This is a genomic window from Parasedimentitalea nitratireducens (genome assembly GCF_057444295.1).
In genome coordinates, this window is the sequence record NZ_JBYAXC010000005.1 from 1 (window position 1) to 57671 (window position 57671).

The window sequence follows — 57671 nt, forward strand, 5'->3', positions numbered from 1 at the left end:
CTGCCGCCAGATCCGGAACCCTTGGTGCCGCCTGAGCCGGACCCTTTGGTGCCGCCAGACCCGGAGCCTTTGGTGCCACCCGAGCCAGAGCCCTTGGTTCCACCCGAGCCGGAGCCCTTGCTGCCCCCCGATCCGGAACCCTTGGTGCCGCCTGAGCCGGAACCTTTGGTGCCGCCAGACCCGGAGCCTTTGGTGCCGCCTGAGCCAGATCCCTTGGTGCCACCTGAGCCGGAGCCCTTGCTGCCGCCAGATCCGGAGCCTTTGGTGCCACCCGAGCCGGAGCCCTTGCTGCCGCCTGAACCGGATCCCTTGGTTCCGCCCGAGCCGGAGCCCTTGGTGCCGCCCGAGCCAGAACCCTTGGTTCCACCCGAGCCGGAACCCTTGGTGCCACCTGAACCTGATCCTTTGGTGCCCCCGGATCCCGTGCCCTTGGGATCATCAGATCCATCGTCGCAATAGTGGTCGGACAGGGTTTTGTCGTACCAATCGTCCAACCCGTCACCTTCGACGCCGCCGTTGTGATAGCTGTCACCGGTGCTGGCTGCTGCGCCTGCTGGGACGCCGCCTTCCAGAACCTGAGAGTTGGGCCCGTCGCTGTCAATCACCATAGCCATGCTGCTCAGGTCGATATCATCCAGCGTCAGCCCGGTATCAGACCACAGGGTAAAGTTGACAGTGGTCACGTCCCCTTCGGTTGAATTTGGCAGCTGACCAAACTGCACCACGCCGTCATACATGCCCGGCACGGTAAAGCCATTGTCGAGACTGTTCACCGCGTTGGCATTGGCCTCGTGTCCGGTGACGGGCAGGGTGTTTTCATCCGGGAAGAAATGCAGCCCATTTAGGCTGCTGTCATCGCTCATGTTAAAGAACAGCCCGTCAATGTCTGCCAGGTCGCCGTCAAACGATGTGGGCGTCAGGTTGAAGAAGAGCTGCCCCTCGGGCGTTTGGGAAACCGAGACATCTACCTGCGGATCAGTGCCCATGGTAAAGGTAACCGAGGTCTTGCCGCCGCCGTCACCCCCGCCGTTGTCGCCGCCGCCACCGTTGCCACAGTCTCCGCCGCCAGTTCCGCCCGAACCGGATCCTTTGGTGCCACCCGAGCCGGAGCCCTTGGTTCCACCAGAACCGGAGCCTTTGGTTCCACCAGAACCGGATCCTTTGGTGCCACCCGAGCCGGAGCCCTTGGTTCCACCAGAACCGGAGCCTTTGGTTCCACCAGAACCGGAGTCTTTGGTGCCGCCAGAGCCGGACCCTTTGGTGCCGCCAGAGCCAGACCCTTTGGTTCCGCCCGAGCCGGAGCCCTTGGTTCCGCCAGAGCCGGAGCCCTTAGTTCCGCCTGAGCCAGAGCCCTTGGTGCCGCCCGATCCAAATCCTTTGGTTCCGCCTGAACCGGAGCCCTTAGTGCCGCCCGAGCCGGAGCCCTTGGTTCCGCCTGAACCGGAACCCTTGGTGCCGCCTGAACCGGATCCTTTGGTGCCACCTGAGCCAGATCCCTTGGTTCCACTTGAGCCAGAGCCCTTGGAGCCACCCGAACCGGAGCCTTTGGTTCCGCCTGAACCGGAGCCCTTGGTTCCGCCTGAACCGGACCCTTTGGTGCCACCTGAACCTGATCCATGGGGCTCATCATCATATTGATCTGCTAGGTTTGCGTCATACCAGGTGCTAAAACTGCCGCCTTCGACTCCGCCGTTGTGATAGGATTTTGCCCCACTGGCCTTGGCACCGCTTCCGGCGTGGTCACCCTGCTCGGCCATTTTTTCCGAGCGAAACCCATCTGATCCCCAACGTCCCCAAGCCATACTGACACTCTCCTAATTCTACCAAACAGATCAAACCAGCAGCGGCACAGAGGTCTGGCAGAACACTCGTGCGGCAGCTTGCGATATATGCAATCGAGAAGGAGGCTAGGGGTTGAGTTGGGCTTTTGACAAATTTTAGCCTTGATTTTATCTCAATTTGGGTCGAGCGGCGCAGGTTTTGGAAACAATGCCGTTCGGGTGCTGGGATTGATGCGTTTTTCTGAGGATTTCACCACTATTGGGCGCTGTCCTACTGCGAATCGATCTGGGACGTTAAAGCGGTTTTTGCAACCCCGGCCTGAAAATTGCCGGATTTGCCAGTTAGAGCTAAGATCAGACGTCAAAGTTCAACTGATTTGATCTGGCCTGTAGTCGAGGATAAGGGGTATTTCCGTGGCGAAAGACAGCAACCAAAGCCGTATAAACCGCATTGTGGAAACGGCCGAAGAGCATTTTGGCCAAAGCGTTGAACGGGTCACGGCACCTGGCGGTGAAGGGCGGTCTTCGTTTCGCCTGCATTTTGACGACCGCGATGTGATTGCTACTCTGCGCCCCAACTTCCGCCGCACCCATCTTGAGGCCTATGTGCTGGACAGTTTGGCCCCACATACCACTAATATTCCCAAGGTGCTTGGGGTGGTCGATGAGGTGATGTTTCAATCAGATGTTGGCCGTCGTCGGCTAAACCAGGAAATCGCCCGTCACAACAAGTCCAAGCAGCTGGATCTGGCTGCCGAAGCGGTCGAAGGTATCTTTCGCATTCACGCCGCAGCCCGCAAAACGGATCTGGATCAGTCCTTACCCCACTTGGGGGCCAACGAGGACTGGATCGTCAATATTGTGGATGCCGTAGATGCGTTGCAGCCCTATTCGCGCGGTATTTCCAGCAAATACGACCGCGCCGCAGTGGCCGAGGCCGTGTCCTATCCAGGGCGTCAGTTTGTGAAGTGGGACTGTCGGTCTGGCAACGCCGCCCTTGGTGCGGATGAGCGGATGAACTGGTTTGATTTTGAGTACTGTGGCCTGCGTCATGGGGCCGAGGATTTTGCCTGGCTGATCGGGGATGAGGCCTGGCCAATTGCGCCAGATGCCATGGTTGATGTGATGATCGATGCCTATGATCCGTCCTGCGGTCACGATATCGCTGATTACTTGGAATACATGTCGGTTTATCTGACCCAGCACTGTGTGCAGCGGTTTAAACTGATCATCAAAGAAGCCAAGAAACGCGGCTGGCTGTCGAAAGAGAAAGTACGTAAATATGATGATGCAGGTGTGCATCCTGAATTCGCAGTCCAGATCTGCAAAGTAGGGCAGTACTTTTCGGCTCAATCCCAATTGACAGCCCCACTTTCTATCAATTTCGAAGGGGCCTCGCGCGCCTTTGGTCAGATCCTGCGTGACGGGACTTCGCTCAAACGAGCTTAAGAAACAGTTGAGATTTAGTAACAGGCTGCTGTGCCCAATAGGGCGCAGCAGCTTTCGACGTTTCTGGCAGAGCTTCCAGAAAACTCTGCTGTTCGAAGTGGGTGAACCCGCAAAACGCCCAAGATTTAGTCAAAGGTGCATATTGGATGCCTTATTGTGCGCGTTGTGACCCTGTTTTGATTTGAAATGCAAAAAGGTGCTGCCGAAACGGAAAACAGATCTAGTTAAAGACACAGCCGCCACGAGAACAAAGTTAGTAAACGGCGCCGGAAATTTCCCGGCCAATCGTGCGCGGATCAGTTCTCCACTGCGAAGGCGTAGAAAGTGGGAGCTTGGAATGTGGGCTAATTGGATGACAAGCAGTTGTGAGAAAGGAGTTGGCGAAGATGGCTGGGACTACTCAAAAGCACACTGCAGTCTTTGCCAAGATGTTAGCACGCAAACTTCTGGACCGGGGACTTGACGAGGACACGATTTTCCGCGGAACTGGGTTTGATATGTCTCTGCTCGAGCAAGAAACGCCGGTCGCCGAGGCCGCTGACAGCTTTGAGTTTTTCGAGCAAGCCGCAATTCTGACGAACGATGATCTCTTTGGGTTTCAGCTTGGTAAGGGGCAAGACATCCGTCGTATCGGTCTGGTCTGCTATGTCGGGCTGGCGGCGCCCAATGTGTTGGAGTTCTTAGTCAACTACGCACGATATGCCTTGGTGATCAGTGAGGTTCTGGAATTTGATATGTCCAACCTGCAGCACCGTGGTGAGATGAGATGGTGGTACGCAGCATCGCCACATCTGAATCGGCGCCAATATGTTGAATACTCGGCCACCGTGTTTTTAAACACACTGCGCCACAATTCGGCCTCTTATATCATCCCCAAGCGGATTTGTTTTGAGCACCTCCGGCGCGACAATGCCGATGAATTAGAAGATTTTTACGGCTGTGAAGTCACCTTTGGAGCAGCCCACAATTGCTTTGAATTTTGCAAAAGTGATCTGGAGTTACCGCTGATATCTGCCGACAAACAGCTTCTGAAAGTTTTGCAGGATTATGGCGATCAGGTGCTGTCAGAAAAGAAACAAAGCCTGCCGGGGCTGGTGTTCGAAGTGGAGCGGGTGATTGCCGACCTGCTGGCGCATGGGACTGCCAATTTAGAAAATGTTGCCGCCGAATTAGGGATGAGCCCGCGTACTTTGTCTCGCAAACTGGCTGCAGAGGGGACCAGCTTTTTCCGAGTTCTTGAAGATTTACGTAAATCTCTTTCTAAAAGTTATTTACGAGACAGTGATTTGGTGTTGGCCGAGATCGCCTTTTTATTGGGGTATTCAGGGCTCAGCAGTTTTAACGATGCCTTTAAACGCTGGACAGGTCACAGCCCCGGCCAGTTCCGATCACATTAAAATTGCAAGCTATCACAGTCCTTTACAATATCTTAAGGCGGGCTCGAAAACCATTGCCTCGACACCGGTTTGATTGTCGCGGGGCAGGTCGGGCCGTCGACTGAATCCGTTTTAAGGAAAAACGTTTCAGAGCTGTTTTTTCATAAGGAACTGTGTGGAAAAGATGCGCCTCAACTACAGCAAAATGAGCCTCTTGTATTATCGATGCCAAACAGTACATGAGGGCGAGTTGACAGTAGAAAACCATCAGCTGGTGATAGTAAGGAGATCTTGGAAAGATGGCGGGATCAGCCAAAACGCACTCGGCAATTTTTTCCAAGATGTTGGCCACGCATTTGCTTGAATGTGGCTATGAAGCTGACGCCATTTTTGCAGGCACTGGCTTTGATGATCAGCTGTTACAAGACGACGCTCCAACAGCCCGCTTGATCGACAGTATAAAGTTTTTCGAACGATCTGCGGTGTTAACGGAGAATGACAACCTAGGCTTTGAGTTCGGTAAAGAGCACGATATCCGGCGTGCTGGACTTATTTGCTATGTCGGACTTGCAGCTCCTACGGTTGGTGTTTTTTTGGCAAATTTCACCCGCTATTCACGGGTCGTCAGCGAAGCACTTGAAATCGATAGCTCTCGGCTCACCTCTGACGGAATAGTGGATTGGGACTACGCGATCTCCCCCGGGATTGCTCGGCGTCAGTACGTCGAGTGCTCGGCAGTGTGTTTGCTAAACACTGTGCGCCGGGTCTCGGTTGGCAACGTTGTTCCACGGTCAGTCAAATTCCAGCACAATCGGCGCAAGCAGTTTGAAGACATCGAGGCCTATTTTGGCTGCAAGGTGGAATTCGGGGCCGAGCGCAACGGATTTGAATTTGATCTAGAGGATCTGGAGACGCCTCTCACCTCAGCGGACGCGCAGCTGCTTACTGTTTTAAAGAGCTATGGTGATCAGGTTCTGCAAGATCTTGTTCAGCTAACGCCGGGCCTGGTTGTCGAAGTGGAGCGGGCCATTACCAAGCAGTTGGCGCTGGGATCAGCAACACTGGAAAATGTTGCGGCCGGGATGGGAATGAGCCCGCGAACTTTGTCACGTCGGCTTGCGGCCGAAGGCACCAGTTTTTTCCGTTTGCTTGAAAGTCTGCGTGAAACTCTGTCCAAAAGCTATTTGCAAGACAGCAATCTGGTACTGGCAGAAATCGCGTTTTTGTTGGGCTATTCTGGATTGAGCAGTTTTAACGAAGCGTTCAAGCGTTGGACCGGTTGCAGCCCTGGTCAATTCCGCACCGCCTAAGGAAACCTGCATTCCATTCCAAGACCTGAGCTTGGTAGTGATCTCGCGACGATAAATGCGATACCGGCGCTTCTTTGCCACCCAAGTTGCAATGCTGTGGTTGAGGTTTCATAAATTGAGTTGCAAGCTGTCTAGTAAGATCCTGAGATCGCAACCCAAGAGGAGTCGCTCTGTCAGATGGATGAAACCGCCGAATATCATTTTGCAGCTTTTCCCAAAACATTGGCACATAGGCTGGTTGAACGTGGTTATCAGCCTGAACAGATTTTTAAGGGCACGGCATTTGATGAAAGTCTATTGCACAAGGATCCGCCAAGATGCCCCATAACGGACAGCATCAAATTCTTTGAACATGCGGCAGTGCTGACGGACAATGTTAATCTAGGCTTCCAGGTGAGCACAACGGAAGATATTCGGGGCATTGGCCTGTTGTGCTATGTCGGACTGGCAGCACCAACGATTGGTGGGTTTCTAGAGAACTTTGATCGCTATTCCCATATGCTGACCAAGGCAGTTGCGCCCGATTCCTCAAGGCTTCGCAGTGAAGGTGCGATGGATTGGGAGTTCATTGTCTCGCCCAGTTTGCAAAAACGCCAATATGGAGAGTACTCTCTAACCTGTATGGTGAATACCATTCGCCGGTATTGCACCGAAAAATTTAACCTGAAACAGGTTCGGTTTCAACATAATCGACGTGAAAACATTGAAGAGATCGAAGCCTATTTTGGGTGCAAGGTCGTATTTGGTGCGAAACGCTACGGTTATGATTTTGAGTTAAAGGACTTGGATCTTCCGTTGAAATCTGCGGATCCCAAACTGCTGTTGATGTTGCAGAGCTGCAGCGAAAAGGCTTTACAAGAAGTGAGTGAGCATACACCGGATCTGCTTGTCGAGGTCGAGCGTGCAATTGCGACGCAGTTGCCCACACGGTTGATTACCATGGAAGCGGTTGCCGCTGCGATGGGGATACAACCGACAAATCTTTCCGGCAAACTGACGGAACAAAGCACCAGCTTGAAGCTGCTGACCGAGGATCTTAGAAAGTCACTGGCCAAAAGCTATTTGCGAGACAGTGACTTGATGCCAACTGAAATAGCGTTTCTGCTGGGGTACACCAAATTCAGCCAGTTCAATGACGATTTCAAGCGCTGGACCGGGTTTAGCCCTGGCAGCTTCTCAAGACGCGACGCGGACAGGTTGCTTCCCCTCGGTTAAGCGAGCGGGCCATCCCTGACGATCGGTTTTCCTGCAATCAGTTGATGTGGTTGGGCGGTATGCGTGCGCTCTGATTTTTTGTTGATTCCGTGTCGGTTTTGATCGCGTCAGGGGACAATCCCTCTGGGCGACGATCATTGTTTCCATCCCGAACGGTCGGTTGCCCTAAATTAGGTCAAATTTGCGGCAAAACACACTGTTTCCTCAGAAACAGTAAAATTTGTCTTAACGCATGTTATCTTCAATCAAGGCATTTTCTGGGCTCGATTTGGGCCTGATTTAGCCTGTGGTTCGTCGTGGTGCATGGGGGTGCGACTCGATCTAGCCAATATGGATGACTTTGATCCCGGCAGCTGCCGCTCCGGGGCCTGCACACAATTGGAAATGGACCGTCGCTGGGCGGTGCTTTGCAAGCCGCTCGGCTGCAGATGGGAACTGAAATGGAAGAATATGCGCATAAGAATGAGGTTTCCTCTTCAATGTCTTCGAGCCCAGCAACAGGTGCGATTGCACGAGCCGTGCTTCCGACAACTGTTCAACGTGTCGTAACGTCCTTCGCGATCCCCGCAGCGAAAATTAATGCTTCGCTATCTGGCGCCACCGCTCCCTTGCCAATTGGCACCGTGTCCAACGCCGCTTATGTCCGGGGCGGCAAGCGGATGCTGGATATTGCATTGGTTTTGCTGACACTTCCCCTAACTTTGCCGCTGATCTTGGTCTGTGCATTTGCCCTGTGGATCGAAGGAGGGCTGCCGTTCTATCGGCAGGATCGCCTAGGCCAGCACGGCAGCCGGTTTTCCATCCTGAAATTGCGCACCATGGTGCGGGAAGCAGACGCCAAGCTGGCCGACTGTTTGGCTGCATGCCCAAAGATGCGTCGCGAATGGGATGAAACCCAAAAACTGAAGCAGGATCCTCGGATCACCCGAGTGGGCAAACTTCTGCGGTCTACCTCGCTGGATGAACTGCCGCAGTTGTGGAACGTGCTCAAGGGCGAGATGAGCCTAGTTGGTCCACGGCCAATGATGCCAGATCAGCTGCCGCTGTACGGTGATGCACAGGCCTATTTTGCACTGAAGCCCGGAATTACCGGCGTCTGGCAAGTGTCGGCGCGCAACGAAAGCCAATTTTCCTATCGCGCACAGGTGGATGCTGCCTATGGTCAGGACCTGTCTTTGATGTCTGATCTGAGCGTAATGTTTCGCACTGTTGGGGTAGTGGTGCGAGGCACGGGATATTGATCTCGTTGCGTGAATGGATCGGTCTGGGGTATTCAAACGCTCTGTATGCGGTGGATGCCTTACGTGGTAGCTTTGGAACGGAGCGCTGGGCATGAAAGACTTTATAACCGCCGAGCTGGACGGTGCGGATATGGCACCACAGACGCTATGGGAAGATGAGCCTGCGATGACCCAACAGGGGTTTAAGAAATTCCGCCGCCGTCGCGGCAACCGGCAGGACCCGGTGATCGAGGAAGCGCCTGAGCTGCTCGATTTTCAAGAGCCGACTCCAGAACCGTCCCAAGAGCCATCTCAGGAAACACCTCAGGTGGCACCTCAGGCACAGGTCCCTGCGCATCTTCCCGAGCCATGGGAGCTGCTGCGCCGCGTGCCGATTGGTGTGCACGAACATCAGATCGCCCGCTCGCCGCTGGTAAACTTTTTCCGTGATGACCCGGCCTCTAAAGCTTTTGACCTGCTGCGGACACGGTTGTTGCATACGCTCAAGGCACATGGCTGGAAACGGGTGGCGATTGCCTCGCCCCGGGCCGGGGCTGGCACTACGTTCACAGCCGTCAACCTGGCGCTAAGCTTGGCCCGTGTGCCGCACAGTCGCACCATTCTGATGGATCTGAACCAGCGTTTTCCGGGCGTTGCCACGGCTTTGAAAATGGACCAACCCGGCGATATGCCTGGTTTCCTGACGGGTGAGATCGCGCTTGAGGATCACCTGATCCGTCCGGCAGAAACACTGGCCTTGGGATTGAACGACGCCCCAGATCGTAATGCGGCCGAAATCCTGCATGACAGCTATTGTGGGATTGCGCTGGACGATATGGTTGAACGCACAGCTGCGGATGTGGTGATTTATGATCTGCCGCCTGTGTTGGAATACGATGACCTTGCAGCCTTCTTGCCAAATGTAGATGGGGTTTTGCTGGTGTCAGATGGCACCCAGACCACAGCCGATGACTTGGCGGCGTGCGAAAAAATGCTGGCGGGGCACACTGAACTTTTGGGCGTTATTCTGAACCGAGCCCGGAAGGACTAACGGCAGATCCATTTCGCAGATTGCTTTGGTTTGTCATAGTTTTGCCCGCTTACTATGGTGAACCGGGCATACCCACCGTTTTGGTGGGGCCTGGATAACAGCATTGAGACATTAAATGGGCCCGATCTACTCTTTTGCAGACTTTGTCGACATGGTGCGCCGCCGTGCTGGCCTGATGGTCAAGATGGTCTTTGTGGGGGCATTGGTGTCGCTGTGGTATGCCGCGCAGCAGGCGCATGTGTATCAGTCAGCCGAGGTCATCCAGATCGTTCAGCCCAAGATCGCCGATGATCTGGCCAGCTCAACAGTCGAAGGTTCGTCTGCGCGCCGATTGCAGTTGATCCAACAGCGGTTGATGGCACGTGGCACGGTGCTGGAGATCATTGAAAAATATGGTCTGTATTCCGACAGGCCACAGCTTAAGCCATCAGAACTGGTGGCGTTGATGCGCGAGTCCATCAGCATCCAAGGGGTCGCAGCGGCCCGCGAAGGCTTTGCCGATGATGGAACCATTTCGGTGCTGACCATTGTTGCCAAGATGCCAACCCCCGAGCAGGCACAGCAGGTCGCGCATGAATTTGCCCGCCGCACTATTGAGCTAAGCGTGAACTCCCGTATCGAACTGGCCCGTGAAACGCTGACCTTTTTTGCCGAGCAAGAGGCCGCTCTGGCGACAGATCTGAGCGCGCTGGAAGATGAGATTACCCAGTTCCGCAGTGACAACAATCTGATCACCCCCGGCGATGCCGAGTTTCGCCGCACAGAGCTGATCAGCATCAATGGGGGCTTGCTGGATATCGCCCGCGATCAAATTGAAATTCGCCGTGCAGCCGATCACGCCACTGCAAACGAACGCCCTGCAACCGCACAGCGGATGATGGCCGAATTTCAGGAGCAACTGGCGACTTTGGATGCGCAACGAGACCTATTGATGGCGCGCAAATTGGAACTGGAAGCCTCGCTGGACACGTCGCCTTCTGTTGAGCGTCAGTTGGATGTCTTAGCCCGCAAACAGCAACAGCTTCAGACCTCGCTGGACACCATCACCGCGCGCCGGACCGAGGCCGAAGTGGGGTTTCGCTTGGAAGCCTCGCACCAGTCAGAACGGTTGACCGTGATCGAACCAGCGCCGCTGCCGGATTACCCAATCACAGGCGGGCGCAAGAAGCTGGCGATTATGGGAACCTTGGCCAGCGTGTTGGTGGCCTTGGGTATTGCCTTTGTTCTAGAGCTGCGCCATCCGGTGTTGCGCAGTGCCGCCCAGATGCAGCGCGAAACCGGGCTGTCCCCAGTGGTGTCGATCCCGGTGCTGGACACCCGCCCAAAACGGCGGTTTAGCGATCTGTGGCGGCGTTGGATGAAACCCAAGGCAGGGGCCTAACGGATTAGCCTAAGGCGGTAATCATCGCACCGATTGCATCGGAGTGGTACCACAAAGCACCTGCGCCGATGACGGCGGTTGCCGCTCCAAAGCCCAGATCATGCGTGCCGTCCCAGACCTGATACTTTCGTGCTAGCGAAATCAGAACAGGATAAGCCGCCAGCATGGATGCCCCCAGCGCAATAATGCCTCCGGGCAGACCATACAGCGCCACACCCCCCAGAAACATCCCCGTCTGCAGAACTGCGCGGGTGGCGGTAAAGGCAAAGAAGCCCCGGCTGTTGCCAGCGGCAAGGGCGGCCTGGTCATAGGTCATGCCAATCACCGCCGGGGCCAGCGCCAGTGAAATCAGCACTACCATGGGCCCCGCCAGCGCATAGCGATCATCGTACAGGAATGTGACCAGGGCAGGCCCGATCCATGCCATCAGCCAGAGCAACATCAGGATGCCGGTGGTGAGCCCCGCGCGCAGGATACGTTGTTTGCGGCGGTTCTCGGGCGCAGCCGAGACTGGCTTGTCGCGATACACGGGGATCATCAGCCGTTGGTTCACCGCATGGCCCAACAGCATCGGGAAACTGGCCAGGAAATAGCCGATGTTATAAATGCCCAGCGTTTCCAGCGGCACAAATTTCCCCAAGATAGCGCGGTCGCCCTGCGAGGTGGCAAACCAGAAGGCGGTAGAGAGAAAAATCCATTTGCCAAAGTGGATCAGCTCCTTTGCAGCGGCTTTTTCCCAGCGGAACTGATTGCGCAACCCGGGCAGGCCAAAGTGGGTGAGCGCCAGCTTGGCCAGCGCCTGCACCACACCGCCCAGCACCAGCGCCAGCACCGATTGGGTGAGCCAGGCCATCACGATCATAAAGCTGATGCCGATCACCTGACTGGCCAGGTCCAGCGCAGTCAGCCGCCCGACCAGAAGATGGCGATTGGCGGTCTCAATGCGGGTGGGGTTGAAGCCTGCAATCATCAGGCCGACACCCGCAATGGGCAGATAGGTCAGAAGCTCGGGCGCGCCGTAGAATTGCGCCATGGGCCAGGCCAGCAGGCCGGTCAGACCCCACAGCAGTAACCCGCGGGTGACCTGGATGCTCCAGGCGGTGTTGAGAAAATCCGGGTCGTCGCCACGTTTGCTTTGGGCAATAGACGGGCCAATACCGACGTCGGAAAACAGCGATAGGCCCACCGTGACGACTGAAACCAAGGCCATCAGGCCAAAGGCTTCGGGGAACAGTAAGCGGGTGAGAACCAGATTGGCCGCCAGTCGCAGCGCCTGACTGCCGCCATAGCCGATCACCAGCCAAGAGGCCGAGCGCAGCACGCGGGCCATCAGGCCCTGTCCTTGAAAAAGCGGAGCACGCAGCGCCATGGGATCTCCTGTGCAATGTTTCGCGCAAGCTATGGCCGCAGGGGAATCGCGTCAATCTCAGTTAGGGGATGTTCGAACATGAGGCGGGTTTTAGGGGCTGAACGGGCAACAATCTTTGCCGTGAGCCGCGATTGGCGGCCTAGGCAAAACCACAAGGGCATTAGCTTTGCAAGCGGGGCATCCACCGTTAGTCTGCGGCGGAAATGCTTTTGGGATCGGATCCACGCCTTGAAAATCGCCTATATTCTCAACACCTACCCGCAGCCGTCGCACAGCTTTATCCGGCGCGAGATCCAGGCGCTTGAGCGTCAGGGGATCGAGGTGACACGATTGGCGATGCGGCCCTCAGATGCGGTGCTGGTGGATCCGGGTGATCAACAAGAGGCAGACCGCACGGAGTACGTTCTGAAAGCGGGAGCGGCGCGGCTATTGTTGGGGCTTGTGGCCGAGGCTGCGCGCGCGCCGCGCGGGTTGTGGCGGGCTTTCCGGCTGGCGTTGAAATTGGCGCGGGCCTCGGACTGGGGTGTGCTGCGGCATCTGATTTATCTGGGCGAGGCGGTCTATGTGAAGCACCGCTGTGCCGAGACTGGCGTGCAACACATGCATGCGCATTTTGGCACCAATTCCACTACAGTCGCGATGCTGGCCCAGGCGCTGGGCGGGGTGAGCTATAGTTTCACTACCCATGGTCCCGAGGAGTTTGATGCGCCGCATGCGCTGTCGCTGGGCTTGAAGGTGAACCGGTCGGCCTTTGCCGTGGCGATCAGCAGCTTTGGCCGCAGCCAGCTGAGCCGTTGGGCGGAGTTTGGCAGTTGGGACAAGATCAAGGTGGTACATTGCGGCATTGAAACGGGCAAGTTTGTGGATCCTGCGCCATTGCCAGAGGGCCCGTTGCGGCTAGTCTCGATCGGGCGGTTTGTCGAGCAGAAGGGCCAGATGGTGCTGGTGCAGGCCATGGCGGAACTGGTGAAACATCTGCCGGATGTGCATCTGTCGCTGGTGGGCGATGGTGAGATGCGCGGCGATCTTGAGGTGGCAGTTGCGTCGAACGGTTTGCAAAATCATGTCACGCTGACGGGCTGGCTGTCAGAGGCTCAGGTGCGGGATGAATTGGCAAAGGCCCATGCGCTGGTGTTGCCGTCATTCGCCGAAGGTCTGCCGATGGTGGTGATGGAGGCCATGGCGGCGGCGCGGGGGGTGATTACCACCTATGTGGCGGGCTCGCCCGAGCTGGTGCAAGAGGGCAAAACCGGCTGGTTGGTGCCAGCGGGTGATGTTGGGGCCTTGGTTGAGGCCGTGCGCGAGATGGCAGCCTTGCCGCATGAGAGATTGGCGCAGATGGGGCAGGCGGGGCGCGAGCGGGTTTTGCAGCGACATGACAGTGAGAAAGAGGCTGAGAAATTGGCCGGGTATTTTAAGCAGGCGATTGAATAGGGCGAGTAATTGACTGTGTTCTAGCGACCGCGGGCCCAGCGGGATGAACTGGCAAAAAAACGAGTTTTGACCAGCTGGCTGACCATGGCATAGACAGTAAAACCCAGTGGGTCACGCAGAGCCAAACGCAATATGCCCCTCAGGCCGAGGCTGGTTTTTTCGTCGTTTTCTAGAAGATCGGGGAACTGGGTTTGGATTTCGTCCACGCCAATGTTCTGCCGGCGCCGCACCCGGACCAGATTGGCGAGGCCTTCGATCATCGGCCATTGATATCCCGCCTGAGCCAAGATCCGCTCGGCAGGAATGAAATTGAGCCGGGCAAAGGTGTCATCTGAGATGATATCGGGCCATTGGTCCCAGCGCTGCCGCCCAGTGCGGGTCATGGCAAAGAGGCCAAAGCCGGGAACGCCCTGCGCGACAAAGGGGAGTTTCTGCCAGAACCGGCTATAATGACGTGTGACCCAGCTGGTGGCCGGGGCGACAACTGGGCGACCGCTGGCATAAAGCGGGGCGTCATCGGACAGCGCCTCAGCAATCTGGCCAAGTAACTCCGGCTCGACCAGAACGTCGGCATCCAAGTAGATCAACACATCGCCCTTGGCGGCTGCATCGCCGGTGTTCAGAGCGTGCAGTTTTCCGCCCTTGGGCAGGTCCACGACCTTCAGATCCCAGCCCTGAGGTGCGGTTTTCCTGCGTGCAATATCGGCGGTGTCATCGCTGCAGCCATTGGCCAGCACCAGCACCTCGACCGTGCTACCAGTGGGCAGGTTTTGCGAGGCAAACAGAGCATTGAGGCAGGCATTGATATAGCCCGCCTCGTTATGGGCGGGGATCAGCACCGAAATCAGTTGGTTCATTTCACTGCCACCAAAGCATCCCAGCGGGGATTGCTATCGGTGAGGGTGCGTAAGGCCCCCCAGCTTCCCCATTTTGCCGGGGTGTAGACATCGACATAGGCGGTGAACATCTGCCCGCCCAGAGCCTGCCACCCTGCAAGCAGTTCGGTGTAGAGGGCGCCCATTTCAGGAGTGTAGTTGAAATGGGTGAAAAACCCGGTGAGCGATTTATCGTCCACCATGGAGCCAACGCCAACTACATGGCTGCCGCCTTCGTACATGATCAGATCTAAACCGTGCTGCGCCGCGATATCGGCGTGATAGGGGAGCACCCGCCCGAGCAGGTCGGTCAGGGTATCAACGGGATCGCCAGAAATCAGCCCATCGCGCAGTTCAAGCCCAGCCTGAGCACTGGCGATATCATATTTGTGGGTGTCGATGAATTCCCGGCGGGCAATCCCGGTAAGCTTTTGCGACTTGGCGGCCTGTTCCGCATGGTCTTGGCTGTCAGCGATCCAGGCACGCACAACGCCGGCGCGGTCCTTGAGCCCCAGGATGCCACCAAAGTAGCCGGTGACCGCATAGGCGTCGAAGTAGCTGGCTGGGGCTTTGCGGCCTGATTGTTCGGCCACCCAAAGTGGAGCCTTGAGAATTTGCTGCTCTAAACCGAGCCAACCGGTTTGGGTTGACAAGACTCGCACCAGCTGATCCGGGGCGCGATCGCCAAAGCTGGTTTCCCAGATCTGGGCCATTTCGGCGGCGCGACCACCGTAATACTGCATCCAAAGATCTCTGTCCCCCCAACGGGCGCGGGCTTGGGCATCGGCCCATTTGGCCTGCGGGAACTGCCAGTTCCAGACCTCGTTCGAGTATTCCACATAGGCCTTTTGTCCCTCCGCCAAGTCAGCAGCGACGAGATCGGCGAATTGGCGGAAATAGCTGTCGTCCGCGGCGTGCGGCATTGTAAACCACGGCGTGGATTCCAACTGTTTTGCCAAGTGCAGCATGACCTCGGCGGGGACACCTTTGCGACCCCATGTGTAGTCTGCAACTTGTGGGCGGTCTTCCCATCCGATCTGGGTTGAGCCGTTGGTTGCCATCCAGTCCATAAATCGCAGGGCTGCAAACCCTTGCAATCGTTCCAACCACAGTGGGTTAAACAGGTCTCCGGACTCAAAGGCTTCGAGATGCTCTTGTTTGACTACGGATAAATTGCGGACATAGTCGTTTGCCTGCGCACGGTCAGTGCGCTGGATGCGGATTTCAACCGGGCCTGGGCCGGGGACGAAATCAAACCAGATCTGGTTTTTGCCATAGCGCACGTTCTGGGCGCGGCCTGAGACCTCAACAATGCCGTCGCCCTCGAACCGCAACAGGTAGCGACCAGCTAGGGACGTTGCTGTGTCTGGCAGGTCGGTCAACAGGACCGTACCAATCGACCCGAGTTCCGGTGGGATTGCTGTGGGCCAACCATCGGGATCAAGGTAGCCAGCTGTTGCCAGATCTTCGTGTGAGACACCGCCCCATTGGCCAGCGATATGCCCGACCCAGGGCCGTGCCGATTTGAAGTGGTTCAGGAACGGGGCCTGAGGGCTCCAGTCGGCAATGGGGGCAAGATTGATGGCAACGGGTTGACGGTTTGTGGATGGCTTCGCCGCTGTTGCTTGGCTGGTTGGCCCGTTGAGGCGGGTTATCTGGGGTTCGCCGGGCAGCGGGGCTGGGTCCGGCGGAAGGGCGGTTCGAGCCTGGCTTCCCTTGGCGGCTTTCCAGGCGATTTGTTGCAATCGTTTGGCCAGATCCGGAGAGGGGGCCTGGTAATTGACGCCCCAACGATTGGTCAGCTGATGCGGCAACCCGATTGGGGAGCTGTTAGTCAGCACGGCGTATTGCAGCAGGGCCAAATAATAAAAACCGATGTCATTGGGGTGGATATCGTCTGCAAAGAGATCTTTGATGCTTTTCAATCCGGGCACAGTGCCGGCCTGAATGGCATCGTCCAGACGGGCCATGGCCTGACCGGCGGGTAAGAGTTTGATGTCTCCACCGGAATTGGCGTTGACGCGGTCTACCACGCCTTGCCAGCGCGGCAGGTCTTGCTCTAGCCGTTTGCGCCAGGGGATGGCCATGCCATCGTCAAACTCGATAACCTCGCCGCTGCCACTGCGCAGGCTATGCCAGGTCTCTTGCAAGAAAATCTGGGCATCTGGATTGGCGGCCCGTGTTAGGTAGTAAAACCGAGTGACCGCGTTAGGCGTGTTGCTCCACTTTAGGTGATTGGCCAGCGGAATAGCTTCGGTTAAAATCAACGCATCTACGGGCTCGCGTAGTCGCTTGCGGGCGTTGATGCCCTCGGCGCTGTCGGCGCTGTCGGCGTGGTCCCAATTGTATTGCAAGGGCGCGCCATTGATGATCTGCGCCTCAACCGAGATTTTTGACGTTGTGTGGGTGTTCAGCAGCTGCTGCAGCATATGCGGATTGTCGGGACCAAACAGGCTGTGACCAACCATAACAACCGAACCGGGCAGGGCGTTCTGATCGATCGGAGTCGTTAGGCCTTCGCCTGCTTGGGGGGATGGTGTCGATGCCTCGTGACTGATCGGTATCCCGGTTGGAGCCGTCACCGGAACAGACACATTTGCGTATTGGGCATTGGCAAGGGCAGTGCCAGGGGCCAAGACCACATGCCCGGCGACGAACAATGAGCCCAGAAAACACTTCCAGCTCATGATGTTACTCCGGTTCTGGGAAGAGAGGTGACAACCTGCCAGACAATTTTTTGCACTTGCTGTGCGCCTAAGGGGGAAAACGCATCCGCCGGGCTCCCATCAGCCCGGTTGAGCTGATGCGGCAGGCCAACAGGAGAACGGTGATAAAGTACCGCATAATGGGTCAATGCCACGACATAAGCCCCTAAATCACTGAAATGGATGTTGTCTTGTTTACCTGATGGTTCCAGCGCAAACAGCTGCTCGCGTTTGGTCAGGCCGTCAACCTGTCCGGCCGCAGTGGCCAGTGCAACCGCAGCCATGACCTGCCCTCCGGGGATCAGATAGGCGGGGCGTTTGGGATTGCGCCGGGTGTCTGACCCTGCCAGTTTGCCTAGCCACAACGTATTAAGATCTTTGTCGATCCGGGCCGCCCAGCCATCGGGGTCATCCAGATAGTGCCAGGTTTCATACAAATAAACGCGTGTCTCGGGCGAGGAGCCGCGCGCAAGATTGGCCCAACGGCGCAGATATTTAGCCGAGCCATGATAGCGGATCGCATCGCGCAACTCGACCATCTCAGTTAGGACAACGGCGTCATACTCCCCTGATCCCAATGCCTTATGCGCATCGCGATGGATGGGCGAGTGATTAACCCTGTCGAAGTCCAGGATCATTTCATCAGGTTCCCAATGCTGTTTCAGGCTGGTGCCTGATCCTAACTGACTGTTCCAGCGGTGGCCTTGGCCTGCCAGTTGCGCCAACATATGGGGCATGTCTTTGCCCACCAGCGAATGCCCCAAGTGATAAACACTCAACGGGAAACCCGGAGGCGGCAAACTGGGAATTGGAACCGACTGCGATGCAGCACCAAAGGCTGGTAGCAGTGCCAGCAGTGCAAGAAATCCCCGTCGCCTCATTCAGGTGCTCCTTAGCTACGTAATTCAGCCGTGGTCACAATCACCCCAGCCCCAATGGCAAAACGCCCGTAGATCAGATCACAGCTGCCAAAGGGCGGCTGATCGGCGGTAAAGCGGGCCGTAAATTGCCCCTTCTTCAAATCTAGTTCCAATTCCATGCCGTCAAATCCGAAAAACCGTTGGCTCACTGTGTACTGACACTTATAGGCGGCTTCTTTGGCTGAGAAAATAACCTTGGCCAATTGGCCCGGATTGGCTTGAGTTTTCAGCCAGCTTTGCTCTCTCTCGGAACAAATTGCGGGCAAAAGATTATCGTCGAGCGGGGTGTCTTCTTCGACGTCGATACCAAGAGCTTGAACATCGGTAGACCGGCCAGCAACAGCCATGGCACAGCTAAGGGTATGGGTAATAGAGCCGGTCAGCCCATCAGGCCAAACCGGCGCGCGTTTTTGACCTACCAGAATGGGCTCGGGTTGCCAGCCGAGATCCACCATCGCGGCATGGGCGGCGGCACGTCCGGCAGCAAACTCTCGGCGGCGTTTGTCGACTGCGTTGGGCGACAGACAGGCCAGTTCCTCGGCAAAGGGGACGGGCAGATCACCCAGCGGATCAGTCACCGCCAGCACCACATCAGATGCAAGCAACGGCCGGACAAGGTCCAGCCGCTGTTGGGTTTTTGACGTCAGGCCTGTGGTCATCCGGTCCTTGCTTTGCGGTTTGCCCGCATCGCGCGGCGTTTTGACATGGTGTCTGATTTGGCGGCCTCGGCTACTGCAACAGCCTTGGCGTCTGGTTGGTCTTCCATCATTGCACCAGCACCGGTCAAGCCCTCAAGATGGGCAGCTAGCCCCGACAGGGTGGGGAAGCGGAAGATATCGGTGATCGACAGCTTGTCTGCCCCGATTTCCGCCCGGATGTCACGATGGGCCTGCACCGCCAGAAGCGAATGGCCGCCAAGGGCAAAGAAGTTATCCTGTGCCCCGATATTGGCCACGCCCAGAATACGCCCCCAGATCGCAGCAATCTGAGCCTGTACACCAGCTGTGGGCGGTGTTGTCTCAACCGTAACCTCGGCGCGGGACGGCGTGGGATCAGGCAGCGCCTTGCGGTCGATTTTCTTGTTTGGTGTCAGTGGGAAGGCGTCTAACATGACGATGTGTGATGGCACCATGACCTCAGCCAAACGCAGGGCAAGACTGCCACGCAGGTCCATTTCGTCAACCGGGGCGCTAGTGGTGATATAGCCAACCAATTGTTCGTTGCCGCCCAATTCTCGTGCCACAACCACTGCGCCTGTGACCCCATCGAAATCAGCCATGGCGGCTTCGATCTCACCCAGCTCGATCCGTTGGCCGCGGATTTTCACTTGATTGTCGCTGCGACCCAAGAATCCAAGCGTGCCATCACTGCGCCAGCGGACCAGATCGCCGGTGCGATACATCCGTGCGCCATCCCCGGCAAAGGGATCAGGCACAAATTGGCTGTTGGTCAAGTCAGGACGTTGCCAATAGCCTGCGGCAACACCATCGCCACCAATGTACAACTCACCCGCAGCACCTGTGGGAACCGGCTGCAAGTTAGCGCCCAGCACATAGGTGTTGGTATTGGCGATCGGTGTCCCCACCGGCGCGATGCCTGTTGGTGTATCAGACAGGGTCTGGACGGTAGACCAGATGGTGGTTTCGGTTGGGCCGTACATGTTGTGAATTTGCGCCTGGGTGGAGCGGCGCAGGTTGCCAACCAGATCGCCTGGCAGGGCCTCACCTCCCAGCAAAAGGTGCTGCAGCTGCCCCAGCGCCATGCTGGCCTCGTCGTTCATCGAAATCATCCGCGCCATTGACGGGGTGCATTGCATATGGCTGACGTCATGGCGTATGATCTGCGCAGCCAGCGAGAAGTCATCGGCGGCCAGTTCAGTGGGCGCATTGGACAGGCGCAGAGTTTCGGCCAGCGGTTTCAAGCCTTCCATCACCACATCAGGCGCAATGCCATAGTCGATCAGGCAGGCAATCTCATCCACACCGATGCGTTTGAGCTGTTCCACCCGCGCAATCGCATCCGACACGGTGCCAAACAGGCCGGAGTCTTCGAAATACCGTTCAAAGGCAAAGTCGAGGATAGCCTCCAATTCTTCAGTACTCAGCCCATCCAGTTGCATGTCGAACGCGTTGGTCACCCCTTTGGGCCGTTTGAAGGCCGGGAAAGCCCATGCATATTGCTTGATCAAGCCAGCAGCGGAGCGCAGGTAATCCTTCATCGGTTCGCGGGCAATTTCACGCGCCTGTTCACGGGTCTGGTCCAGATAGGTGTGCAGCATCAGGGTGACGGTAAAGTCATCCGGGTTGTGACCGGCCTTGCGCAGGGCATCGTGGTAGATGCGGATCTTGCCACCGACCTCGTCGATACTCTGGCCCAGCAGGTGGGTCAGCACATTGGCGCCAATCTCACCGGCTTCGCGCCAGGTGTCGGGGTTGCCGGCGGTTGTGACCCAGATCGGCAGTTCCTTGGACACAGGGCGCGGCTGTGTCACCACCGCGTGAGTGCTGCCGTCCTTGCGGGGGAATTCAACCTCTTCGCCGCGCCATAATTTTCTGACGGATTCAATAGCTTCATACATTGCCGGTTTGTTGGCAGGTGGGGTGTTTTCGGGGCGCAGGATAAAATCATCCGGCTGCCAGCCCGAGGCAAAACCAATCCCGGCGCGGCCATTGGTCAGGTTGTCGATCACCGACCACTCCTCGGCCACGCGGGCGGGGTGGTGCAGGGGCGCGACACAGGACCCGGCCCGCACGCTGATGTTTTGGGTCACAGCCGCCACCGCAGCGCCGGTGACCGATGGGTTGGGGTAGGGGCCACCAAAGGCGTGGAAGTGACGCTCGGGGGTCCACACCGCGTTGAACCCATGGGCATCGGCAAAGCGCGCGCCATCCAACAGCAGCTGGTATTTGCGCGGGCCAGGACCGTCGTCGTTGCCCCAATAGAACAGGTTAAAGTCCATCTTGCGGTTGGACATGGAAATTGGCCCGTTGGACAGGTTCAACCGGCTCTCATCACTGGACAGCACCAGTTTGAAACCGCGCGACAGGGTCCAGAACAGCTCCAGCACCGAGATGTCAAAGGACAGGCTGGTGAGCGCCAGCCAGGTGTCACCCGCCTTGTGCGGGATGCGGTCATCCATCCCGGCAAAGAAGTTGGCCACATTTGCGTGGCGCAGCATCACGCCCTTGGGTGTGCCGGTCGAACCCGAGGTGTAGATCAGATAGGCCAGATCCGGTGCGGTGGCACCGCCGTCCACATCGGGTTGATTGACATCCGCCGGAGTGGTGCCGTCGATTTCCAGCACCTGCGCGGCTGAGGCGGGCAGGCTGTCGCGCAGACTGGCCTGGGTGATGATCACCTGCGCCTGACTGTCGTGCACATAATGGGCGATGCGGTCGGCCGGGTAGGCCGGATCCAGCGGCACATAGGCGCTGCCTGCCTTCATCACCGCCAGTGCGGCAATCACCAGATCAGGGGAACGCCCGACATAAAGCCCCACGTGGCTGCCCGGTTTTACGCCAAGGGATTGCAGTTGCGTTGCCACGGCATTGGCACGGGCGTTCAGCGCGGCATAGCTCAGGCTTTGGTCTTCGAACACCAACGCCGTGGCTTCGGGCGTTTGTTTGACCTGTGCTTCAAACGCGGCGTGGATGGTGACACTGGCGTCATAGTCACGCTGGGTATCGTTCCATTCGGTCAGGATTGTGTGACGTTCCTGGTCGGGGAGGATCGACAGGGCCGACAGAGGCTGGTTACCAAGTTCATTGATACCGTTCAGGGCCTCACTCAGCCGCGCGGCCAACAGGTCAGCGTGGGCGGAGGTGAGGCGGGACTTGTCGGTGTGCAGGGTGGCGCAGCCATTTGCCAGGGCCACCGTTGCAGCGCAGCCTGGAACCGATGCGTTAACGTCCAGCATCAGGCCAATACCAGGCATATCAGTCGCTTTTAGGCCAGGATCGCGGGCGATTAGATCGGCGGCGAAACTGCCGTGTTTTGTGACCTTGGCCAGGTCACGTTCCAACCGTGTGAACAGGTCGGTCAATGGCTCGTCGCGGCGGGCTTGCAGCGGCACCCAGTTGGCAATCATTCCCGGTATCGCCTTCGCTGTCACAGCACTGCTGGACAGCGCGATATCTGCGGTGTCTCCATCTGAGCCTAGCAAGGCCCAGGCCAAAATCGCCGCCTGAACCTGACCTGTGTTCAACCCGTCCGGCAGGTCAATCTGTCGTGTTTCATAACCAGTTTCATTCAGCGTTTCAGCCAAGGGGACTCGGACGGGCTGCATGGCCTTCAGCGCGCGCCGCCAGTGGCTTTCACCGCGTTGTGTGGCGGCTATAGACTGGGTCAGGGCTTGTGCTTGTTCGACCGACAGGCTGTTCAGCACATCGCCGGGCTGGCAGAGGTCGATGGGTTTGAGGGCTGTACCGTTTGGTAGGGTCAGCTTGCCGAGCGTGATCGCGCCGTCGCTGGTCGCCACGGTCAGGGTGCTGACGTCGACATCCAGCACCGTGCCAGCAGGGGCGTTGCCCTCGGCTGGTGTGGCTGTTCCAACCAGTACGATCTGTCCATTCAGATCCACCTTGGCCGCACAAAGCGGGTTCCAATAGTCGCCAAAATCAAGGCCCCGAACCAATCGGTACACCTTATCCGTGAGTGGGTTGAAATCCAATCTCCCTCCGACTGCGGGTCGGTCAGCGCGGGCGAAATAACTGCGCTGGCTCAGGTCTTGCGGCTGACGCTTGGGGTTGCCGGTTTCGACCTCGGCAATCACCTCGCCAAAACTGTCCATCGCGGCGGCGTAACATTTGGAGTTGAGGCTGAACGCGGTTTCATCCTCGGCAATATCAAACAGGCGCTGGGCAATAATGTCGCCCTCGTCAATGCCACCTTCGATCATGTGCCAGGTGATACCGTGAGAGGCCTCGCCGTTGATCAGCGCCCAGTTGGGGGTGTTCAGGCCGGCATAGCGCGGGAGCGGACCGTCGTGGAAGTTCACCGCACCCTTGGCTGCGCGCGACAGAATGCTGTCGGGGATCAGGGTGAGGTTGGCGATGGAGAACAGCCAGTCGAATTCCTCGGTCAGTTCACCCGCCTTGTCATAGGCAGGTAGCCCCTTGTCAGCGGCCCAGCTGCGGATGGCGGGCTCGGTGGAGACCACGGCGCGAATGTCATGACCGCGCTGCAACAAAGCGTCTGCGCATCCGATCAGCAGCGATTCATTGCCGATGACAACACAAGAAAAATGGCTCATTTCAAGTCCTCCGGGTGGCGCAGGGCCAGTTTCGGCTCAACAACAACGCGTTTCCCAGTTTTTGGTATGGAGCGGAGTGCATGCGTGATCAGGTCACGTAGAAAATGTGGCGGGTCGCGGCGGGGCTTGTTGCCCAGCATGACGCGCAGACGCCACAGGAAGGCCCCGGCGATCAGCGCCAGGGTGGCTGCAACCGCATAGAGCCCACCATGGTTTTTGCTGAAGTAGTGCAGGCGCGAGTCAAACCAGTAGGAAGGGGTGCGCTCCCATCCCCTCATCCCGGTTGAGGCGGAACCAACGTGGGCGATTTTACTGCTGGGCAGGTAGTGGGTGGACCATCCTGCCTGGGCGGCGCGGCGGCAGAGGTCGGTTTCCTCGTAGTAGAGGAAGAAAGTCTCATCAAAGCCGCCAATCTGTTCGATCACCTGGCGGCGGATCATCAGGCTGGCGCCGGCGGTCCAGTCGACCTGTGTTTCTTGTTCGGGGATTGGCAGGGGTACAATAGCGTTTTTCAGCAGGCGAGAGATGATGCCGGTGCGAACGGCGCCTTCGAACTCACCTGCGATGGATGGAAAACGGAAGGCGGTTGCGTGGGGCGTGCCATCCACCCCGCGCACATAAGAGCCAACCATGCCAACGCTAGGTGTTGCGACCAGGAAATCCCGCAGGTTACGGATCGCCGCTGGTTCGGCAAAGGCATCGGAATTCAACAGATAGTAGAAGTCAGGGTGACTTCCATCGGATAGCCCCGCCGCCATACCGTAGTTCATGCCTGCCCCAAAACCGCCATTGCGCGGCGAGAGCTGTAGTCGCAACCGCCCGCCGTCGGTCCAGCCACGTTTTTGAACCTCGTCCAGCAGGATCTCATATGATCCATCGTCCGATCCGTTGTCGATGATCAGAACCTCACCCGCCAAGCCTTCCATTTCACGCAGGGCAGCCTCGGCCGAGCGCAGGGTCATTTCCGGCGTTCGGTAGTTCAGGATGATAGTCAGGATCGTCGGGTTGGTCATGTGAGCTTTCAAACTATTCAGCGGCGGTGGCCGCAGCATCCCAGTTGGCATTGGTTTCGGGTGCGGTTTTGGTCTGTTGTTCAGCCTGGGTAATGCCGTTTTGCACGTGTTCCGCCAGGACCGAGACATTGGGCACCAGCACCATGCTGTCGTGGTCGCCCGGCACCTCGACCACGCGGGTTTGTGGCGCCCATCTGGTCCAGTCGTTGTCGTCAAAAACATATTCGCGTTCCGAGCTGACCCATTGGCCATCGGATACTTTCCAGTGGCGATCCAGTGGTGGGCGATACAGGGTTATTGGGCCTGACCAGGGTTTCAGGTCATAAGTTTCCAGCGCCTCGCGGAAGGCGGCTTCGATCTTGTGGTTGTTGAAATCCACGCTTGTGTTGTCGTCGACCGGTTTGGGGCGGCGTTTTTCGATCTCCCAACTGATCCTTGCCTTGGCCCATTCCGCCAAGTAGCCAATGCCCTTTTCACGCAGCAGATGGCCCTTGATCAGGGCCTTGTCGCGTTTGGTCAGCTCGGGGCGCATCGGCAGCGGGGTGTCGAGCATGACTAGCTGAGCGACGTCTTCTCCCTGATCCTGTAGCTGCTGCGCCATCTCATAGGCGGTGATGCCGCCGCCGGAATAGCCCCCCAGCAGATAGGGGCCTTGGGGTTGGATCTGGCGGACCTCGGCCAGGTAGTCCTGTGCGGCCTCAACCATTTGGGTGTGAGGTGCCTCGTCTCCGATCAGGCCACGGGCCTGCAGTCCGTAGACGGGGCGATCACGACCAACCATTTGCGCCAGATGGCGCAGGTTCAGCACGTTGCCAAACATGCCCGCCACAAGGAAGAACGGCCTGCGTCCGGTGCCGTCGCCAGAGTGCAGGGTGACAAGATGTTTAAACTGCAGGGCGGCTTCAGCTTCGGTCGCAGGCTCGTCCGACGTGATGCCGCCACCGGTGCGCTGGATAATCAGTTCACCCAGTTTGGCCACACTTGGGGCCTCGAACAGAACCGAGATTGGAAATTCCACGTCAAATTCACGTTTGACCTGCGCAAACAGGCGGACTGCGATCAGGGAGTGCCCGCCAAGATCAAAGAAGCTGTCTTCAATCCCGACCTGTGACACGCCAAGGAGGGTGGCAAAGCAACGTTCCAGCTTTTCCTCAACCGGGTTGCGCGGGGCGACATAGTCGGTGTCCAGTTCCGGGCGTTCAAAGCTTTGTGTCTCACCCTTGGCCGTTGCAGCGGATTGCGCGGCCTGGGTGATCAGCGCAGGCAGATCGAGCGAGGAAACCACGACTTGGGGGAGCCCGGTGGCCAGCGCTCGCGACAGGGCCTCACCGCCGTCGGCGGCAGTGATGCCGTTGGCGATGTTGATCTGCAGGCGCTGTTCTTCGGGTGACAGGGGCTGAGCGTTGCTGGTTTCGGCAAGGCCCAGTTTGGCGGCACTGGTGTCGGCCTCTTCAGCGCCAGAGAAATCGAGCGCGCCGTCCAGACGTTTCATCTGGAAGCCTTGGATGTCGACCAGAACCGTGCCCTTGGCATCGGTCAGGGTGATGTCGAAGGTGGCGAAACCGTCGGAGGAACTGTCGGCAAGTCGCATGTGACTGCGGATGTCTTGGGGCAAGGGTGCAAACACCCGGATCGCGCGGTAGGATACAGGAACCCACAGGGTTTTGCCACCATAGCTGGGCACCAAATCAATGGCCCAGCCTGTGGCGAGGTCCAGTAGACCGGGGTGCAGCAGGGTGCCGTCGTTTTGCGCGATGTCGGGCAGGTGCAGATGCGCCAGTCCTTCGTCATCGCCCAAGGCCGTTTGCTGTAGCACGTGCCAGCGGGGGCCGAATTTCAGATGCTGTTCCTGAGGGGAACGCAGACGGTCACCGTTTGGTGTTGTGACACGCGGGCAGCGCGAGGCGATGGAATTCAGGCTCAGCGGTTCTGGCTGCGGTGTATCTAGCGTCAGCACCAAAGAGGCCTGTGCATTCAGGGCATAGCCCTGCTGTGCTTCGGCATGAACGGCAAAGCCATATCCCTCTTCATTGGCTTCCAGCCGCACCAGAACCTCACGCGGGGAGTCATCCTGTATCCGCAGCGGACACAGAAAGTAGAGGTCGCGGATCTCATACGGGCCATCGACGCCCTGCGCTGCCAGCGCTTCGGCTGCGAGTTCGATATAGCCGGTGCCGGGGACCAGAGCGGTGCCATCGGAGGTGCGGTGGTCATTCAGCAGCCAGTCGCCTCTCCCAGTAAAGGTTGAGGCAAAGATGCGGTTGCCAAAGGCGTCAAAGCCTTGGCTTTGCAGCAGGGCCTGATCACAGGTGCTGCGTTCGGAAGGGCCATCGGTGCCAGTACGGCTGGCCATTGCCTCGGCTGCCATGCCGGTATCAGCCCAGACGCCCCAGTCGACTGCCACAACGCGTGTTTGGCCGCCCTGGCGGTGTTTGGCCCAGGCGTTGAGGTACTCGTTGGCGGCGACATAGTCGATCTGCCCGGCCGGGCGGGTGACGGTGGACGAGGATGAGAACAGAATAATCAGGTCCAGTGTGCCATCAGGGAACAGGGTGTCCAGCACCCGCAAACCACTGACCTTGGGGGCAAAAACCTCGGCAATCTGGGTTTCCGTTTTGGCCAGGATTGGCCCGTCGTTGATCTTGCCCGCGCCGTGAATGACACCAGTGAGCTTACCAAGGGCCTCTTCGGCCTGAGTGACGGCGGCTCGCATTTGGTCGCTGTTACAGACATCGGCGGCCAGCGGCAGAACTTGTCCACTGGGGATCTCTTCTAGTGCCAAAACGGCGCGGATGCGCTGGGCGGTTCGGTTGGCGGGGCTGTGGCTGGACAGGTAACGGTCCCATTGGTCGCGCGGCGGCAGCCCGTCGCGCGAGATGAGCGAGACCTTGGCGCCATGGTTGCGCATCAGATCGGCGGCCACGGTTAAGCCGATGCCGCCATAGCCGCCGGTGATCAGATAGTGACCGCCGGTCTTGAAAGCTGGGGTATCCGCCTTGGGCAACGGGGCCGGGCGCCAGGTCTGTTCGTACCGTTTGTCGCCACGCCACAGGGCAGTGAGGTTAGTGGGTTCAGCCATCAATTCTTCGAGAATGCGAGGGGTGATGTCTGTATCTTCATCGGCCTTGAAAGGGCTGCGCCAGCCGCTGCTGTCTTCAGGCAGTTCGATATTCACGGTGGCACAGGTCAGACCCGGAAGCTCGCGCGGGATGACACCGGCGGGGCCAGCGATCATCGCCTTTTCGGGGTAGGGCAGAGGCTCGTCGCGGTGTTGTGCAGCGCCGGTGGTGAAGATGTTCAGATGCACCGGGGTGGGCAGGTCGATATTGCCCAGTTCCTGCGCCAGCGCGGTCAGCGAGTAGAAGCCAGCCTCGAGGTTGTGGTCAAAGAAAGAGGAGCCGGGGCGGAAGTTCTCATCCTTGCTGACCAGCCAGAAGTGACCAATGCGAGAGGGCAAAAGGTCAGCCTCACCCAGATCTGCCAGCAGGGCCTGATAGCCATGCCGCCCCTGTTCCGGAGGGAGCACGTAAGAGGTGTCAGACAGCTTGGAGTAACTGTCGCCGGGGCGCACCTGCACAATCTTGTGGCCAGCCGCGAGCAGGGGCTCGGCGGCTGAAGTCGCAACACCTGTTTCATCTGCAAAGAACAGCCAGGTTTGCGGGCCGCTAGCCAGTTCTTTTTCAACATCCAGCACGCAATCGGCCAGACGGGGCCGCCAGGCGGGGCGGTATCCCCAGTCAGCGATATCAACGTGACGGGCGGGCAGCGGTGTGTCTTCGGTTGCGGCCTGTTTGCCCGGCTCTATGAAATAGCGGCTGCGTTGATAGGCATAGGTGGGCAGGGGCAGGCGATTGCGGCGGGCCTCTCCCCAGATCTGATCCCAGTCGGCATTGACGCCACAGGCCCACAGACGGCCGATCACGCCAAAGAAATAGCTGTCATCCGCCACGTCCTGTTCGGGGTGGCGTAGGCTGCTGAGAACTTGGTTCGGGGCCACGTCGGGGGCCATCTGGGCCAGTGAGCTGAGCGCCTTGCCCGGTCCGACCTCAAGGAACACTCGGTTTGGCACCTTGGCCAATGTGTTGATGCAATCGGCAAAATGCACGGTGTTGCGCAGCTGACCTGCCCAGTATTCTGGGTCGGTGGCCTGTCCATCGGTCAGTGCCGTGCCGGTGCGGTTAGACATCACCGGGATCTGCGGCGGGTTCAGCGTTAGCTTGCCCAAGAAGGCGCGGTAGTCGTTCAGGATGCCATCCAGCATCCGGCTGTGGGCGGCGATGTCGATCTGGATGCGCTGGTGGTCGATGTCTTGCTCGCCGAGCTTGGCCGACAAGGTGTCCAGCGAGGCCTGTGGGCCGGATACGGCTGTTAGATTCGGCGCGTTGACGCTGGCAATATCGAGGTCATTGCTGATCAACGCCTGCACCTGATCAAGTGGCAGCGAGATCGACAGCATGCCGCCAGCAGGCACCGTGTCAAACAGGCGACCGCGCAGCAGGACCAGATCAATGCAGTCTTCGAACGACATCACGCCAGCCAGGCAGGCGGCGGTGTTTTCGCCCATGGAATGGCCAACCAAGGCGGCGGGTTTGACGCCCCAGCTGATCCAGAGTTTGGCCAGCGCATATTCAATGATCATGATCAGCGGCAGCTGGGCCGAGGGCTGTTGCAGGCGGGCGTTGGCGGCCTTTTCCTGGCCATCCTCGGGCAACCACAGGGCGCGGATGTCATAGTCGAGCTGCTGTTGCAGGTGGTCCAACCCGCGATCCATCCAGTCGGCAAATTCTGGCTCGGTCTCGTACAGATCGCGTGCCATGCCTGCGTATTGCGCGCCACCGCCGGGGAACATGAAGACGGTTTCTGGGGCATCGCCAAGATGATCGTGATTGAAGACTTGCCGTGGGTTGTTTGCCTCCAGCATCTCAGCCGCTTCAGCAACGGTTTCTGCAACCAACACACGGCGTTTAGAGAAGCCACGGCGGCCCTGCTTAAGGGTCCAGGCGACATCCGCCAGGTCCAGATCTGGATTGGCGCGCAGATGTGCGGCGAGTGCTTTGGCGTTGCCTTCCAATGCGCCTTTAGACTGGGCTGAAAGGCACAGGATATGAAACGGGAAGTCACTTTCTTCCGACGCGACACGTTTTGGGGCTTCTTCCAGCACCATATGAGCGTTGGTGCCGCCCACACCCAGCGCATTGACGCCAGCGCGGCGCGGGCCCTTGTGCGAGGTCCAATCACGCAGGGTGTCGTTCACCCGGAACGGCGAGGTTTCAAAGTCGATTGCCGGATTTGGGGCCTCGTATCCCAAGCTGGGTGGGATCTGCTGGTGATGCAGCGCCATGGAGGTTTTCACCAACCCAGCCACGCCAGCGGCGGTGTCCAGATGGCCGATGTTGGTTTTGACCGAACCGATGCGGCAATAGCCGGTGTCATCGGTGCTGTCGCGGTAAGCTTCAGTCAGGGCTGAAACCTCGATCGGGTCGCCCAGATAGGTGCCGGTGCCGTGGCATTCGACATAGTCCACCGTATCCGCTGACACATTTGCGGACTTTAGCGCCATGCGCACAGCCGCAGACTGACCGTCGACTGAGGGTGCCAGATAGCCCGCCTTGGCGGCGCCATCGTTATTGACGGCGGATCCTTTGATCACCGCCCAGATGTGGTCGCCATCGGCTATGGCATCTTCGAGACGTCGTAGCGCAACCGCGCCCGCGCCAGATCCAAACACCGTGCCCTGGGCTCGGTGGTCAAAGGCGTGGCAATGGCCATCCGGCGACAGGATCTCGTTTTCCTTGAACAGATAGCCGCGGCCCTGTGGCAGTTCGATGGTCACGCCACCCGCCAGCGCCATGTCACATTCGCCCTCGCGCAGGGCCTTGCAGGCGTAATGCACCGCCACCAACGAGGTGGAGCAGGCGGTTTGCATGTTGATGGATGGACCGTGCAGGTCGAACACATGGCTGACGCGGGTCGACAGGAAATCCTTGTCGTTGCCGGTATGGCGCAGCAGGAACATGCCCACATCGTCAACCAGATTGGGGTTCGAACAGATATTGAAATAGAAATAACTGCCCATGCCACAGCCCGCATAAACACCGATTGGCCCGTTGATGCTTTCTGGTGGATGCCCGGCATCTTCCATTGCCGACCAGGCAACTTCAAGAAATTTGCGATGCTGCGGGTCCAAAATGGCCGCCTCTTTGGGGCTGAATCCAAAGAAATCAGCGTCGAATTGATCGAACCCCTGCAACAGGGCAGCCGAAGGAACATAGTTGGGGTGGGCCAGGTTTTGTGGGCCCTCACCAGCGTCAAGCAGGGCTGCCTCATCCAGCACAGTGATCGATTCAATGCCGTTTTTCAAATTACTCCAGAACTCGGCGGCAGAGTCGGCTCCGGGCACACAGACGGATTGCCCGACAATGGCGATATCTCCGGTTGCCGGGGCCCCAGAGCGAGATGTGCTGTTCTGTGTCGTCATCGTCTGACCAAGTAACCCTATGCCAAGGTACCCGCGCGTCCGCCACGTACATAGTGTCCACCAGTGTCGTGACCAACCCAAAGGGTGTAAATTTTATCCAACCAGAGAGTTTCTCCGGGTCGAGCGTCTACCAATGCTGACTGGAATGGAAATGCAGGCCGCAATTCCCCCACCGGCAGCCCCGCAAGTTTCGTCAACCTATGCGGCCCGGTTATGAACAGAATGTGTTCAATTGGGCCGCAAAAGCGGAAACAATGCGGCATTACATGATTGAGCGCGGTCCTGTTGCGGTATCACCGGCCAGGGCCTGTTTGCCACCGAACAGAGGGCGTCGGGCAGTGTCAAAATCAGGAAAGCGTAGCCGTTCGGCGTAGCCCAAAACAGCCCCGGCGCAGAGCCAGGTAAAAGGGATCAGCGTTGCGTTCAGCAGCATGTCCATCATAGTTGCCGCCAGCATCAGAGCGATGGGGGCGACATAGACAGAAATGTTCTGATCGCTCTTGCGGCGGACCTCGACGGCCAACAGGACCAAAGGGGCAGCCAGAAGCCCCATTTCTGCAATGTAGCCGATCCAGCCAAAGGCTCCAAAAGTGATGATCCAGCGGCCATCGGGGATTGATAGGATCTCGCCAGTCTCAAAGTGGCGGATCAGGTTGCGGCCCCAGCCGCCCCAGCCAAACCAGGGCTTTTCAGCGGCGCGTTCCAGCAGAATACGCTCGTTATCAAAGCGATATTCCAGCGACTGGGCGCGTTCGGCGCTGATCGCCTCGGCCTGGGCTAGGATCGCCTCGGTGGGGATCAGGCCCAGATTGCGTAGCATTGGATAGATTACCGCGATCAACGCCAGAACTAACGCCAGACGGACCTGCCAGCGCAGTGGTGCCAGCGCGATCACCGGGGTAAAGGCCAGCCCATAGGCCAGCGAGGCCATGCTTTTGCACAGCACCAGAACCCAGAACAGATAGACCGTGGCCATGACAAAGCGCGTGCGGTCTTTGCCGGCGGCAGAGCGCGCCAGCGCGGCGGCAGCCAGCACCGAGGACATGATGAAGAAGGCCAGCCACAGCCCATGGGGCAGGAACACGATGGGCCGGAAGCCGCCCTGGCGCATCATTTGCTCAAAGCTGTGCTGGAAAAAGCCATAGATCCAGACATTCATCTGCGGGCTGAGCCGGATTTCGATCAGCGAGGGGATCGTATAGACGAGCCCGGCCAGCATCAGCGCCAGTAGCAGTTCGCGCATGCCGGAGTGGGTCGACAGGTATTTGCGTGCCATGAAAAACGGCAACAGAACAATGGCCTGGTTGATCATAACAGACCCCAAATCGCGCCAGCGCAGGCCCGGCAGGGAATCTGTGATAAAGACAATGGGTTCCGAGTTTTGGATAACGCGGAACAGAATCGGATCGCCATTGGTGAAGACTGTTGGAATGACACTGAGCATGAAGCCTGCGACGAGGATGCGCACGATCAGATGCCGGGGCCAGAGCGGCACCGGCTTTTTCACAATCAGAACGCAAACCAGAAAGGCGGCAACCGAGGGAATGGTGAATTTATCCATGTCGGGCACCAGCGGCAGATCAAATTCAGCCAAAGGCGGGAGCAACAAGTAGCCAGCCAGAATGCTCCACAGAATAGCCCGCTCGACAGATAGGCGACGAAACAGCCAGACCGTGACCAGTGGCCAGGCCATCAGCATTATGTAAGCCAGAGCGTTGGGCATCAGAGAGGAAGGCCTGCTGGGTTGCGGTATGCGGCGCAGTCTAGCGGTTGATTACGGCCAAGTCATGGCGTGCAAACAACGTTTTGTATTGGTTGCAACTGATGGCTAGCGCTGTGGGCGCGGGCAGCGTATGCCATGAGTGGATTTTTACGGAGAGGCCCACGTGCAGTTTGAATTTCACGGCAAAGCCATAGCGATCAGTATGCCCACACGTGCGGCGTTGAAGGTTGAGGTTCAGCAACGGTTTGAACAGAAGCAGGGCTTTGCGCTGGCCACCGTCAATCTGGATCATCTGGTCAAGATGGGGGACTCGCAGGCTTTCCTCGAGGCCTATGCACAGCAGGATCTGGTGGTGGCGGATGGGCGCCCCATTGTCTGGCTCTCCAAACTGGCGGGGCACCAGGTAGAGCTGATGCCGGGATCGGACATGATCGAGCCACTGTGCCAATGGGCGGCCAAGGCAGGTGTTCCGATGGCGCTGGTGGGCAGTACGGAGGTTGCGCTAGCGGATGCGTCGCGGGCTTTGCAAGACAAGGTTGCGGGGCTGGATATAGCCTTGTGCCATGCGCCGTCAGGCGTGTTCGACCCGGCAGGGGACGAGGCGGCGGAGATTTTGAAGCTGTTGCAAGACAGAGGTATTGGTCTGTGTTTCCTGGCACTTGGTGCTCCGAAGCAAGAGCTGCTGGCAGCGCGGGGGCGCGCTCTAGCACCGGGTGTTGGCTTTGCCTCAATCGGGGCAGGGTTGGACTTCTTGGGCGGGCATCAGCACCGCGCACCCCTGTGGATGCGCAAGCTGGCGCTGGAATGGCTGTGGCGTGCGCTGAGCAGCCCGGCGCGTATGGTACCACGCTATGCGCGCTGCATAGCGATTTTGCCGCGTCAGGTGGTTTTGGCTTGGCGGGCGCGTAAGGGAAATCTCTAAGAGGCCTGTGGAAAGCCATATTAGCGCTCTTCACGTCCAGAGGTGTTTATCGGCAAAGATGGCAGACACCACGGCCAAAGCCCGTTTTTGCTTGGCTCCATAGTAGTCTGTCCCAAGCCCCATATGCTCGGTTTCAATCTGGACCAGATACCGGACGACTTCAGTTTCAGGTTTACCAGCTCGAAGTTGGCTCGCTGCATTCAGCAGGTAGCTGTCATATTCATTGGCAAAAGGTTGGATGTTTGGTGTGTCCCAGGTTTCACCAGCTGGCAGCAGGCCGATAGGGTCCCAGAGCGACCAGCCAATGTCCCGCAATCTAGAGAGCTTGATCTTTGGTCTTGGGCTTTGTGAAGACACTCTACATCCCTTGATTTCTGTGTGTGGCGCAGTGTCGAGAGGCTACTTATATTCAATAAGCCCGTGCTTTTTGCCAGTGAAACGATGCCAGTGATATTCCAGCGCGCCCAAGGATTCGGGAAATTTGCCCAGCACCGTGAAGAGTCCGCCTCCCCAGCCCATGCGCCGCGACAGGCGGAGAACTTGAAGTGGGTAGACTAACAGAGCCAACAGCATCCAGTTGGCGAGCAGGCTGGACAATGCAATCGCTAACGGAAGACCGAAACCCCAGAGCAAAGCCCTGCGGGTTTCCGCCACCCAGTGCCGTTCCGGTGGCGCGCCGTGGAGTGTTGCGCCCTCGGCAAAAGCGTATCCGGCGCGCCGGGTGCGGGTCCACCATTGGGCAAAACGGTGCATTTGTGCATCGTGCAAGGTCATCTCTGCATCCAACCGCCAGATACGCCATCCTGCAGCGCGTAGGCGCACACAGAGTTCAGGCTCTTCGCCGGCAATCAGGTCTTCGTGGTAGCCACCGGCCTCGTTCAAGGGAGCGATGCGCATCAGGGCGTCACCGCCACAGGCTTTGGCTTCTCCCACCGGGGTGTTCCATTCGTCGTCGCATAGGCGGTTGTAGATTGAGGCTTCGGGGAAGCGTTCGCGGCGGCGGCCACAGACAACAGCGACGTCAGGGTGTCCGGCGAGAAAAGTGCTGGCTGTTTCGACCCAAGTGGGATCAACGATGCAATCGCCGTCAACAAATTGGACCAGAGTGCAATCCTGGCTCAGTGCCGCCAGCCCAGCATTGCGGGCGCGGGCGGCGGTAAAGGGCTGGGACAGGTCGAGATCAATGACATGTGCGCCAAGATCACGGGCGGCGGTGGCGGAACCGTCGGTGGAGCCGCTATCGACATAGACAAGCTGTTGCACGTGGTCCTGTAGTGAGGTTAGGCAGTCGATGAGACGTTGGCCTTCATTCCGGCCAATCACAACGGCGCCGATCATTGTTTTTCCCCTGCAATATGGGCGTTGTAGCTGTCAGATCCCATCAGGAAACCTTGGGACTGGAGCGAGGTGACACCGGGATAATCCTGCGCTGTTTCGGACCAGAGCGACAGGTCGGGAACCTTTTCCATGCGCTGGGCGCGCAGCTTGTCCTCGCCATGCTGGATGCTGGCACTTGCCAGGCTAGCGCGGTCGCGGGCGGCGCTGTCATTGGCGAATTTGTAGTGTTTGATGACGGCGGATACATCGGCGACAGTTACATTTGCGGAACAGTGCGGGTGCACGCCGGGTTGGACTTGATCGCCGACAAACACCAAGGGGTGCTTGCTGAGACAGCAGTTTTCGTCAAAAAACGTGCCGCGCACCCCGCCGAACAGGATCTGTGTTTCGGGAACGCTGAGCGTGTTTTGGCGAAGGAAATAGGAAATTCCGGTCTTTGGATTGGTATAGTCAAGGCGGTGCACATCCGTGACGTCGCAATAATGAAACTGCTCGAGTACCTGATTGTAGGGGAGTTTTGCCACTGAGTTCAGCGCCGCCTTGGGAAACATTTCAAGCATCTGTGCCATCATGGCAGTATAGCCCTGCTGCTCAAGATATTTGATCAGGCCCGCCAGGCCGATCTGGTCGCGGCCCTGGAAATCAAAGATCTCGTCCATGTCCACATAGAGACACCAGCGATCGCGGCAATAGCGTTCGGCGGCGGCGCGGCGAAAGTCGTTTTCAAACGCCCCCCACGGCAGGTCGGATTGCAGGATCACTGTACCGGGTTGGGCGCGAATCAGATCCAGGGTGTCATCGGTTGAGCCATTGTCGATAAAGACAAAATAGCGGATGCCAAGGCTGCGATAATGGTCAAAGAAGGCTGGTAAGTAATAGGCCCCATCGCGAACCAGTGTAACAACGGTGACCTCGTCTGCGGCGGCAGTGGGGGTTGAGGGCCCGTGGATTTGGCGCAGTGAGGCGCGCAGCCGGGCCTGGTGGCGCATGCGCGCCAGTTTGCCACCGATCCGTTGCCACAGAGAATTTATGGTGTTTTCCATTGTTGCAAGTGCCCATCGCTGACTACTGGCGCCAAATTAGGCAAATGCGCTGTGTCTGCAAGCATTTGTGCCCGGATCAATTGCATTTGAGGGAGAGATGCAGCACCATTTGTTTTTGAGAATTTGCAACAAGGGTGCAACTGGATGGATTTGGATGTCACGGTACTGGTTGGTGATGTTGGAGGCAGCAACACGCGATTGGCATTGGCGGGGCCTGAGATTGGGGTCACTGCGCTGAAGAGTTTTGACAACGACAGCTATACCAGCCTTGAAGATGTGCTGACGGCTTATCGCGCACAGCCGGATCTCCCTGACATTCAAGGTGCCTGTATCGCGGTCGCTGGCCCTGTCTATGGCGACGAATACAGGTTGACCAATCGCGATTGGCACGGGGATGCCGGTGGTTTGGCCGCCCGATTGGAATTGCCGTCGGGTGCGCGGATGGATCTGATCAATGACCTAGCGGCTTTGGGGTATTCCTTGCCGGTGCTGAGCCCAGGACAACTGTCGTCATTGCGGGCCGGCGCGCAACAGGGACATCAGTCATTGGTGGTCGGCATTGGCACAGGGTTCAATGTGTCACTGGTAGTGGGGAATCAAACCGCAGGAGCGGAGCTGGGCCATGCCAGTCTGCCAGCCTCGGTTTTTACCAGGCTGGAAACTTCATTGGGCCATTGTCCTGATGAGTTTCCAAGTGTCGAAAGCCTGTTCTCGGGGCATGGGCTGGTGCGCTTTCATCAAGCGATGAGCGGCCGGGCGATTGCAGGTGGCGCGCAGTTGATGGAGGAGTATTTGGCGGATCAAAACAGTGCTGCGGCCAGAACCGTTGTGACTTGGGCTGAACTGTTAGGGCTGTTTGCTGCCAATCTGATCCCGACTTATATGCCGGGGCAGGGGCTGTTCTTTGCGGGCAGTGTAGCGCGTGGGGTGTTGGGATCACCTGCACAGGCCCATTTTCTAGAGGGGTTCTCGCAGGCGGGTGGATTGCTTCAGACGCAAAGTGAGCAGACGCCGCTGTGGTTGATCACCGACGATGCGGCTGGTGTAAGCGGGTCAGCGCGGGTGGCGCTAGAAGCTGTGCAAAGGACCCAGCCAACAATTTGATTTATGCCCTGTGTTTATGAATAGGGGTGCGCCCGAGCCTGGGTGGGTGCGAATGCGCCCTCCCAGGGGGAGGGGCGGGCGCGGCCCGGCCTTACGGCCAGGCGGCAGGGCGTTGTAATCAAACAGCGTAGAGAGGCTGAATTTTCGTTTGAAAGTCTAATAGTCTTTCTTGAAAAACAGCCCCAAGCCGGTGTCGCCATCACTTTCAACAGTACCGGTGACGGTCACATTGCTGGTCACATCCAGATTGATGTTCAGCTCGCTCTCGCCTTTGGTGTTGACGTTGAAGTCCGTGTAGATGTTATCGGCGACATAGCCGCCCAATCCCAAGCCATCAAAGCTGAGTTCGGCTTCATCCGCACCCGTTTCATCGCGCAGCGCGCCTTCGGTTTTGCCGCCACGGCCGCTGAGTTCACGCATGGACGCCGCCATACGGGCCAGAGCCAGCGGTGAAAGATCCTCGATATTGTCGCCAAACAGCAGCAGGGCCAGTGCCTCTTCGCTGGGGCGGGCAGGATCTGAATAGACCTTGATCACCGGCGCGTCGATCAGGCCTGAAATTTCCATGGTGGCCGAGCCTTCGGAGGTGCTGGCGGTGGATTTGAAGTCTAGATAGGGCACCAGATTGCCTTGCAGCGTAACCTTGCCCTCGTCCAGTTCCAACCGGCGCCCCAGCAAGTTGAAGTTGCCTCGGATCAGGCCGATTTGGCCGGATGGCGCCAGATTTGTGGTGCTGCCACGCACATGAATTTGGCCACCCAACTCGGCTTGCAACCCACGCCCACGGGCAAAGATACGGCCCGGTGCGTTGATCATGATATCCAGACCAATATCCGGTCCGCTGCCCGGTTGGGCCTGATCAATCAAACCGGCGTGAACGCGGGTGCGACGCGAGGCGCTGGGCTCGTTGATGTGACGAATAGGCGGAATGGGGGCTGAGGTGACGGACCCTCCAGCCGCAGCCAGATTAATATTGGTTTCGCCAACGTTGATATGACCGCGCAACTGCCCATTGCCCGCGAGGGGACCGGTATAGCCAAGTGCGCCATTCAGGACAGTTTCATACATCAAATTATCGGTCAGGATCACGCTATCAAGTGCGACCTGAACATTGCCGTCGAAAGGGGCGGTCAGCGAGACTGGCCCTGTAATGCGAACACCTCCACCGGCGCGGGGCTGGGCCGAGACCTGAATATTGGCCCGCGACTGCGCAATGGAAATGGTGGCGGCAATGGCTTCGATTTGCTGCTTGGCGGAAGGGATCGCCAGCGTGGTGCCCGACGTTGTGAGGGTGCCGCTGAGGTTTTCCAGCGCAGGTGCGCCGCGTAAGGCCATGTCGAATTCGCCCAATCCGCGCACCGAATTGGGTTTGATAAACAGGTTGGCCGCATCCAGGCGCAGCTTGCCCTTGGCATGCATGTCGGCGCTGGCTGTGGCCTCGTTCCAGCTGCCTGCAACTGTTGCGTCAATACCGGCCGGGCCGACAACACCGCTGTCGACCTGCCAGATCCCCGAGCGGCGGCTGGCGGTGCCCTTGGCGGTCAGCGTGCCGCCAAGTTCGGGTAGGAAGCGTTGCAGCTCTTCCAGTGCGGCGTCAAAAGTCAGGTCGGCATTGCCGTTGCGGTCAACAGAGCCGTCAAGTGTGGCAACCGAGGCATTGGGGCCTTTGAGCTGGAGCTTACCCGCGAGCGTTGTGCCATCTCGAGTGATATCGGCATCTAATGACAGGGGCCCCGAAGTTTGCGGAATCAACGAGGCAAGTTCGTTCAGGCGGGCGTTGAGTGTCAGCGTACCGGTTGTGCTGCTGAGTTGGCCATTGGCGCGGGCTGACAGGGCGGGGTTGGTGATGTCGAAGTGATCCACCCGCAGCCCCATGGTGTCGCGGGCGGCTTGCAGGTTCAGCGTGCTAACCCCGGCAATCAGCGGGTCAATCTGGGCGATTCCGCTGCTGAGATCCTTGGTGCGTAGGGCCAGATCAATGTTGAATGTTCCTGACAGCGGCGCGGCGTGGCCTTTGATGTTGGCGGTTACCGCACCGCCGATAGATTGCCCGGCCAGTCCGGAAAACCGTGCCATATCCGCCGCGCCTGCTTGTAGATCCGTGGTGATCTTCAGCCCGGTTTCCATTCCTTCGATCTGCACGTCTCCGCTGGCCTGATAGTCGCTGCCGCGCAGGGCCATATCGGTGATCTGCAGGGCGCCATCACCCTGAGCCGAGAGAGTTCCGTCAAAGGTGACGTTGCTGCCCAGAGCCTGTGCCAAGGCCGGATCGACAGGTTTCACACCCGATAGCGCGGCCTGAATGTCGCCGGTGATGGCCAACCCATCTGCTTGGTCCAGCGTGCCAGTGGCGTTGAACTGCGCCTCAGTCAGGGAGAGGGCCGGGTGGCTGAGCCGGTCCAGCAGGGCATTGACACGCCAGTCGGAACTGGCGGTTTTGTGGGCGGTCAGCTCAACCCCGGCTACTGTGGTTGTACCACCCGCCAGTGGGAGCAAAACAGCGGCTTGGCCCGCCGGCGGGGTGATAGCGGCCTTGATGTTGGCGGTATCGAGCACGCCACCCGGTGCCAGGGCCAGTGCTCCGGTCAGTTGCAGCGCCTGCGTGCGCAGCACTAAATTGTCCAGCGTGATGCGACCGTCCGGGTCGGTGTCGCCTTTTAGGTTGGCGCGAATGCCTTCGCCAAAGAAGGGCCGGTAGTCTGGAGGCAGAAGGGGATCGATATTGCCGCCCAGATCTGCCAAGAAGGCGATGCCTTTCGGGGTTTTGGAGTCGCCTGTGTCCAGTGCAGAAAGAACCACTTGCCCGCCCAAGCGGCGGGCTCCATTGGTGTCGAGCTCGATATTGGCATTGAAGTTGTCAACTGGGCCGGTGCCCTGGGCCGACAGGCGCACGGTTGGGCGGCCGGGCAGGTTCAGCGCGGCTGAAACCAAACCATTGGTGGCTTCCTCTAGTGTCAGGTCCAGACTGATCACGCGGGTTTCATTGACATAAGCCGCATCCAGCCTCAGCACGTCACCGGGTTTGTCGAGCCGTGCCACCAGAAGGTCGCTGTCCAGCGCGCCGTCTGCCAATTTGAGCGAGCCGTTCAGCGATAGACTGGCAGCCGTGCCCAGCAGGTCTTGGCCCAGGTCGATTTTACCGACCGAGAGTTTGCCCAGCTCCACCGCCACGGGCAGTTCGGGCACCTGAAAGGGTTTGGCCTCGGGGGTGGGCAGTTCTGGGTCTGGTGGAACTGGTTTGGGCGCGCGGGCCACAATAATGGAGTCGGCAGTCAATGCGTTGACGGAAAACTGTCCCTGAACCAGTGCCAGCCGATTCCAGTCAAGCACCGCGTTGTCGATGGTTAGCCAGACGCCATCTTCATCCGAGACTGTAATCTGTTTGATTGTGGCCGATGAGGACAGCGCACCTTCGAGTCCGATGACGCTGATCTGGCGATTATCGTCAGACAGGGTGTCCTCTAGGAAGCCAACCAGAAATCCACCGGACTCTTCGGATTTCTGATCCTGTGCAGACAAGGGAGCAGCAACAAGTGCCCCGGCAAGGGTATATGTGATGAACCTGTTCAAAACGACTGTCCTATACCAATATAGAATTGCCAGCCATCTGTGCTGCCTCCATCAACTGGATAGGCCAGATCCAGACGCAGCGGTCCAATGCCCGACACATCATAGCGAACCCCAATCCCGGCGCCCGAGTGGCGTTGAGAGGAACTGGAGACAAAGCTGTTTTCATCCACAAGACCCAGATCGTAGAAACCCACCAATGAGATTTTGTCGGTGACTTTGCCGCGTACCTCGGTAGACAGGGCAAGATAGCCTTTGCCGCCTGCAGTGCCACCTGCGACAGGCACCCCAAGCGATTGGTATTCGTGTCCGCGCACCGACCCGGCCCCACCCGAGAAGAACAGTTTGGTTGGCGAGACATCTGCGAGGGACGGGCCGATGACCGACCCCAATTGCATCCGCCCCGCCAACACAACACTGTCCGAACTGCTGAGGCTGTAGTAGAGGCGACCGTCGAGTATTACCTGTGCGCCGGATTTGCTGCCGTCGATACCGATGAAAGGCACAAACCGCGCATCCAGATAATAGCCACGCGTGGCGCTGACGCGGTTGTTGCGGCGGTCACTTTCAGCACGCAGACTGCCCTCGATGTATTTGAACCGGCGTTTGCCAAACACGTCTTCGGCAAGGATCGACTCAAATCCGATTGAACCTTCGGCAAATAGGGTGTCTGAAAACACCCGGCGTACACCAATGGCGCCGAGGCCGCGGGTGGCTTTGTAGTGTTCTTCGTCCAGGCGCTCGACTTCGAGCAGGTAATAGGTGTTGTCATCCGGGCCAAGCGTGGCAGGGCGATCAAGTCGCAGGGCAATGCGCCCATCCAGATCACTGTTTCCGCCCAGTCCACTAAGACGCAGTTCAAACCGCAGTTTTTCGGCATTGCCAAACAGGTTGCGGTGCATCCAGCTGCCGGTCAGCTCTAGCCCGTCGCTTGAGCTGAGTTCAGCCCCGAATGTCAGGCGGCGCTGTGGTAGGTCTTCGAAGGTGGCGGTGATATCCAGTGTGCCGTCGGGGTTGGCCAGTTGGGCCTCGGTAAGAGACACGGATGAAAACGTGCCGGTGCGGCGCAGACGGGTGCCAACCTTGGCCAGGGATTCGGGGTGATAGACCTCACCTTCGGGGAAACCAGCGATGCGGCGGATGGCATCGGGATTTACAGCGGTTTCGCCCGCTTGGTTCAATTGGCCAAACCGCAAAAGAGGGCCAGGGTTCATGTGCAGGGTAGCATCGAGGCGTGCCTGTGCATGGTTGGCGGTGATGTCTTGGTTCTGCAGGACAACCTTGGCGTGACCTTCGTGGCGCCAAGCTTTGAGCCCGGCTTGATTGGCATCGCGAATGGCACCTGTGGTGGCCACCTCGCCGTTGGCAAAGCCGTCGGGCATCTCCACCTCGCTCGGCTCGGGCAAGGGGGTGACAAGCGCGGTGCCAAAGGTGAACCGAGGGCCCGGATTTACAGTGATGGTGATGGTGTCGATGGATCGTGGCGGGTAGAGCGGTTGGATTGCTGCAGCCTCGCGACCATCAAGCTGGATGCTGACCTCGGGCGAGAAATAGCCGCTGTCATAGAGAACCTGCACCAGAGTGCGATAGTCAGACAGGGCGGTCGCAAGCAATCCTTGCACATCAATATCCGAGGGGACGGAAAACACTGCCGAGGCCCCGCGCAACCGCTGGGTCAGCTCTTCATCAGCGCCCGGAGCGGAAAGCGTGGTACTGGCAGCCCAAGCAAAGCCTGGCGCAGCAAGCCCGCAGAGGCTGAAAAACAGTGCACGCGCAAATTTTCGCGGGCTGGAAAACAAATACATCGGCGGGCTCCGGGCTGCCTGTAATACACAACCCGCCTCGCAAATATACAGAGACTCATGGGTTGAGATCAGGGGTATCACACCATGGGTGGTGGTAGAAGCCGGGAAATCGCCTTTGGGGCGCTAGATTTGGGTGCCCTGAAAAAGAAAACCCGGCCAGGTGGCCGGGCGGAACAAAGCTTAGATGTCGCTTGCAGTTACGACTGCGCTGCACGGAACCAGCGGCGGATTGCGGCGCGGTCTTCGGGCTCCATAAAGGTCACATTTGCTGGGGGCATGGCGTCGGTTACGCCCGAATGCAGATAGATCGCCTCGGCCTGACGGGCCACGTCTGCCTCGGTTTCTAACAGTACGCCCTTGGGCGCACGGCGGATGCCATCATAGAACGGCTCGCGTGCGTGGCACATCGAGCAGCGGCCCATGATCATCTCATGGACCTCTTCAAAGCCTTCTGTCTGGGCCATCACCAGCGCGGTGCCGGTCAGTTTGGCCTCTTGCCCTTCGTCGCCTTCATACTCCAGCCCAAAGGTCGACAGGATGATCACGCCGAGGAACAGCAGAGCAGTGACCAGCCAAGTCCAGGTCGGGTTGCCAGCGCGAGCATGGTGGGTGTTGAAGTAGTGGCGGATGGTTACACCCATCAGGAAGACCAGCGCTGCGATCAGCCAGTTGTACTCGCTGGCAAAGGCCAGAGGGTAGTGGTTGGACAGCATCAGGAAGACCACAGGCAGGGTTAGGTAGTTGTTGTGGGTCGAACGCAGCTTGGCAATCTTGCCGTATTTGGAGTCCGGGGTGCGCCCGGCCTGCAGGTCTGCCACCACGATGCGCTGGTTTGGCATGATGATGAAGAACACGTTGGCCGTCATGATTGTGGCGGTAAATGCACCCAGATGCAGCATCATGGCACGACCGGTGAACACCTGGTTCAGCGCCCAGCCCATCACCACGAGCAGCACAAACAGAAGTACCATCAACAGGGTGGGTTGTTCGGCCAGGCCGGACTTGCACAACCGGTCATAGACCAGCCAGCCCACCGACAGCGAGGCTGCCGAAATTGCGATACCCTGCCATAGTTCCAACTCAGCCTTGGCTTGGTCGATCAGGTACAGTTCACCACCAGCCCAGTAGACAATCATCAGCAACGCCGCGCCGCTGAGCCAGGTCATGTAGCTTTCCCATTTGAACCAGGTCAGGTGATCAGGCATTTCTGCCGGGGCCACCAAATATTTTCGGATGTGATAAAAACCGCCACCGTGGACCTGCCATTCTTCGCCGTGAGCCCCAACCGGAAGATCAGGCGCTTTGCGCAGGCCCAGGTCCAAGGCAATGAAATAGAACGAAGAACCGATCCAGGCAATTGCCGTTATTACGTGTAGCCAGCGCACTGCAAAGCCCAGCCAATCCCACATCATCACCAATTCAAACATTGGACGCCCCTTATTGTTATCTGCCGACACTCTAGGCAAAGCTTGGATTATTCGGTATTCCCGTATATTATCAAACTGTATCAAAAAAAATGGAACAATGTCCTATCTTGATAACATACGGACCTTTGTAAGGGTCTATGAACTTGGTTCGATGTCGGCAGCGGGCCGTGATTTGCGGATTTCACCAGCGGTGACCTCGGCACGAATCTCGCAGCTTGAGGATTATTTGGGGGTACGGCTGTTTCAGCGAACCACGCGCAATTTGACGGCCACCGAACAGGGCAAGGCGTTTTATGGTGGCGCGGTGAACGTGCTGGAGACGGTGGATGCGGCCGAGGCCAAGGTGATGCACCTGACTGAGGTGCCACGCGGATCTTTGTTCATTGCGGCTCCCTTGGGGGCAGGGCGACGGTTGGTTGCGCCGCAGGTGCCCGAGTTTCTGGAGCAGTTCCCTGAGATTAGTTTTCGGCTACGGATGACAGATCGGACAGTGGATCTGACCACCGAAGGTCTGGATATGGCGTTTTTCCTGGGCCAGCCGGAAGACAGCAATCTACGTATTCGCAAGATTACCGACTGTCAGCGGGTGCTGTGTGCCTCGCCGGAGTATCTGGCGCGGGAAGGTGTGCCCAATACAGCGGCAGAACTAGTGAGTGGTACCCATGATTGCCTGAACCTGCGTTTTCCCGGTGCGGCAGAATTTCAGTGGATGCTGCAAACAGATGAGGGACCCAAACGATACGCCGTTTCGGGTCGGTACGAATGTGATGATGGCGATGTGCTGACAGATTGGGCGCTGGCGGGGCACGGTATTGCGATGAAGCCGGTGTTCGAGGTGGCAGATCACTTGTGTAACGGTAGTCTTGTACCGGTCGTCACGCAGACGCCGCCGGTGCCGGTACAGATGGCCTGCTTGTATACCCACCGGCGGCATCAGGACCCTAAAACTCGGCTGTTCATGGACTTCATGACCGAACGCATGGCGCGCGCGGTACGTGAGGCTGAGGCGCGGGTAGAGCAACATCGCAACGCACAATAAGGTGCTACTCTTCGGTAGGATTTTCTGTCCCATGTTGACTGATGATTAACTTGTGGGTTAATTACTAGTTGGCGCAGATCGCGCCGTATTATCAACTAGGGGATTTCCAATGGCAGAGTTGTTTGAGGGCGTGAGCTGGGCAGGCGTTATTTCAGGAGCCGTCGCGGCGTTCTTGTTGGGATGGGCGTGGTACTCACCCAAGTTGTTTGGACCCAAATGGGCTGAAGGCGTTGGTGTTCAGATGGGCGAGGCAAATGAGATGCCAGCAGGGGCCATGATCAGTCAGTTTCTGGGGCTGTTTCTGTTCAGCTGGCTTGTTGGAGTGACTGCCGTCTCCAACGCCCTGCTGACCATTATCCTGGCAGTGGTTGCGTTTTCGGTCATGGGTTATGCCGGCGGTATGTTCCGCAAAAACAGCGCCTATGCGCGGGCGACGGATGCCGGATACTGGCTGGCCAGCGGTGTGGTCATGGTTATTTGTCAGGGGATTTTTTGATCCGTTGATGAGTTTCGCCTTAGAGCGGGCCGAATTGAGGACTGCGTGAGAATACTATGAGGGTCTCCCGCCTCTGAAGGCGTCTGTCGACGTATTGCAGAGTTTGGGCGTGGCACCGCGCTACGCGCGGTGCGGTGGCTAGAGACGGCTGAACTAAAGATACTGGTGGGTCTAATGCTGCATGTCGGTGCAGTTGGGCCCGCCTTGGCGTGTGATGCACAAGATTTCCCCTTGAAGCGGGTTAGAAGACAGGCAGGTTGTTATGTGTGTCTTGGCTGGGTTGGCACAGTGTTTTTAATGAGTATTGGAGTTCGCGATGGGCAACAAAGTTACATCAAGCAAGCCGAAAATCACCACCTATTCCGTAAAGGGCAAGACCCTGAAAGAGGTTTGGGATCATGTGCTTAAGGTTGGTCCCAAGGATCCTAATGACAAAAAAAAGGTTGCGGCATTGACGGCAACTACGATCATCGTTGCCGACAAATGGGATGCAGAGGTGCGGGGCGGGCGCTGTCTGAAGACGGGCAAGATCGAGACGCGTGTTGGCGTCAAGAACATGACGATGAAGGTCGAAGGCACCATTAAACTGCCAAAGCTGAGTGGGAACACTTTGACCAAAACGGCCAAGAAAGAATGGGACCGTTTTTTGGGCAAGCTGGACAAGCATGAACGCGAACACATGGTTGCCACCGAAAAACTGGCTAAAACCATGGGCGACGAGATTATGAAGATCGAAGGTGTCGGGCTGGGTGATGACGAGGATAAGGCGTTTGAGGCTGGCAAGGCTGCCTTTATCAAGCTCTATGTCGCCAGCTATGGCGGTAAGAAAATTGCCGAGCGCATTACCGCCGCTGCCAAGAAACTGGACAAAGCCAGCGGTCATGGGGCCAAACACGGTGCGGTGCTCAATTACGATATCACCTGAGAGGGTTTGGCCCGTAAGGATTAGCTGCCGCGATAGGTGGAGTATCCATAGGCCGACAGCAGCAGGGGCACGTGATAGTGCGCCTCCGCGTCGCTCATGCCAAAGCGGATAGGCACCAGGTCCAGGAACAGCGGATCATCCTTGGCCTGACCTGTGGCGCGCAGGTAGTCTCCAGCCTCGAACACCAGCTCGTAGGTGCCAATCGCAAAGTCACCCTGGGGAAGGATTGGCGAATTGGTGCGGCCGTCGTCGTTGGTTACGGTCTCGGCCAGTTTGCTGCGGGTCTCGCCCTCGATCCGGTAGAGGGTGATCTTCAGTCCCTCGGCCGGGCAGCCGCGGGCCGTGTCCAGAACATGCGTGGTCAGATAGCCGGTCATTGTATGGTCTCCTTTTGCCGTTTCAGTCCTGCCGTAGAGCGGGCGCACATGCAAACATGGCAATCTTGACAGTGTATTCGGGAAAATTTGAAAAACCCCGATCATTTTCTGCCATAGTAAGGGGTAACTCTTTAGGTTGAAAGGCCAGCCACCATGACCAGATACCCGCGCGACATGATCGGATATGGCGCAACTCCTCCAAATGCACAGTGGCCGGGCGATGCCCGTGTGGCCGTGCAGTTTGTGCTGAATTTTGAGGAAGGCGGCGAGAATAACGTTCTGCATGGGGATGCTGCGTCTGAGGCGTTTTTGTCGGACATTCCCGGTGCCGCGCCTTGGCCGGGTCAGCGCCATTGGAATATGGAATCGATTTATGAGTATGGCGCACGGGCTGGATTTTGGCGGTTGCATCGATTGTTCACCGGGGCAGACATTCCGGTCACCATCTATGGCGTCGCCAGTGCCTTGGCACGGTGCCCTGACCAGTTGTCGGCAATGAAGTCTGCAGGCTGGGAAATCGCCAGCCACGGATTGAAATGGGTCGAGCACAAGGACATGTCCGAAGTGGAAGAACGTGCCACCATCGCCGAGGCGGTGCGCTTGCATACCGAGGTTGTCGGCGAACGACCGCGCGGTTGGTACACTGGTCGCTGTAGCTCCAATACAGTGCGGTTGGTAAGTGAAGAGGGCGGGTTCGATTATATCTCGGACACCTATGACGATGATCTGCCACATTGGCGTGAAGAGGGTGAGCGGGATCAACTGATCATCCCTTACACGCTCGAAGCCAATGATATGCGTTTTGCCACCGCGCCGGGTTACACCACCGGTGAGCAATTCTTCTCGTACCTCAAGGACGCCTTTGATGTGCTCTATGCCGAGGGCGGGGAAGGCGCGGCCAAGATGATGAGCATCGGGCTGCATTGCCGTCTGATCGGGCGTCCGGGCAAGATTGCCGGGTTGAAGCGGTTCATCGACTATATCCAAGGATTCGAGGGTGTGTGGTGCCCACGTCGCATTGATATTGCCGAGCACTGGGCCAAGACCCATCCGCACCAGCGCTATGAACGCCCCAGCCAGATGGAACGTGAGACATTTGTAGGTAAATATGGCTCGATTTTTGAACACTCGCCTTGGATCGCCGAACGGGCCTTTGATTTGGAGCTAGGGCGCGCGCATGACACGGCTGGTGGGTTGCATAATGCGCTGTCACGTATGTTCCGCAGTGCCAGCGAAGAGGAGCGGCTCGGCGTGCTGACAGCGCACCCGGATCTGGCTGGCAAGCTGGCGTCAGCAGGGCGGTTGACGGCTGAAAGCACTGGTGAGCAAGCTGGCGCCGGGCTTGATATGTTGACGGACGAGGAACGCGAGACCTTTACCCGGTTGAATGGTGAGTATGTGACGAAACACGGTTTTCCCTTCATCATCGCGGTGCGAGATCACGACAAGGCCAGCATTTTGACCTCGTTCTTGCGCCGTATCGATAACAGTCGCGAGGTTGAGTTCGCTGAGGCGTGCAAACAAGTTGAGCGGATTGCCGAGTTCCGGTTGCGGGATGTTTTGCCGTCGTGATTATCGCAGCGGCAACCAATTTCTTAACTTACTTCCCGGATCGCACGCGATCCGGGATGCGCCCGCCCGCGCCCCAGGCGGGCGCTTACGCGCCCACCACGGGCGAACGCATCGCTATTGTGGAGTGTCAAATCATATGACCACAATCCTCACCCAACCGCTGACCGCCGCTGCCTTTGCCCCTTTTGGCGACGTACTGGAGCTAAAGCCACAGCCGGACAAGTTGATTAATCAGGGCCTATGTGGTCGCCACCATGATCTGGCCGATATGGATTTCCACGGCGGCCGTGCCGGGATCTCGATGTTTGATGCGCAACCGCGCAGTTTTCCCTACTCACTGGAAATGGTCGAACGCCACCCGGATGGTAGTCAGGCCTTTATCCCGATGTCGCAGACCAGTTTTCTGGTCATTGTCGCCCCTGACCAAGACGGCAAGCCGGGCACGCCGCTGGCGTTTGAAACAGCTCCAGGGCAATCGATCAACCTGCATCGCGGCACTTGGCACGGGGTGCTGACTCCGCTGTCGGCACCGGGAATGTTTGCTGTTGTTGATAGGATCGGCGATGGCGACAATCTTGAAGAACATTGGTTTGACACGCCTTATTCCGTGTCACCGCCATAACTAACCACCAATCAGGATCCAAAGCCGCCCGCAAAAAGAGGCAGCAAGGACCAACAAGGAACGACCAAAAGGGAGGACATTATGTCAATTGGTTCCATAGGGACGCCAGCACAGCTGCGCGATCCAAATTACACCCCGCCGCTGATGCAAGCGGTGCCGCTGGGAATCCAGCATGTGCTTGCGATGTTTGTTTCTAACATCACGCCTGCTATTATTATTTCCGGAGCCGCTGGCTTTGGTTTTGGCTCTGACGCAGGCGCGCAGGGCTTCCCGGATATGAGCTATTTGATCCAGATGTCGATGCTTTTTGCAGGCATTGCGACGCTGATTCAAACAATCGGTATGGGGCCAGTTGGCGCCCGCCTTCCAATCGTGCAGGGCACCAGCTTTGCCTTTATTCCAATCATGATCCCGCTGGTTATCGGCAAGGGCCCCGAGGCATTACCGGTTATTTTCGGCGGCGTATTGGTCGGCGGCTTGTTCCATGCGGCCTTAGGCACAATCATTGGGCGCATCCGCTTTGCTCTGCCGCCATTGGTGACCGGCCTGGTGGTGATGATGATTGGTCTTTATCTGGTGCGGGTCGGCATTGAATATGCCGCTGGCGGTGTACCGGCCAAAGTCTTTGGCAAAGAAGAATACGGCAGCGCGTTGAACTGGTCGGTGGCCTTGGTGGTCATTTTCTCGACCCTCGGATTCAAGTTCTTTGCCCGTGGCATGCTGTCGGTTTCTGCGGTGCTGATCGGCATCCTGATTGGCTATGTCTATGCGATGTTCTTTGGTCTCGTCACTTTTGAAGGTATCGGTCAGAGCTGGGCTCGCGCAGATGCTTTTGGTTTGCCCAACCCCTTTAAATACGGGATTGAGATTACCACCGCAGCCGTCATCGGGTTCTGCCTGATGTCCTTTGTCAGCGCGGTTGAGACCGTGGGCGATGTCAGCGGCATCACCAAGGGCGGTGCAGGCCGTGAAGCCACCGACAAGGAGATCCAGGGCGCGACCTATGCCGACGGTGTTGGCACTGCGGTTGCTGGCTTCTTTGGCGGGCTGCCTAACACCTCGTTCAGCCAGAATGTGGGTCTGATCGCCATGACGGGCGTAATGAGCCGCCATGTGGTGACAATTGGCGCGATCTTCCTGATCGTCTGCGGGCTGATCCCCAAGGTCGGCGCGGTGATCCGTACCATCCCAATCGAAGTTTTGGGCGGTGGTGTGATCGTCATGTTCGGCATGGTGGTGTCGGCTGGTATTTCGATGCTGTCCGACGTGAACTGGAACCGCCGCAACATGGTGATCTTTGCCATTGCCTTGTCCATCGGTTTTGGCCTGCAGCTCGAGGTGATGAACCTCAAGCCTGGCGCGCCAAACGCACTGCAGTATCTGCCGGATACTTTGCGCATCCTGGCGGCCTCGGGTATCTTGCCAGCTGCGCTGATCGCCATCGTTCTGAACCTGGTGCTGCCACAAGAATTGGCTGACGAGGCTACAGATGAAGTGTCGGGTGGACATGCCGGTCACGGAGAAGGCAGCCTGCCTGGCGAATAAAAAGGGCGCGGTGCGAGGGGCCAACCCCTCGCGCTCCCCAGAGTATTTTTACAAAGAAGAAGGGGCTGCCGGTTGGTGGCCCCTAATTCGTAAAATTGATGCATGAAGGAGGTCGCTAGGAAGTATGTGCAACGCAGGTCCGGCTAAGGTTCGGATTAAGCCCAAACTTGACATGGGCCGCGACCCACGTGAGTTTCGTCTAATTTGAAAACCTTCAGGAAAGAGCAGTCAGTTGACATACTTCAGAAATTTTTTGGTCCGTCTTGCGATAAACGGAAAGCTACCATTTTCACACCATTTATTGGCTTGGGTCTCTAAACGTGAGTTCGCGGATATGGAGCCGAGCTCGTCCCTGATCTATGAGTTTGAGATACCAGATCCATCTCAACCGATACCGGAAGACAAGCGTGGAGCCATGGGGCCAAGCGGATGTCTGATACCGTTTGTTCCAAAGGCACTCTCAGCCGAGCAAATTACAGGTCGTCAAGTTGATGAGGTTCTGACACATGTCGGTACCTATGGCATGGGTGGACCGGGCTTTTTTGGACTGCGGCTTGGAAATGAGTGGCTGGTTATCGCAATCTGGGGTGCCGGAGAGTGGATAATGGTCGATGGTGTTTTGATCCAAGACCATTTTTTCGAGAACTATGACAGGCCCAAGCCGTGGATAACCAACGGTGCTGATAAGCTTAGCCCAAGTCTGATCGGCTCAGAAATAACATCGCTCGAGTTACAGCAGCGCTCCATGCAGATATCGTTTTCGAATGGCATGTTGCTTACCATTGAAGAGACATCAGAATATCGACCGATAAAAGAGGGCAACAAAAAGCCACGTGAGTTCTTGGAGAACGACGACTTGCGAAAGGCTGTATTTCTAGCACCAACAGCTGAAATCTGGGTGTGAGGGAGAGGTTAGCCTAAGGACTTAGTTAAGTGTCGAGATTTTGAATTAGCCCCTCATAGTGTGGGATATGACGTTAGAACAACTTTTAACTCAATACGCTGGGTTGCCAGAATACCTAATCCTTGATGCGGGGTGCATTTCGGTGATTTCAAAGCGTGCTATGGGGAGTTACCCGATTTACATTGCTGCTGCACGGGGGCTGCGTTCAAGAAGTCGCCATTTGCTTGGCGACATCCAACATACGGGCCGAAAACCCCCATTCGTTGTCGTACCAGCCAAACACGCGCACCTGTCGGTCGCCTGCCATGCGGGTTTCGGGGGCGGCGATGACCAGTGATTCAGGGCGCGCACGCAGGTCAGACGAGACCAACGGTCTATCGGTCCAGCCGAGGACAGCAGAAGCCTCTACACCTTCTTTCAGTGCTGCCTGGAATGTGTCTTCGCCAAAGGGACGGGACAGCTGCACGACTAGGTCTACGGCTGAGACGCTGGCGCTTGGGACCCGGACAGCTGCGCCGCTGATGCGGCCTGCTAAATGGGGCAGAACCGTATCGATCAGCTGGGTTGCTGATGAGGTTGTGGGGACCATCGACTGCGCGCCACCACGCGAGCGGGCCATATCGCCGCGCGGGGCGTCTACCATGGGCTGCGAGTTGGTATAGCAGTGGATCGTCGTCATATGCGCCGTATCGATCCCGGCAATCTGGTCGATCAGTTTCACCAGTGGAGCCAGCGCATTGGTGGTGCAGGATGCATTAGAGACGATCTGGCGACCCACCAGCTCTGCGTCATTGGCGCCAAGAACCACCGTTTGCTCGGCAGCGGGCGAGGGACCTGAGATCAGGACCTTACGTGCCCCCGCTGCTAGCCCTCGGCTTGCCACATCGGATGTGCGGGCAATGCCGGTGCATTCCAGAACCACGTCCACACCGCTTAGATCAACCCGGGTCAGATCGGCCTGATGGCTCATGGGGATCTGTCGCCCCATCACATTCAGGGTTTCATCACCGGTTTCAACGGCATGTGGGAAGGGACCAAAGGTGCTGTCGTATTGAAACAGATAGGCGCACATCTCTAGTGGGGCGATGTCATTGATCCGCACAACCTCAACACCCTCACCACGCGGCGTGGTCAGGATTTGGCGCAGAATCGCGCGGCCAATGCGGCCGAATCCATTGATTGCAATCTTCATGACATAGCTATGGCAGGGGATGTGATTTGGCTCAATCCATCACGGGTGAAAATTTGATCACATTTTGTGAAGAGCCTAATTAGGGCAGATCATCTGGGCGTAATAGGAGCCGTCGATTGAGCGCACCATGGTGTCGACGTTGGCACTGCATCCGGTGGCGGCCTTGAACGCCCGTACCGCTTGGCGTGAGCCGATCATTGCTGGTGGGCGAAAAGGGATCAGTTCAACGTTCAACCGTTCAGCGCGGTAGCGCCCAGGCATGTCTTCGACCGCTGTTACCACCCAGTTGCGGCCCAGAACAGTGACCTGCTTGCCCTGAGTGTCTTTGGCCTGCGCCATTGGCGTCAGTACTAGTCCCAGTGCTGCGGCGAGGGTCACATGCTTCAACATACCAATTCTCCGGCTTAAAATACGTCACCCAACCCTAGCGGGAGGCGCGCCATATGCAATGGAAATCCGCGCGCCGCGTTAGCCCAAGGGCATGTGCCGGTTGACGTCTTTGTAGAGCAGATAGCGGAAGCGACCCGGTCCACCAGCATAACACGCCTGCGGGCAGAAGGCGCGCAGCCACATGAAATCACCGGCCTCAACCTCGACCCAGTCCTGGTTCAGCTTGTAGACCGCCTTGCCTTCGAGCACGAACAGACCGTGTTCCATCACGTGGGTTTCCAGAAATGGAATCACACCGCCGGGTTCAAAGGTGACCACAGTGACATGCATGTCGTGGCTCAAGTCCTCGGGGTCCATAAAGCGTGTGGTGGCCCAGCGGCCCTTAGTGTCGGGCATCACGTTGGGTTCGATGTTTTGTTCGTTGACCACAAAGGCGGCGGGTTTGCTCACGCCGGGTGCAGATTTCCACTGCTTGCGGATCCAGTGGAACGAGGCCAGATCAGTGCCGGTGTTGCGGATGGTCCAGGTGCTGTCGGCAGGGACATAGGCAAAGCTGCCGGGCTCCAACGCGTGGGCCTCTCCTTCGATGGTCAGTTGCAGGTTGCCTTGGGTGACAAACAGCCCGGCCTGAGCCGTGCCGTCGCTTTCTGGCGCGTCCGAGCCTCCGCCGGGCTGCAACTCAACAATGTATTGCGAGAAGGTTTCGGCAAAACCGCTCATAGGGCGGGCGATCACCCACATACGCATGCCGCCCCAGCCCGGCAGGAACGATGTCACGATGTCGCGCATTGTTCCCTTGGGGATCACCGCATAGGCGTCGGTGAACATGGCACGATCTGTCAGCAGCTGCTCTTGCCCTGGGTGGCCGCCGTGCGGAGTGTGATAGGTGGGCGATGCCATGTTCGGGTCCTTTCCAAGAAGATTGGTGCAACTATGCGAGCGCGGCTCGTCGACCGAAAGGGACTGTCGGGCGATAGCATTCTTCGGAATTTTTTGAATATCACGCGGCGAGGTTTGGACAATCGGTAAAAGGCGGTGTAACGCTGGAGAAAAGCCACTGTTGGTGGCGGTGGACTGTTGAGGATCAATTATGAAAAAGCTTCTTTGTGCCTGCGCTGTTTTGGTTGCCTTTGGGGTTTCCGCAGAGGCCAAGTCACTGTCACGTATTTTGGCGGAAACAGGGCTTAGCAGCGAAGATTTTGATATTATGGGGCAGTATGCTGCTGGGCTGTATGAGCGAGGCGCGCCCCGTACGGGTTCCTCGGCCAAGTGGTCCAATGAGGCATCCGGTGCATCTGGCACGGTTACGCTGGATAAGTTTGCCGACAACTGCGTGTGGTTGCGTCACGAGGCCATGGCAGCGGGTAAAGACAAGCCAGTGCTGATCCACACGCGTCGTTGTAAAAACGCAGATGGCATCTGGGTTATTCAACCCTAATACGACGTTCTACTTATGTGTGGCTGGCGAGGGCGTTATAGCCCTTCTAGGGCACCTGCTTGCCGAAGCTCTGCTGCGCAACGCTGCAGCTCTTGCAGTATCTTTTCATGCGGATCGTGTGTTCCCAGGCCACGGGGGGCTGAGCTGCCCAACACCACTGGCGTAAAGCCCGGTCGTGAAACCACAACGGCATACCCCACAATACCAGTCTCGAATTCACTGTCGGTGACGACAAAGCCATCCTCTTGGGCCTGTGCGATCCGGGCGAGGATTTCCTGAGGGTCTTGGATTGATTGCTCGGTGTAGCTGGGTAAGGTGACGCGATTGACCTGAGATTCGACGTCCTCTGGCGGTAGGCAGGCCAGCAACATTCGACCAAGGCTGGTGTGGAGCAGGGGGAGATGTGCGCCGGCTGTAAAGCCATATGTGACCGGGCCATGGTCCACTGTCGATTGTGCCAGCAGCAGCGCCTTGTCGCCGTCCAGCATTGCCAGTGTGATTTCAGCGCCCAGTTTGGTTGCATGATGATCCAGCAGAGGCTGCACCTGACGACCAAATTGATTGGCTTGCAGGAAGCCTCCAGCCAGAACCAGAACCCTTGGGGTCAGCGACAGCATGCGCCCATCCTGGCGCAAGTATCCCGCCTGAACCAGCGTGAGTGCGCCACGCCGTGCCGTTGCGCGGTCTTGCCCAGTGCGACGGGCAATTTCTGCCAGGCTCATACTGGGGGTGGCGGCGTCAAAGACTGCCAAAACGGCTAGGCCCTTGGCAAAGCTGGATGATATATTTCGGTCCTGTTCAGTGGTGGGCATTTCAACCTCATTTGTTCCCCGCCAGTCTTGACAGACCTGCATGGCTCTTGCACGATGATCGTATATAGGTCAATTAGTTCGTTAAACGAACGTGGTCAAGTCCAAACAATGTCGACAGCCAGCCAGGAGCCCGCATGATCAGCCAGGAAATGAACGATAGTCTCACCCGAGTAAGCAAGGGCAGTGATGCCGGTGAAGTGCTTCGTCGCTATTGGCAACCCGCGGCATTGTTGGACGAGTTGGAGCAAGGGCGTCCGGTGGTGCCGGTGAAACTGCTGGGAGAAGAGCTGGTTCTGTTCCGCGATACCGAGGGCAAGTTGGGGCTGATTGGTCGCCATTGTCCACATCGTGGCGCGGACATGTGTTTTGGTCGACTAGAGGACAATGGGCTGCGTTGTCCGTTTCATGGCTGGCATTTTGATCGCACGGGTCAATGCGTGGAACAGCCCGGAGAGCCCGAGGGCAGCCGGATGCATGAGAAAATCAAGTCGACCTCGTACCCGGTGGTCGAAAAGAACGGCATCATCTGGGCCTATATGGGTCCAGGGGAGCCGCCGGCCTTTCCGAATTTTGACTGCTTTCGTGCGCCAAACACGCATGTCTTTGCCTTCAAAGGGCTGTGGAAGTGCAATTGGTTGCAGGCGCTTGAGATTGGTATTGACCCGGCCCATGCCTCGTTCCTGCACCGGTTCCTACAGGATGAAGATCCGGCCGATAGCTATGGAAAGCAGTTCCGCGATAGTGCTGCGGATACCAACATTCCGATGACCAAGCTTCTGCGTGATTATCCGCGCCCTGAAATCCAAGTGGAAGAGACTGATTACGGGATGAAGCTGACCGCCCTGCGTCACTTGGGCGGCGGGCAGACCCATGTGCGGGTGACCAACCAGATCTTCCCCGAGGCGATCTGTATCCCGATGTCGCGCGAGATGACCATTACCCAGTGGCATGTGCCGGTGGATGATGAAAACTGTTACTGGTTCTCGATGTTCACTAGCTTTGATGCCCCGGTGGATAAGGACCTGATGCGGGAACAGCGGTTGAAAGAACACAGCCTGCCGGATTATGCGCCGCTGAAAAATGCAAGCAACAACTATGGCTATGATGCTGCGGAGCAGGATAGCGAGACCTATACCGGTATGGGGTTGGACATCAACGTGCACGATCAATGGGCGGTTGAAAGCATGGGGGCGATCCAGGACCGCACGCAAGAGCATCTGGGCAAGACCGATGTTGGCATCATCCGTTATCGTCGATTGCTGCGTGCTGCGATTGCCGCCGTCAAAGAGGGCCGCGAACAAGATCTGCCGATGCATACAGGGCTGGACCTTGCAACCGTCGTTGGACCAGTGTCCAATGACGCGATTGCCAAAGATGGCGACTGGGGTAAGGCCACGCAAACGTCTGATACGGAACGCCGTGAGGCTTGCCCCTGGGATGCTGCTGTCTAAAAAGGCCGAGTGCAGGGAGCGCGGGATGCTGGAGAAAATCAAGGCTGGGAAACTGGCCAAGATGGGGTTGTTGTCAGCCGATGATATCGCCAAAGCGGCGGATCTGGTGGCGCAGGTGCAATCGGGTGATATCGAAACCCTACGGGTTTTGTTTGTCGATCAACACGGGATTTTACGAGGCAAAACCATAGTCGCCAGTGCTTTTGGCTCGGTGTTTGATGCCGGGATCGCGGTGCCTTCAACATTATTGCTGAAAGACACCTCGCACCGTACGGCCTATGATGTGTGGTCGGGTGAGGATGGCGTTCAGGCCGGGCCAATGCAGGGCGCCAATGATGTGCTGTTGGTGCCGTGCCCTGAAACATTCCGGGTGTTGCCATGGTCACCTCATTCAGCCTGGATTTTCTGCGACGTGGTCTATCGTGATGGCCAGCCCATTCCGTTTAGCGCCCGGCAGGTGTTGCGCAAGGCAGTGGACCAGCTTGCAGATCAGGGGATGGCTGCCGTAATCGGGCTTGAGGTTGAGTTTCACATATTTGAGCGGCTTGATGGCGCGACGGGGCATGAGCAATCTGGCATGCCGGGGGCGCCGGTTGAGACCCGCAATCTGGCGCAGGGCTATCAGTTTTTGACCGAAAACCGTTATGGTCAGTTGGAGCCGGTTCTGGATGATCTGCGCCGCCATGCGCAGGCTTTGGGTCTGCCCGTACGCTCGGTCGAGGTAGAGATGGGGCCAAGCCAGGTTGAGTTTACCTTTGATCCTGCCGACCCGATGACGCAGGCTGATGCGCTGGTGATGTTCCGCAGTATGGTCAAACAGGTCTGTGCTGCGCGTGGGCTTCATGCGAGCTTCATGGCGAAACCCCGACTGGCCAATACCTGTGCCAATGGCTGGCATATTCACCAGTCACTTGTGGACCTAAAGACTGGCAAAAACCTGTTTATACCCGATGAGCGTGGAGGCTTGACGTCGCAGGCCAATGGCTGGATCGCCGGGTTGCTGAAACACGCTGCTGAAGCCTCGGTGATGATTGCGCCCAGTGTAAACAGCTACAAGCGGTATCTGCCCTATCAACTAGCCCCAAATCGTATCCAGTGGGGCGAGGACAATCGCGGAGCCATGTTGCGTGCGTTGCTGCAGGCAGGGGACA

General features: G+C 57.8%; 41 protein-coding genes (1 of these 41 running past the window's edge). 20 read left to right on the forward strand and 21 right to left on the reverse strand.

What is annotated here, in order from left to right; translation table 11 throughout:
* A partial coding sequence (locus AC2T28_RS15470; RefSeq protein WP_486749533.1) for a hypothetical protein occupies positions 1-1802 on the reverse strand: 1802 nt, incomplete at its 3' end.
* Between the two features lie 393 nt (positions 1803-2195).
* Here AC2T28_RS15470 and AC2T28_RS15475 point away from each other — a divergent pair.
* The 7 genes from AC2T28_RS15475 to AC2T28_RS15505 all read left to right on the forward strand — a co-directional run bounded on the left by AC2T28_RS15475 (position 2196) and on the right by AC2T28_RS15505 (position 10783).
* Complete coding sequence (locus tag AC2T28_RS15475; RefSeq protein ID WP_486749534.1) at positions 2196-3230, forward strand: phosphotransferase; 1035 nt, start codon at positions 2196-2198, stop codon at positions 3228-3230.
* Between the two features lie 386 nt (positions 3231-3616).
* Positions 3617-4627 carry an AraC family transcriptional regulator gene (locus AC2T28_RS15480; RefSeq protein WP_486749535.1) on the forward strand — a complete coding sequence of 337 codons (1011 nt, stop codon included), beginning with the start codon at positions 3617-3619 and terminating at the stop codon, positions 4625-4627.
* 278 nt (positions 4628-4905) lie between these two features.
* Positions 4906-5916, forward strand: coding sequence for an AraC family transcriptional regulator (locus tag AC2T28_RS15485; protein WP_486749536.1), 1011 nt, complete (start codon positions 4906-4908; stop codon positions 5914-5916).
* A 177-nt stretch (positions 5917-6093) separates the two neighbouring features.
* Entirely contained in the window at positions 6094-7131 is a 1038-nt protein-coding gene (locus tag AC2T28_RS15490; protein WP_486749537.1) for an AraC family transcriptional regulator, read from the forward strand.
* 479 nt (positions 7132-7610) lie between these two features.
* Positions 7611-8372, forward strand: coding sequence for a sugar transferase (locus AC2T28_RS15495; RefSeq protein ID WP_486749538.1), 762 nt, complete (start codon positions 7611-7613; stop codon positions 8370-8372).
* Positions 8373-8463: 91 nt separating this feature from the next.
* Complete coding sequence (locus AC2T28_RS15500) at positions 8464-9402, forward strand: CpsD/CapB family tyrosine-protein kinase (RefSeq protein ID WP_486749539.1); 939 nt, start codon at positions 8464-8466, stop codon at positions 9400-9402.
* A 115-nt stretch (positions 9403-9517) separates the two neighbouring features.
* A complete protein-coding gene (locus AC2T28_RS15505) occupies positions 9518-10783 on the forward strand; it encodes a GumC family protein (RefSeq protein WP_486749540.1) in 1266 nt (421 codons plus the stop codon).
* Positions 10784-10787: 4 nt separating this feature from the next.
* Here AC2T28_RS15505 and AC2T28_RS15510 read toward each other — a convergent pair whose 3' ends face one another.
* On the reverse strand, positions 10788-12152 hold the full coding sequence (locus AC2T28_RS15510) for an oligosaccharide flippase family protein (protein ID WP_486749541.1): 1365 nt from the start codon (positions 12150-12152) through the stop codon (positions 10788-10790).
* A 228-nt stretch (positions 12153-12380) separates the two neighbouring features.
* Between AC2T28_RS15510 and AC2T28_RS15515 the strand changes: the two genes are divergently transcribed.
* Positions 12381-13586 carry a glycosyltransferase gene (locus AC2T28_RS15515; RefSeq protein WP_486749542.1) on the forward strand — a complete coding sequence of 402 codons (1206 nt, stop codon included), beginning with the start codon at positions 12381-12383 and terminating at the stop codon, positions 13584-13586.
* 20 nt (positions 13587-13606) lie between these two features.
* Here the strand turns inward: AC2T28_RS15515 and AC2T28_RS15520 are convergent, their stop codons facing one another.
* From AC2T28_RS15520 to AC2T28_RS15555, 8 genes are all read right to left on the reverse strand, one after another.
* Positions 13607-14443 carry a glycosyltransferase family 2 protein gene (locus tag AC2T28_RS15520; RefSeq protein ID WP_486749543.1) on the reverse strand — a complete coding sequence of 279 codons (837 nt, stop codon included), beginning with the start codon at positions 14441-14443 and terminating at the stop codon, positions 13607-13609.
* Positions 14440-16929, reverse strand: coding sequence for a hypothetical protein (locus tag AC2T28_RS15525; RefSeq protein WP_486749768.1), 2490 nt, complete (start codon positions 16927-16929; stop codon positions 14440-14442). The genes AC2T28_RS15520 and AC2T28_RS15525 overlap by 4 nt, the downstream gene beginning before the upstream one ends.
* A gap of 215 nt (positions 16930-17144) precedes the next feature.
* Positions 17145-18047: a hypothetical protein gene (locus AC2T28_RS15530; protein WP_486749544.1), complete on the reverse strand. Its 903-nt coding sequence runs from the start codon at positions 18045-18047 to the stop codon at positions 17145-17147.
* An 11-nt stretch (positions 18048-18058) separates the two neighbouring features.
* A complete protein-coding gene (locus AC2T28_RS15535; RefSeq protein ID WP_486749545.1) occupies positions 18059-18745 on the reverse strand; it encodes a 4'-phosphopantetheinyl transferase family protein in 687 nt (228 codons plus the stop codon).
* A complete protein-coding gene (locus AC2T28_RS15540) occupies positions 18742-23337 on the reverse strand; it encodes a MupA/Atu3671 family FMN-dependent luciferase-like monooxygenase (protein ID WP_486749546.1) in 4596 nt (1531 codons plus the stop codon). The genes AC2T28_RS15535 and AC2T28_RS15540 overlap by 4 nt, the downstream gene beginning before the upstream one ends.
* Positions 23334-24350: a glycosyltransferase family 2 protein gene (locus tag AC2T28_RS15545; RefSeq protein ID WP_486749547.1), complete on the reverse strand. Its 1017-nt coding sequence runs from the start codon at positions 24348-24350 to the stop codon at positions 23334-23336. Before AC2T28_RS15545 ends, AC2T28_RS15540 begins: the two co-directional genes overlap by 4 nt.
* Positions 24351-24363: 13 nt before the next feature.
* Entirely contained in the window at positions 24364-30828 is a 6465-nt protein-coding gene (locus tag AC2T28_RS15550) for a type I polyketide synthase (RefSeq protein ID WP_486749548.1), read from the reverse strand.
* 262 nt (positions 30829-31090) lie between these two features.
* Positions 31091-32551, reverse strand: coding sequence for a hypothetical protein (locus tag AC2T28_RS15555; protein ID WP_486749549.1), 1461 nt, complete (start codon positions 32549-32551; stop codon positions 31091-31093).
* Between the two features lie 202 nt (positions 32552-32753).
* Here AC2T28_RS15555 and AC2T28_RS15560 point away from each other — a divergent pair, with 202 nt between their 5' ends.
* Positions 32754-33473 (forward strand): WecB/TagA/CpsF family glycosyltransferase, encoded by a 720-nt coding sequence (locus AC2T28_RS15560; RefSeq protein ID WP_486749769.1) that lies wholly within the window; start codon positions 32754-32756, stop codon positions 33471-33473.
* A gap of 30 nt (positions 33474-33503) precedes the next feature.
* Here AC2T28_RS15560 and AC2T28_RS15565 read toward each other — a convergent pair whose 3' ends face one another.
* The 3 genes from AC2T28_RS15565 to AC2T28_RS15575 are packed head-to-tail and all read right to left on the reverse strand — an operon-like array spanning position 33504 to position 35854.
* Positions 33504-33830, reverse strand: coding sequence for a hypothetical protein (locus tag AC2T28_RS15565; protein WP_486749550.1), 327 nt, complete (start codon positions 33828-33830; stop codon positions 33504-33506).
* A 42-nt stretch (positions 33831-33872) separates the two neighbouring features.
* Positions 33873-34811 (reverse strand): glycosyltransferase family 2 protein, encoded by a 939-nt coding sequence (locus AC2T28_RS15570; RefSeq protein WP_486749551.1) that lies wholly within the window; start codon positions 34809-34811, stop codon positions 33873-33875.
* Entirely contained in the window at positions 34808-35854 is a 1047-nt protein-coding gene (locus AC2T28_RS15575) for a glycosyltransferase family 2 protein (protein WP_486749552.1), read from the reverse strand. Before AC2T28_RS15575 ends, AC2T28_RS15570 begins: the two co-directional genes overlap by 4 nt.
* 144 nt (positions 35855-35998) lie before the next feature.
* Between AC2T28_RS15575 and AC2T28_RS15580 the strand changes: the two genes are divergently transcribed.
* Complete coding sequence (locus AC2T28_RS15580) at positions 35999-36958, forward strand: glucokinase (protein WP_486749553.1); 960 nt, start codon at positions 35999-36001, stop codon at positions 36956-36958.
* 156 nt (positions 36959-37114) lie between these two features.
* Here the strand turns inward: AC2T28_RS15580 and AC2T28_RS15585 are convergent, their stop codons facing one another.
* The 3 genes from AC2T28_RS15585 to AC2T28_RS15595 form a co-directional block, all read right to left on the reverse strand.
* Complete coding sequence (locus AC2T28_RS15585) at positions 37115-40528, reverse strand: translocation/assembly module TamB domain-containing protein (protein WP_486749554.1); 3414 nt, start codon at positions 40526-40528, stop codon at positions 37115-37117.
* Complete coding sequence (locus AC2T28_RS15590) at positions 40525-42330, reverse strand: autotransporter assembly complex protein TamA (RefSeq protein ID WP_486749555.1); 1806 nt, start codon at positions 42328-42330, stop codon at positions 40525-40527. The genes AC2T28_RS15585 and AC2T28_RS15590 overlap by 4 nt, the downstream gene beginning before the upstream one ends.
* Before the next feature lie 197 nt (positions 42331-42527).
* Positions 42528-43757, reverse strand: coding sequence for a urate hydroxylase PuuD (locus AC2T28_RS15595; protein WP_486749556.1), 1230 nt, complete (start codon positions 43755-43757; stop codon positions 42528-42530).
* A gap of 97 nt (positions 43758-43854) precedes the next feature.
* Here AC2T28_RS15595 and AC2T28_RS15600 point away from each other — a divergent pair, with 97 nt between their 5' ends.
* The 3 genes from AC2T28_RS15600 to AC2T28_RS15610 all read left to right on the forward strand — a co-directional run bounded on the left by AC2T28_RS15600 (position 43855) and on the right by AC2T28_RS15610 (position 46217).
* Positions 43855-44796, forward strand: a complete 942-nt coding sequence (locus AC2T28_RS15600) for a LysR family transcriptional regulator (protein ID WP_486749557.1) — start codon at positions 43855-43857, stop codon at positions 44794-44796.
* Positions 44797-44905: 109 nt separating this feature from the next.
* Positions 44906-45292, forward strand: a complete 387-nt coding sequence (locus AC2T28_RS15605) for a DUF1761 domain-containing protein (protein ID WP_486749558.1) — start codon at positions 44906-44908, stop codon at positions 45290-45292.
* Between the two features lie 316 nt (positions 45293-45608).
* On the forward strand, positions 45609-46217 hold the full coding sequence (locus AC2T28_RS15610) for a DUF922 domain-containing protein (protein ID WP_486749559.1): 609 nt from the start codon (positions 45609-45611) through the stop codon (positions 46215-46217).
* Between the two features lie 20 nt (positions 46218-46237).
* Here AC2T28_RS15610 and uraH read toward each other — a convergent pair whose 3' ends face one another.
* Complete coding sequence (gene uraH / locus AC2T28_RS15615; protein ID WP_486749560.1) at positions 46238-46594, reverse strand: hydroxyisourate hydrolase; 357 nt, start codon at positions 46592-46594, stop codon at positions 46238-46240.
* A gap of 153 nt (positions 46595-46747) precedes the next feature.
* Here uraH and puuE point away from each other — a divergent pair, with 153 nt between their 5' ends.
* From puuE to AC2T28_RS15635, 4 genes are all read left to right on the forward strand, one after another.
* Positions 46748-48166 carry an allantoinase PuuE gene (gene puuE / locus AC2T28_RS15620; protein WP_486749561.1) on the forward strand — a complete coding sequence of 473 codons (1419 nt, stop codon included), beginning with the start codon at positions 46748-46750 and terminating at the stop codon, positions 48164-48166.
* A gap of 136 nt (positions 48167-48302) precedes the next feature.
* Entirely contained in the window at positions 48303-48788 is a 486-nt protein-coding gene (locus AC2T28_RS15625; protein ID WP_486749562.1) for an ureidoglycolate lyase, read from the forward strand.
* Between the two features lie 81 nt (positions 48789-48869).
* A complete protein-coding gene (locus AC2T28_RS15630; RefSeq protein WP_486749563.1) occupies positions 48870-50333 on the forward strand; it encodes a uracil-xanthine permease family protein in 1464 nt (487 codons plus the stop codon).
* A gap of 232 nt (positions 50334-50565) precedes the next feature.
* Positions 50566-51237 (forward strand): hypothetical protein, encoded by a 672-nt coding sequence (locus AC2T28_RS15635; RefSeq protein ID WP_486749564.1) that lies wholly within the window; start codon positions 50566-50568, stop codon positions 51235-51237.
* Between the two features lie 205 nt (positions 51238-51442).
* On the opposite strand, the gene AC2T28_RS15640 is transcribed toward AC2T28_RS15635, so the two are convergent.
* The 3 genes from AC2T28_RS15640 to AC2T28_RS15650 all read right to left on the reverse strand — a co-directional run bounded on the left by AC2T28_RS15640 (position 51443) and on the right by AC2T28_RS15650 (position 53719).
* Positions 51443-52429, reverse strand: a complete 987-nt coding sequence (locus AC2T28_RS15640; protein ID WP_486749565.1) for a type I glyceraldehyde-3-phosphate dehydrogenase — start codon at positions 52427-52429, stop codon at positions 51443-51445.
* Between the two features lie 75 nt (positions 52430-52504).
* Positions 52505-52819: a hypothetical protein gene (locus AC2T28_RS15645; RefSeq protein ID WP_486749566.1), complete on the reverse strand. Its 315-nt coding sequence runs from the start codon at positions 52817-52819 to the stop codon at positions 52505-52507.
* Between the two features lie 78 nt (positions 52820-52897).
* Positions 52898-53719, reverse strand: a complete 822-nt coding sequence (locus tag AC2T28_RS15650) for a bifunctional allantoicase/(S)-ureidoglycine aminohydrolase (protein WP_486749567.1) — start codon at positions 53717-53719, stop codon at positions 52898-52900.
* A gap of 190 nt (positions 53720-53909) precedes the next feature.
* Between AC2T28_RS15650 and AC2T28_RS15655 the strand changes: the two genes are divergently transcribed.
* Entirely contained in the window at positions 53910-54257 is a 348-nt protein-coding gene (locus AC2T28_RS15655) for a hypothetical protein (RefSeq protein WP_486749568.1), read from the forward strand.
* Positions 54258-54292: 35 nt separating this feature from the next.
* On the opposite strand, the gene AC2T28_RS15660 is transcribed toward AC2T28_RS15655, so the two are convergent.
* The gene (locus AC2T28_RS15660) at positions 54293-55069 is read right to left on the reverse strand and encodes an IclR family transcriptional regulator domain-containing protein (RefSeq protein ID WP_486749569.1); all 777 of its coding nucleotides are present in this window, start codon (positions 55067-55069) and stop codon (positions 54293-54295) included.
* Between the two features lie 134 nt (positions 55070-55203).
* Between AC2T28_RS15660 and AC2T28_RS15665 the strand changes: the two genes are divergently transcribed.
* Positions 55204-56520 carry a Rieske 2Fe-2S domain-containing protein gene (locus AC2T28_RS15665; RefSeq protein WP_486749570.1) on the forward strand — a complete coding sequence of 439 codons (1317 nt, stop codon included), beginning with the start codon at positions 55204-55206 and terminating at the stop codon, positions 56518-56520.
* Between the two features lie 25 nt (positions 56521-56545).
* Positions 56546-57671 carry the 5' portion of a glutamine synthetase family protein gene (locus AC2T28_RS15670; RefSeq protein WP_486749571.1) on the forward strand. Its footprint extends 326 nt past the window's final position, so 1126 of the gene's 1452 nt are visible here — the first part of the coding sequence; the start codon lies at positions 56546-56548; its stop codon lies off the right edge, out of view.

Coding starts and splice junctions, on each gene's coding strand:
- AC2T28_RS15625 (WP_486749562.1), top strand. CDS start 48,303: ATGACCACAATCCTCACCCAACCGCTGACCGCCGCTGCCTTTGCCCCT.
- AC2T28_RS15510 (WP_486749541.1), bottom strand. CDS start 12,152: ATGGCGCTGCGTGCTCCGCTTTTTCAAGGACAGGGCCTGATGGCCCGC.
- AC2T28_RS15485 (WP_486749536.1), top strand. CDS start 4,906: ATGGCGGGATCAGCCAAAACGCACTCGGCAATTTTTTCCAAGATGTTG.
- AC2T28_RS15610 (WP_486749559.1), top strand. CDS start 45,609: ATGGGCAACAAAGTTACATCAAGCAAGCCGAAAATCACCACCTATTCC.
- puuE (WP_486749561.1), top strand. CDS start 46,748: ATGACCAGATACCCGCGCGACATGATCGGATATGGCGCAACTCCTCCA.
- AC2T28_RS15640 (WP_486749565.1), bottom strand. CDS start 52,429: ATGAAGATTGCAATCAATGGATTCGGCCGCATTGGCCGCGCGATTCTG.
- AC2T28_RS15590 (WP_486749555.1), bottom strand. CDS start 42,330: ATGTATTTGTTTTCCAGCCCGCGAAAATTTGCGCGTGCACTGTTTTTC.
- AC2T28_RS15605 (WP_486749558.1), top strand. CDS start 44,906: ATGGCAGAGTTGTTTGAGGGCGTGAGCTGGGCAGGCGTTATTTCAGGA.
- AC2T28_RS15575 (WP_486749552.1), bottom strand. CDS start 35,854: ATGGAAAACACCATAAATTCTCTGTGGCAACGGATCGGTGGCAAACTG.
- AC2T28_RS15540 (WP_486749546.1), bottom strand. CDS start 23,337: ATGAGCCATTTTTCTTGTGTTGTCATCGGCAATGAATCGCTGCTGATC.
- AC2T28_RS15645 (WP_486749566.1), bottom strand. CDS start 52,819: ATGTTGAAGCATGTGACCCTCGCCGCAGCACTGGGACTAGTACTGACG.
- AC2T28_RS15530 (WP_486749544.1), bottom strand. CDS start 18,047: ATGAGGCGACGGGGATTTCTTGCACTGCTGGCACTGCTACCAGCCTTT.
- AC2T28_RS15525 (WP_486749768.1), bottom strand. CDS start 16,929: ATGGTTGGTCACAGCCTGTTTGGTCCCGACAATCCGCATATGCTGCAG.
- AC2T28_RS15660 (WP_486749569.1), bottom strand. CDS start 55,069: ATGCCCACCACTGAACAGGACCGAAATATATCATCCAGCTTTGCCAAG.
- AC2T28_RS15490 (WP_486749537.1), top strand. CDS start 6,094: ATGGATGAAACCGCCGAATATCATTTTGCAGCTTTTCCCAAAACATTG.
- AC2T28_RS15560 (WP_486749769.1), top strand. CDS start 32,754: ATGCCCACACGTGCGGCGTTGAAGGTTGAGGTTCAGCAACGGTTTGAA.
- AC2T28_RS15600 (WP_486749557.1), top strand. CDS start 43,855: ATGTCCTATCTTGATAACATACGGACCTTTGTAAGGGTCTATGAACTT.
- AC2T28_RS15505 (WP_486749540.1), top strand. CDS start 9,518: ATGGGCCCGATCTACTCTTTTGCAGACTTTGTCGACATGGTGCGCCGC.
- uraH (WP_486749560.1), bottom strand. CDS start 46,594: ATGACCGGCTATCTGACCACGCATGTTCTGGACACGGCCCGCGGCTGC.
- AC2T28_RS15495 (WP_486749538.1), top strand. CDS start 7,611: ATGTCTTCGAGCCCAGCAACAGGTGCGATTGCACGAGCCGTGCTTCCG.
- AC2T28_RS15500 (WP_486749539.1), top strand. CDS start 8,464: ATGAAAGACTTTATAACCGCCGAGCTGGACGGTGCGGATATGGCACCA.
- AC2T28_RS15655 (WP_486749568.1), top strand. CDS start 53,910: ATGAAAAAGCTTCTTTGTGCCTGCGCTGTTTTGGTTGCCTTTGGGGTT.
- AC2T28_RS15650 (WP_486749567.1), bottom strand. CDS start 53,719: ATGGCATCGCCCACCTATCACACTCCGCACGGCGGCCACCCAGGGCAA.
- AC2T28_RS15535 (WP_486749545.1), bottom strand. CDS start 18,745: ATGACCACAGGCCTGACGTCAAAAACCCAACAGCGGCTGGACCTTGTC.
- AC2T28_RS15480 (WP_486749535.1), top strand. CDS start 3,617: ATGGCTGGGACTACTCAAAAGCACACTGCAGTCTTTGCCAAGATGTTA.
- AC2T28_RS15580 (WP_486749553.1), top strand. CDS start 35,999: ATGGATTTGGATGTCACGGTACTGGTTGGTGATGTTGGAGGCAGCAAC.
- AC2T28_RS15570 (WP_486749551.1), bottom strand. CDS start 34,811: ATGATCGGCGCCGTTGTGATTGGCCGGAATGAAGGCCAACGTCTCATC.
- AC2T28_RS15520 (WP_486749543.1), bottom strand. CDS start 14,443: ATGAACCAACTGATTTCGGTGCTGATCCCCGCCCATAACGAGGCGGGC.
- AC2T28_RS15550 (WP_486749548.1), bottom strand. CDS start 30,828: ATGACGACACAGAACAGCACATCTCGCTCTGGGGCCCCGGCAACCGGA.
- AC2T28_RS15595 (WP_486749556.1), bottom strand. CDS start 43,757: ATGTTTGAATTGGTGATGATGTGGGATTGGCTGGGCTTTGCAGTGCGC.
- AC2T28_RS15630 (WP_486749563.1), top strand. CDS start 48,870: ATGTCAATTGGTTCCATAGGGACGCCAGCACAGCTGCGCGATCCAAAT.
- AC2T28_RS15555 (WP_486749549.1), bottom strand. CDS start 32,551: ATGCCCAACGCTCTGGCTTACATAATGCTGATGGCCTGGCCACTGGTC.
- AC2T28_RS15545 (WP_486749547.1), bottom strand. CDS start 24,350: ATGACCAACCCGACGATCCTGACTATCATCCTGAACTACCGAACGCCG.
- AC2T28_RS15665 (WP_486749570.1), top strand. CDS start 55,204: ATGATCAGCCAGGAAATGAACGATAGTCTCACCCGAGTAAGCAAGGGC.